At 59.2% G+C, this 56,782-nt stretch carries 55 protein-coding genes (1 of these 55 running past the window's edge); 23 read left to right on the top strand and 32 right to left on the bottom strand.

Features of this window, described 5'->3' with window-relative positions:
- Window positions 1-134: 134 nt before the first annotated feature.
- Window positions 135-1,121, bottom strand: a complete 987-nt coding sequence (locus C7U61_RS05365) for a sugar ABC transporter substrate-binding protein (protein WP_106997128.1) — start codon at window positions 1,119-1,121, stop codon at window positions 135-137.
- 316 nt (window positions 1,122-1,437) lie between these two features.
- On the opposite strand from C7U61_RS05365, the gene C7U61_RS05360 reads away from it, so the two are divergent.
- The gene (locus C7U61_RS05360; RefSeq protein ID WP_106997127.1) at window positions 1,438-2,448 is read left to right on the top strand and encodes a LacI family DNA-binding transcriptional regulator; all 1,011 of its coding nucleotides are present in this window, start codon (window positions 1,438-1,440) and stop codon (window positions 2,446-2,448) included.
- Between the two features lie 130 nt (window positions 2,449-2,578).
- Here the strand turns inward: C7U61_RS05360 and C7U61_RS05355 are convergent, their stop codons facing one another.
- Window positions 2,579-3,709, bottom strand: coding sequence for an AraC family transcriptional regulator (locus C7U61_RS05355; RefSeq protein ID WP_106997126.1), 1,131 nt, complete (start codon window positions 3,707-3,709; stop codon window positions 2,579-2,581).
- Window positions 3,710-4,214: 505 nt separating this feature from the next.
- Between C7U61_RS05355 and C7U61_RS05350 the strand changes: the two genes are divergently transcribed.
- The gene (locus tag C7U61_RS05350; RefSeq protein ID WP_106997125.1) at window positions 4,215-4,535 is read left to right on the top strand and encodes a hypothetical protein; all 321 of its coding nucleotides are present in this window, start codon (window positions 4,215-4,217) and stop codon (window positions 4,533-4,535) included.
- Between the two features lie 132 nt (window positions 4,536-4,667).
- On the opposite strand, the gene C7U61_RS05345 is transcribed toward C7U61_RS05350, so the two are convergent.
- The 12 genes from C7U61_RS05345 to C7U61_RS05290 all read right to left on the bottom strand — a co-directional run bounded on the left by C7U61_RS05345 (window position 4,668) and on the right by C7U61_RS05290 (window position 18,010).
- Complete coding sequence (locus C7U61_RS05345) at window positions 4,668-5,165, bottom strand: DUF995 domain-containing protein (RefSeq protein WP_106997124.1); 498 nt, start codon at window positions 5,163-5,165, stop codon at window positions 4,668-4,670.
- A 30-nt stretch (window positions 5,166-5,195) separates the two neighbouring features.
- Window positions 5,196-6,143, bottom strand: a complete 948-nt coding sequence (locus C7U61_RS05340; protein WP_106997123.1) for a glycosyl hydrolase — start codon at window positions 6,141-6,143, stop codon at window positions 5,196-5,198.
- Window positions 6,144-6,160: 17 nt separating this feature from the next.
- Window positions 6,161-6,700, bottom strand: coding sequence for a DUF995 domain-containing protein (locus C7U61_RS05335; protein WP_106997122.1), 540 nt, complete (start codon window positions 6,698-6,700; stop codon window positions 6,161-6,163).
- 242 nt (window positions 6,701-6,942) lie between these two features.
- Window positions 6,943-8,775, bottom strand: coding sequence for a glycosyltransferase family 2 protein (locus tag C7U61_RS05330; RefSeq protein ID WP_106997121.1), 1,833 nt, complete (start codon window positions 8,773-8,775; stop codon window positions 6,943-6,945).
- Complete coding sequence (gene galE, locus C7U61_RS05325) at window positions 8,772-9,758, bottom strand: UDP-glucose 4-epimerase GalE (protein ID WP_106997120.1); 987 nt, start codon at window positions 9,756-9,758, stop codon at window positions 8,772-8,774. The genes C7U61_RS05330 and galE overlap by 4 nt, the downstream gene beginning before the upstream one ends.
- Window positions 9,758-10,771: a UDP-glucuronic acid decarboxylase family protein gene (locus C7U61_RS05320; protein ID WP_106997119.1), complete on the bottom strand. Its 1,014-nt coding sequence runs from the start codon at window positions 10,769-10,771 to the stop codon at window positions 9,758-9,760. The genes galE and C7U61_RS05320 overlap by 1 nt, the downstream gene beginning before the upstream one ends.
- Window positions 10,772-11,317: 546 nt before the next feature.
- Window positions 11,318-11,656: a hypothetical protein gene (locus tag C7U61_RS05315; protein ID WP_106997118.1), complete on the bottom strand. Its 339-nt coding sequence runs from the start codon at window positions 11,654-11,656 to the stop codon at window positions 11,318-11,320.
- 18 nt (window positions 11,657-11,674) lie between these two features.
- Entirely contained in the window at window positions 11,675-12,229 is a 555-nt protein-coding gene (locus C7U61_RS05310) for an ATP-binding protein (RefSeq protein WP_106997117.1), read from the bottom strand.
- A gap of 4 nt (window positions 12,230-12,233) precedes the next feature.
- Complete coding sequence (locus C7U61_RS05305) at window positions 12,234-14,594, bottom strand: SpoIIE family protein phosphatase (protein ID WP_106997116.1); 2,361 nt, start codon at window positions 14,592-14,594, stop codon at window positions 12,234-12,236.
- The gene (locus C7U61_RS05300; RefSeq protein WP_106997115.1) at window positions 14,591-15,766 is read right to left on the bottom strand and encodes a class I SAM-dependent methyltransferase; all 1,176 of its coding nucleotides are present in this window, start codon (window positions 15,764-15,766) and stop codon (window positions 14,591-14,593) included. The genes C7U61_RS05305 and C7U61_RS05300 overlap by 4 nt, the downstream gene beginning before the upstream one ends.
- On the bottom strand, window positions 15,763-16,215 hold the full coding sequence (locus C7U61_RS05295) for a ubiquinone biosynthesis methyltransferase UbiE (protein WP_245410748.1): 453 nt from the start codon (window positions 16,213-16,215) through the stop codon (window positions 15,763-15,765). The genes C7U61_RS05300 and C7U61_RS05295 overlap by 4 nt, the downstream gene beginning before the upstream one ends.
- Window positions 16,216-16,312: 97 nt before the next feature.
- A complete protein-coding gene (locus tag C7U61_RS05290; RefSeq protein ID WP_106997113.1) occupies window positions 16,313-18,010 on the bottom strand; it encodes a bifunctional diguanylate cyclase/phosphodiesterase in 1,698 nt (565 codons plus the stop codon).
- 608 nt (window positions 18,011-18,618) lie between these two features.
- On the opposite strand from C7U61_RS05290, the gene C7U61_RS05285 reads away from it, so the two are divergent.
- The 4 genes from C7U61_RS05285 (at window position 18,619) to C7U61_RS19465 (ending at window position 20,999) form a co-directional block, all read left to right on the top strand.
- Entirely contained in the window at window positions 18,619-19,248 is a 630-nt protein-coding gene (locus C7U61_RS05285) for a hypothetical protein (protein WP_245410747.1), read from the top strand.
- A gap of 241 nt (window positions 19,249-19,489) precedes the next feature.
- Entirely contained in the window at window positions 19,490-20,221 is a 732-nt protein-coding gene (locus C7U61_RS05280) for an MgtC/SapB family protein (RefSeq protein WP_106997213.1), read from the top strand.
- A 68-nt stretch (window positions 20,222-20,289) separates the two neighbouring features.
- The gene (locus C7U61_RS05275) at window positions 20,290-20,844 is read left to right on the top strand and encodes a BON domain-containing protein (RefSeq protein ID WP_106997111.1); all 555 of its coding nucleotides are present in this window, start codon (window positions 20,290-20,292) and stop codon (window positions 20,842-20,844) included.
- An 8-nt stretch (window positions 20,845-20,852) separates the two neighbouring features.
- Window positions 20,853-20,999, top strand: a complete 147-nt coding sequence (locus C7U61_RS19465) for a hypothetical protein (RefSeq protein WP_181315795.1) — start codon at window positions 20,853-20,855, stop codon at window positions 20,997-20,999.
- 10 nt (window positions 21,000-21,009) lie between these two features.
- Here the strand turns inward: C7U61_RS19465 and C7U61_RS05270 are convergent, their stop codons facing one another.
- Window positions 21,010-21,414, bottom strand: coding sequence for a hypothetical protein (locus C7U61_RS05270; protein WP_245410746.1), 405 nt, complete (start codon window positions 21,412-21,414; stop codon window positions 21,010-21,012).
- 292 nt (window positions 21,415-21,706) lie between these two features.
- Here C7U61_RS05270 and C7U61_RS05265 point away from each other — a divergent pair, with 292 nt between their 5' ends.
- On the top strand, window positions 21,707-22,063 hold the full coding sequence (locus C7U61_RS05265; RefSeq protein WP_106997110.1) for a hypothetical protein: 357 nt from the start codon (window positions 21,707-21,709) through the stop codon (window positions 22,061-22,063).
- Window positions 22,064-22,268: 205 nt separating this feature from the next.
- On the opposite strand, the gene C7U61_RS05260 is transcribed toward C7U61_RS05265, so the two are convergent.
- Window positions 22,269-22,526, bottom strand: coding sequence for a DUF2934 domain-containing protein (locus tag C7U61_RS05260; RefSeq protein WP_106997109.1), 258 nt, complete (start codon window positions 22,524-22,526; stop codon window positions 22,269-22,271).
- Between the two features lie 139 nt (window positions 22,527-22,665).
- On the opposite strand from C7U61_RS05260, the gene C7U61_RS05255 reads away from it, so the two are divergent.
- Genes C7U61_RS05255 through C7U61_RS05250 form a run of 3 tightly spaced genes read left to right on the top strand, consistent with a single transcriptional unit; the run spans window position 22,666 to window position 23,582 of the window.
- The gene (locus tag C7U61_RS05255) at window positions 22,666-23,127 is read left to right on the top strand and encodes a YbhB/YbcL family Raf kinase inhibitor-like protein (protein ID WP_106997108.1); all 462 of its coding nucleotides are present in this window, start codon (window positions 22,666-22,668) and stop codon (window positions 23,125-23,127) included.
- 56 nt (window positions 23,128-23,183) lie between these two features.
- Window positions 23,184-23,354, top strand: coding sequence for a hypothetical protein (locus C7U61_RS19460; RefSeq protein WP_181315794.1), 171 nt, complete (start codon window positions 23,184-23,186; stop codon window positions 23,352-23,354).
- 39 nt (window positions 23,355-23,393) lie between these two features.
- A complete protein-coding gene (locus C7U61_RS05250) occupies window positions 23,394-23,582 on the top strand; it encodes a DUF3008 family protein (protein WP_106997211.1) in 189 nt (62 codons plus the stop codon).
- A gap of 55 nt (window positions 23,583-23,637) precedes the next feature.
- On the opposite strand, the gene C7U61_RS05245 is transcribed toward C7U61_RS05250, so the two are convergent.
- From C7U61_RS05245 to C7U61_RS05235, 3 genes are all read right to left on the bottom strand, one after another.
- A complete protein-coding gene (locus tag C7U61_RS05245; protein ID WP_106997107.1) occupies window positions 23,638-26,013 on the bottom strand; it encodes a phosphoketolase family protein in 2,376 nt (791 codons plus the stop codon).
- Between the two features lie 19 nt (window positions 26,014-26,032).
- On the bottom strand, window positions 26,033-27,205 hold the full coding sequence (locus tag C7U61_RS05240; RefSeq protein WP_106997106.1) for an acetate/propionate family kinase: 1,173 nt from the start codon (window positions 27,203-27,205) through the stop codon (window positions 26,033-26,035).
- Window positions 27,206-27,380: 175 nt separating this feature from the next.
- A complete protein-coding gene (locus C7U61_RS05235; protein WP_106997105.1) occupies window positions 27,381-27,758 on the bottom strand; it encodes a hypothetical protein in 378 nt (125 codons plus the stop codon).
- Window positions 27,759-28,476: 718 nt separating this feature from the next.
- Here C7U61_RS05235 and C7U61_RS05225 point away from each other — a divergent pair.
- Window positions 28,477-30,132, top strand: coding sequence for an FAD-binding dehydrogenase (locus C7U61_RS05225; RefSeq protein ID WP_106997103.1), 1,656 nt, complete (start codon window positions 28,477-28,479; stop codon window positions 30,130-30,132).
- Window positions 30,133-30,362: 230 nt separating this feature from the next.
- Here the strand turns inward: C7U61_RS05225 and C7U61_RS05220 are convergent, their stop codons facing one another.
- The gene (locus C7U61_RS05220; RefSeq protein ID WP_106997102.1) at window positions 30,363-32,096 is read right to left on the bottom strand and encodes a phospholipase D-like domain-containing protein; all 1,734 of its coding nucleotides are present in this window, start codon (window positions 32,094-32,096) and stop codon (window positions 30,363-30,365) included.
- Between the two features lie 286 nt (window positions 32,097-32,382).
- Between C7U61_RS05220 and C7U61_RS05215 the strand changes: the two genes are divergently transcribed.
- The 4 genes from C7U61_RS05215 (at window position 32,383) to C7U61_RS05195 (ending at window position 35,814) form a co-directional block, all read left to right on the top strand.
- Complete coding sequence (locus C7U61_RS05215; RefSeq protein ID WP_245410745.1) at window positions 32,383-32,589, top strand: hypothetical protein; 207 nt, start codon at window positions 32,383-32,385, stop codon at window positions 32,587-32,589.
- Between the two features lie 533 nt (window positions 32,590-33,122).
- Window positions 33,123-34,097 carry a mannonate dehydratase gene (locus C7U61_RS05205; RefSeq protein ID WP_106997100.1) on the top strand — a complete coding sequence of 325 codons (975 nt, stop codon included), beginning with the start codon at window positions 33,123-33,125 and terminating at the stop codon, window positions 34,095-34,097.
- A gap of 36 nt (window positions 34,098-34,133) precedes the next feature.
- A complete protein-coding gene (kdgD, locus tag C7U61_RS05200; RefSeq protein ID WP_106997099.1) occupies window positions 34,134-35,042 on the top strand; it encodes a 5-dehydro-4-deoxyglucarate dehydratase in 909 nt (302 codons plus the stop codon).
- Window positions 35,043-35,391: 349 nt separating this feature from the next.
- Entirely contained in the window at window positions 35,392-35,814 is a 423-nt protein-coding gene (locus C7U61_RS05195) for a DUF4168 domain-containing protein (RefSeq protein WP_106997098.1), read from the top strand.
- Window positions 35,815-36,058: 244 nt separating this feature from the next.
- Here the strand turns inward: C7U61_RS05195 and C7U61_RS05190 are convergent, their stop codons facing one another.
- Window positions 36,059-36,928, bottom strand: a complete 870-nt coding sequence (locus C7U61_RS05190; protein WP_106997097.1) for an NmrA family NAD(P)-binding protein — start codon at window positions 36,926-36,928, stop codon at window positions 36,059-36,061.
- A gap of 106 nt (window positions 36,929-37,034) precedes the next feature.
- Here C7U61_RS05190 and C7U61_RS05185 point away from each other — a divergent pair, with 106 nt between their 5' ends.
- The gene (locus tag C7U61_RS05185) at window positions 37,035-37,925 is read left to right on the top strand and encodes a LysR family transcriptional regulator (RefSeq protein WP_106997096.1); all 891 of its coding nucleotides are present in this window, start codon (window positions 37,035-37,037) and stop codon (window positions 37,923-37,925) included.
- Between the two features lie 230 nt (window positions 37,926-38,155).
- Here the strand turns inward: C7U61_RS05185 and C7U61_RS05175 are convergent, their stop codons facing one another.
- Entirely contained in the window at window positions 38,156-39,379 is a 1,224-nt protein-coding gene (locus C7U61_RS05175) for an MFS transporter (RefSeq protein ID WP_106997095.1), read from the bottom strand.
- 98 nt (window positions 39,380-39,477) lie between these two features.
- Between C7U61_RS05175 and C7U61_RS05170 the strand changes: the two genes are divergently transcribed.
- The 3 genes from C7U61_RS05170 (at window position 39,478) to C7U61_RS05160 (ending at window position 42,564) form a co-directional block, all read left to right on the top strand.
- Entirely contained in the window at window positions 39,478-40,458 is a 981-nt protein-coding gene (locus tag C7U61_RS05170) for an AraC family transcriptional regulator (protein WP_106997094.1), read from the top strand.
- Window positions 40,459-40,829: 371 nt separating this feature from the next.
- Entirely contained in the window at window positions 40,830-41,522 is a 693-nt protein-coding gene (locus tag C7U61_RS05165; protein WP_106997093.1) for a response regulator, read from the top strand.
- On the top strand, window positions 41,506-42,564 hold the full coding sequence (locus C7U61_RS05160; protein ID WP_106997092.1) for a HAMP domain-containing sensor histidine kinase: 1,059 nt from the start codon (window positions 41,506-41,508) through the stop codon (window positions 42,562-42,564). Before C7U61_RS05165 ends, C7U61_RS05160 begins: the two co-directional genes overlap by 17 nt.
- A 49-nt stretch (window positions 42,565-42,613) precedes the next feature.
- Here C7U61_RS05160 and C7U61_RS05155 read toward each other — a convergent pair whose 3' ends face one another.
- From C7U61_RS05155 to gcl, 7 genes are all read right to left on the bottom strand, one after another.
- On the bottom strand, window positions 42,614-43,489 hold the full coding sequence (locus tag C7U61_RS05155; RefSeq protein WP_106997091.1) for an NAD(P)H-binding protein: 876 nt from the start codon (window positions 43,487-43,489) through the stop codon (window positions 42,614-42,616).
- 100 nt (window positions 43,490-43,589) lie between these two features.
- Complete coding sequence (locus tag C7U61_RS05150; protein WP_106997090.1) at window positions 43,590-44,447, bottom strand: AraC family transcriptional regulator; 858 nt, start codon at window positions 44,445-44,447, stop codon at window positions 43,590-43,592.
- A 135-nt stretch (window positions 44,448-44,582) separates the two neighbouring features.
- On the bottom strand, window positions 44,583-46,211 hold the full coding sequence (locus C7U61_RS05145) for an MFS transporter (RefSeq protein WP_106997089.1): 1,629 nt from the start codon (window positions 46,209-46,211) through the stop codon (window positions 44,583-44,585).
- A 220-nt stretch (window positions 46,212-46,431) separates the two neighbouring features.
- Window positions 46,432-47,709 carry a glycerate kinase gene (locus C7U61_RS05140; RefSeq protein ID WP_106997088.1) on the bottom strand — a complete coding sequence of 426 codons (1,278 nt, stop codon included), beginning with the start codon at window positions 47,707-47,709 and terminating at the stop codon, window positions 46,432-46,434.
- 15 nt (window positions 47,710-47,724) lie between these two features.
- Window positions 47,725-48,675, bottom strand: a complete 951-nt coding sequence (locus C7U61_RS05135; RefSeq protein WP_245410754.1) for a 2-hydroxy-3-oxopropionate reductase — start codon at window positions 48,673-48,675, stop codon at window positions 47,725-47,727.
- On the bottom strand, window positions 48,615-49,430 hold the full coding sequence (hyi, locus tag C7U61_RS05130) for a hydroxypyruvate isomerase (protein ID WP_106997086.1): 816 nt from the start codon (window positions 49,428-49,430) through the stop codon (window positions 48,615-48,617). The genes C7U61_RS05135 and hyi overlap by 61 nt, the downstream gene beginning before the upstream one ends.
- A gap of 12 nt (window positions 49,431-49,442) precedes the next feature.
- Window positions 49,443-51,227, bottom strand: coding sequence for a glyoxylate carboligase (gene gcl / locus C7U61_RS05125; RefSeq protein ID WP_106997085.1), 1,785 nt, complete (start codon window positions 51,225-51,227; stop codon window positions 49,443-49,445).
- Window positions 51,228-51,421: 194 nt separating this feature from the next.
- Here gcl and bhcR point away from each other — a divergent pair, with 194 nt between their 5' ends.
- Complete coding sequence (gene bhcR, locus C7U61_RS05120) at window positions 51,422-52,249, top strand: HTH-type transcriptional regulator BhcR (RefSeq protein WP_106997210.1); 828 nt, start codon at window positions 51,422-51,424, stop codon at window positions 52,247-52,249.
- A 62-nt stretch (window positions 52,250-52,311) separates the two neighbouring features.
- On the opposite strand, the gene guaD is transcribed toward bhcR, so the two are convergent.
- Together guaD and C7U61_RS05110 are read right to left on the bottom strand one after the other, a co-directional pair.
- Window positions 52,312-53,655 carry a guanine deaminase gene (gene guaD, locus C7U61_RS05115; RefSeq protein ID WP_106997084.1) on the bottom strand — a complete coding sequence of 448 codons (1,344 nt, stop codon included), beginning with the start codon at window positions 53,653-53,655 and terminating at the stop codon, window positions 52,312-52,314.
- Window positions 53,652-54,890, bottom strand: coding sequence for a urate hydroxylase PuuD (locus tag C7U61_RS05110; RefSeq protein WP_106997083.1), 1,239 nt, complete (start codon window positions 54,888-54,890; stop codon window positions 53,652-53,654). The genes guaD and C7U61_RS05110 overlap by 4 nt, the downstream gene beginning before the upstream one ends.
- 141 nt (window positions 54,891-55,031) lie before the next feature.
- On the opposite strand from C7U61_RS05110, the gene C7U61_RS05105 reads away from it, so the two are divergent.
- The 3 genes from C7U61_RS05105 to C7U61_RS05095 all read left to right on the top strand — a co-directional run bounded on the left by C7U61_RS05105 (window position 55,032) and on the right by C7U61_RS05095 (window position 56,742).
- Window positions 55,032-55,964, top strand: coding sequence for a LysR family transcriptional regulator (locus C7U61_RS05105; RefSeq protein WP_106997082.1), 933 nt, complete (start codon window positions 55,032-55,034; stop codon window positions 55,962-55,964).
- 83 nt (window positions 55,965-56,047) lie between these two features.
- Window positions 56,048-56,299 carry a type II toxin-antitoxin system Phd/YefM family antitoxin gene (locus C7U61_RS05100; RefSeq protein ID WP_106997081.1) on the top strand — a complete coding sequence of 84 codons (252 nt, stop codon included), beginning with the start codon at window positions 56,048-56,050 and terminating at the stop codon, window positions 56,297-56,299.
- Window positions 56,300-56,301: 2 nt separating this feature from the next.
- Window positions 56,302-56,742, top strand: a complete 441-nt coding sequence (locus C7U61_RS05095; RefSeq protein ID WP_106997080.1) for a PIN domain-containing protein — start codon at window positions 56,302-56,304, stop codon at window positions 56,740-56,742.
- Here the strand turns inward: C7U61_RS05095 and xdhC are convergent.
- On the bottom strand, window positions 56,732-56,782 hold the final stretch of the coding sequence (xdhC, locus tag C7U61_RS05090) for a xanthine dehydrogenase accessory protein XdhC (protein ID WP_106997079.1). It continues 801 nt past the right edge of the window; the window shows 51 of its 852 coding nt (coding positions 802-852); its start codon lies off the right edge, out of view; the stop codon is at window positions 56,732-56,734. The genes C7U61_RS05095 and xdhC overlap by 11 nt on opposite strands.

Raw genomic sequence — 56,782 nt, 5'->3', positions numbered from 1 at the left:
TCAACTCTGGCAATGGCGACCTTCTGCCTTGCGGCAACGTCCGGGCTTTTCTGAGCGACTATAAGATCGACCGCGAAGCGGATGCGCCGGCAAGCTGCCGGCGCATCCTCGCCCGTAAAGCCTTTGTTCTTCGGCTATTTGAGGTCCTTGGCGGTGACGAGCGTCACATCCGTTTTGACCCAGCCGGTGAATTTTTCGCCGGCATATTCGCGAAGGCCGTACTTGATGCCCATGGCCGCCATTTCCGCGCCATATTGTTCGACGGTGGCAAGCATCTTGCCATCCTTGATCAACGGCTTGACGGAGGGGATGTTGTCGAAGCCGACTACCTTGATCTTGCCCGCCTGGCCTGACGCATCGAGAGCCTTGACGACACCAAGGGCCATGGAGTCGTTCGCAGCCATGACGCCTTGAATATCCTTATATTTTGTCAGGAAATTCGTCATGACCGTGTTGGCTTCTTCGGTTTCCCAATGCGCGGTCTTGCTGTCGAGAAGCTGAAGCTTGCCGGCCTTGATGGAATCCATGAAGCCTTCCTTGCGCTCCTTGGCGTTGTCGGCCTCGGGATTGCCTTCCAGGATCACGACCTTTGCACCGGGTCCAAGATCCTTGGCCAGCGCATCGCCGGCAAGCTTGGCGCCGGCAGCGTTGTCAGGACCGAAGAAGGCGAGATCGATACCGGCTGCCTTCTTGGCATCGGCATCGAGCGGCACGTCGATATTGATGACCTTGACGCCGGCCTTCACTGCCTTGGCAAGCGGCGTGGCCATGGCCTTGGAATCGGCCGGTGCGACGACGATGATGTCGTATTTCTGCGTCACGAAATTCTCGACGGCGTCGACCTGAGCTGCGAAGTCCCGTTCGTCCTTCATGCCCACGGCCTTGAAGTCGAACTTGTCCTTGTTTTCGGCCGCATACTTGTCTGCGCCGGCCTTCATCTGCTTGAAGAACTCGTTGGACAGGGATTTCATGATCAGACCGACCTTCGGCTTGCCGGCCGCGAAGGCGGGCGACACCCCGCAGGACAGTGCAAGCACCAGAGTGCCGGCGAGTCCGAGTTTCAGTGCAGCGCGCCGCTGCGCGTTGATGAAGGCGGTTTCACGCTTGGTAGAATTGGACATTTCTCTCCTCTCGAACGGTCCTTGGCTCAGCTCCACCTGAGTTGTCCATGACAATGAACCGTTTCCACGCATATTGCGTAGCATGCCGCCGGAAATTGTCAAGGCGCGATCGGCATCGTCCGAAAACCTACTGAAATTTCAACTTTACCAAAGCTTCAAGAAAGGTATGATGAACCGTTTCCATTGGCCGAACATTTGTCCGCACAATGGAGGATCAGCTCGACAGGAAGCTTTTGACTAAGGCGGCGGAGACGATTAGCTGAGAGCCCGGATCAGCCGTCTCGGAAGATGAGATGAAGGGATATCGATAATCCATATGCCAAAGGTCGGAATTCGAGACGTTGCCAAGCTGGCGGGAGTTTCCACGGGAACCGTTTCAAGGGTTTTGAATGATCATCCTTCCGTGACGGATGAATTGAGGGTGCGGGTCAGGGGCATTATCGAGCAGCTCGGCTATATGCCCGACCCATCCGCCAGAAGCATGCGCAGCAAGGTGAGCCGTCTCATCGGCATCATCATTCCCGACCTGACCAATCCCTTTTTTTCGGAACTCGTCCAATCTGCGGAACAGGCGGCGGCAAGGCATGGCTATAACATCATCGTCATGACCTCCTTCGATCACGCGGATAAGGAAGCGGATCGGATCGGCCAGCTGACGAGCCGGAAGGTGGATGGCATCATCCTTGTTCCGAGCAATGATTTCCATACGCTCAAGCTGCCGAAGGGGCTGCCAATCGTCATCGTCGATCGCCTTCTGCCGGGATATTCCGGTATCGCGGCTAATCATCGCAGCGGCGTGCGCCTCGGTGTCGAGCATCTCGTGAAGCTTGGCCATCGCCGTATCGGCTTCATTTCCGGACCCAAAGACTCCATTCCTGCGAACGATCGTCTCAAGGGTTATCTCGATGCAATGGAGGCGGCAGGGGAGTTGACTGGCGGCAAGCAGAATGCGGTGCCGCTGATCGCAGAAGCTGCTTTCGACTATGAAAGCGGACGGTCTGCCGGAAACTATCTTCTCGCGCGCGCACGCCACGAGCGCCCGACCGCCATATTCGCAAGTTCCGACCAACAGGCGATTGGTTGCATGCGGGCAGCCCATGATTTGGGAATTCCGATCCCGGCTGCCCTCTCTATCGTCGGCTTTGACGGTATTCCGCTTGCAAGCATGACAATTCCACGCCTGACCACCGTGAAGCAGCCAATTCAGGAAATAGCTGCGGCCGCGGTAGCAGTCTTATTGAGCAGGGAGGGTGTCACGGGCAAGCCGCTCTTGTTGTCTTGCGAGATTTCAGAGGGCGAAACGACCTCGTCGCCGCAGCCGGATTGAAAGCGGGTGATGCCAGTGGTCGCAGCTGCCCTCATATCTGCATATTGATCAGCTTGTTTCAGCAGATCATATGCAGCAATATATGAGCTATTGTGTCGAAGCTGGCATATTGCTGGGAAGCTTATGCCGATCAAATACCGAGCGTGTTAAGCCAATCGCTGAAGGTGGATGTCTCCGTCATCTGCGGTAGGTGCTCTATCTTGCATTCGCCCGAATGCCTGCGGACCTCGCTTGGACTGTAGCCGAATTCATGTGTGAAGGCCCGGCTGAAGTTCGCCGCCGACTCGAAGCCGAGATTACTGGCTATATCTGCAATTTTCTGACCATTGCTAAGGTCGGCAAGGGCTGCGCGTGCAGCCAGAAGCCGTCTTCTGCGCACGTAGTTCAAAACACCGCCGGATGTCTGGAACAGCCCATAGAGTCTGGTTCGGGAGATTGCCAATTCACGGCTTAATGCTTCCGCGGTCAGGTCTGCTGAACCGAGATTGTTCTGGATAAAGCGACGAGCTTTCGTCATCAGACCGATCTCGGAGCTGCGATCGCCGGTCGTATGGTGGTCCACCAGTGGCGCAACGCTATGGAATATCATCTCTTCCAGCTGGTTGCGCACGCTGTGCAGGTCGTCCTTTGTCAGGCGGTTGAGGTTTGCTTCGAGGAAAGCGATGTAGTCAGCCAGCAGCTTGACGCGCGCACCCCCCAGGACAATGTTGTTGCTTGCTCCAGGCAGTCCGCCATGTTCGGCGAACAGATCGGAAGGCAGGATGAGCGCCACGGATTGCGCGCCTATGGTGCGGCCGTAAAACGGGCAGCCAAGTGCCCGAATTTCCATCATGCCGGGCTCGTTTTCGACCACGTGCCCATTGACGCTGGTCCATGTCTTGCCCGTGTGCAGAAAGGTGATTTGCCAATGATCTATGGCGCTGAAGCGTACTTTTTCTGCGGGGCGCTCATAACGGAAGGCAGGCGTTTGTTGCTGAATGAGAAGTGCCCCTTCCAAATTCCAGACGGTTTGACTTGCAGCAAATCCATCGTCGGCTTGGGTGCTTTCGGGAAGATAGGCATCGATCAGTGGCGCCATATGCTTCCGCCAAGCCGGGAATTGCTGGTTGGGAGCTTCATTGGCGGTGGAAAATGGCAGCGACACGAGTTCCGGCAGTTCTGCGGCGTTTTGGCAAAGCGGGCCTTCGGAAATGCGGGGCCACCGGCGCCTTTCGACAAGGGGCGGTTGGTCGGAGGCAGTCTCGGTTTTATCCCACATCATCGTAATAGCCTTTCGACGAAGCGTTCCAAATCGACTGGCGGTCGCCGCATATCCTAGCCACGAGCCGATGAAAGGGGCCGCAGCCTAGGGAGGCGACCGATGGTCGCCCAAAATGGTCCACGCGCGATAGGATAGACCATGTATATCTAAGATCTTCCCCGATCGTCGCAAAACAGCCCGAATCTCAGTCCATCCGAGCGTCCGCCGGATGGCGGACGGACCCAAGGGACGTGATTGCATCATGTCTTGATAAAATAATTCTGCCCTGTGATGCGCCTTGGCGGGTAACGCGAAGAAGTCTGTGGATGCCGGGGTCAAGCCCCTGTGCATCAATTGCATATCGCGCCAAGCTATAATCGCTGCAGGCAGCATTGTTTTATTTCTCCGCCCGAGGGCCGTAGGGAAATTAAGCAGATTTCGTTAATATTTTCAAGATATTTATAGAATTTGCTTAAATATTTTCCGCTCAAATACACAAGCAAAACTTATCAAGGAGAGTGAACTTATGAGTTTTTGGAAAAACTCTTGCAATCTAACTACCCGCAATCGAAAAATTGGTATTTCTCTTCCTGTAATTCTTGCGATCGCATTTTCGGCAGGTATGACCGCGAATGCAAACGCCGCCGATGGTGCGCATGGAAAGAATAAGACCATTCAACTGTATATGAAGAAATATCAAAAGAACGATGTCGTCTTCTACAGTGGAAGATCGCTTGCCAAGACGACCTCGGTTTCCGCTGAAGCCTACTTCAAAGGCTCTCCCTATATCTGCACGCCAAGCGGATTTGGAAAAACATCGCATTGCTACAATCGCGGTGCTTTCTAAGGTGAGCCAGCGACTGTCGGGCGGTGCGCCCGGCAAAAAATAGGGGCATTTCCCGGATGGCGGTTCGACGGAACAAGTGGGGACGCGTGCCGCCCGCTATCCAAGAAAAAGCCCCTATGTGAGTATTCGACTTCAACCGGGCAGATGTCTGCGAACATAATCGCCCGGTCGCAGTTTCAGAACTTCGTCATCATGTTTGATCGGATTATGACGGAACACATACCATTTTCCGCCTGATGCTCGTTTCTGATAGATGGTCCCAGCCTTCTCGCGATGCAGGAAGCAGGACACATTGGATGCTGCACTTTTCTTGCTGTACCAGACGGCGCTCATGCAGAGTTGACCGCGATCGGTCGCATACCAGGTGCCCTTTGCATAGGATTTTTGAGCGCCCGTGTGCGACCAGGCCGTAAATCGGCGGTGATGGCGAGAGAAGAAGCCAGCTCCGTCTTTCCATATCCAGGAGTGTCCTGCGTAGAGCTTTTTGAGCTCCTTTGCACTCATAGGCATGGCTTGGTGAGCCGCGTGCGCCGTCATTCGGTCGATATGACGATGTGTCGCCGCGTTCGCGGTGCCGACCAGCAGCATCGCGAACATGGTATTCAGGATTATGAAACGGAACCAGGACATCTATTTCTCCTCCATCTTTCATCATCGCCGTCAGTTCAGCAGAGGCGGTGTGGCGACTCGCCAATCCGGCCTGCCCAAACCATCCGGCCATGGATAGACTTCACGATCGTTGAAATAAACCACCGCTTGCAGGTTGGGGAATTCGGAATGCGGCTTGTTGGCTTCCTCGGCCCATGCGTGAACATAGGCTTCGTTGCCCTGGTAGCCCAATTCCGCGATCACGATCGGCTTCTTGAAGCGTTTCACACGGTCATAGCCGGGTTTAGTCGCTTCCACGAAGGTCGAATCCCGCCCGAGCTTGCGCAGATCGAACGGTTGGTAACCGAACACCGACAATCCGACGACATCGACGAATGAGTCACCGGGATAGTAGGCTTCGAGCCCCTCCTTGCCCATCGGCGACCACATGTACTTTGCCGTGGGAAGGCTCTTGCGGCAGACGTTGATTGCGTGCCTATAGGCTTTCACGTAGTCGTCCGCCTTCCAGTAGGCCCAAGTGAACTGTCCGTTCTTCTCGTCCATTTCATGAGCCCAGCGAATCGTGACGGGCGCTTTGAGCTTGGCGGCCGCGGAGCAGATCGCCGTCATGTTGGAATCGTAGTGACCCGCCAGAATTCCACTGAGGAGATCGGTTGGCGTGACCCGCCAGTCGCGGGCCCATGACCAGGGCTCGATCGTGATCAGCAGCGAGCGCCCGCGCTTGCGGGCATATTCGTCTGCCGTGCTCAGCGTCGATAGATCGACATCTTCCCAAGGCAGGAAGAGGTGCTCGATCTTCGGATTGGGGTCGTTGGAAAAGTCCCCGTTGGGATCATAGGCACCCCCCGGTAGCGATTGGGGAGTGATGATCGGCCTCTTGTCGTTGAAGAGAGGCCGGGTCTCGGCCTTTGCGTCCAGACCGTTGCTGGCAGCATATACGCCCCCGCAGAGGGCGCCAGCCGCAAGCAGAGCCGTCGTTAGTTTCGATAGGGTTTTCATCGCATTGCCTCCTTCCTCTATTCGGTCTTGCGGACGGTCAAAGAGGTCTTCAAGGCCTCCAGTCGTTGTGAGACCAGATCATCGGCGATGAGGTTTGTCGCCTCATCGGTTTTCTCGGTAATGGGATGGCGAAACACGAACCATGCTCCGCCAGCCTCGCGTTTCTGATAGATCGTTCCATCGAAGATGCGATGGATGAAGCAAGTCTTGGCCGTGAACTGGCCGTTTGCGGCATGCCAGGTTGCCTCCAGACACAGCCGGCCGTTGTCTGTCACAGCCCAGCGACCCTCAGCCCAGGATTGTCCGTCGCTTCCGTCGACCCAGGCTGAGAACCGACGGTCGGTATTCTGCATTCGGCCGGCGCCATCGGGCCAGCGCCAGCTCTTGTCGTGATAGAGCATGTAGAGTTCGGCTGCCGACATGGGCCTTGCACCCTCCGGCACCTTGGTCGTGGTCGCGGCTACGGCCGCATTGCCTGGGGTCGCAAGCCCGAGGACAATCGCGCATGCCAGCGACGCTGCGGCGGCCGGGGAGGTCTGTTTCCTTGCTGGTTTCATATTATTTCTCCCGTATTCGTGATTGGCGAGCCTTGGCACTCCTGCCCTCGCGGCTCGCTGCCGGTTCGCCCCCTGGCAATGTCGCGCAGCTTGGTTTGCGTGCTTGCCAACTTGCCTATGGCGGCGATTCGAGCGCCGATCTGGCGTGCATGGCTTGGTTCGGCCAACGCGCCGAGATCCTGTTAAGTTTCTAATAACTGCCGTCTCCATCTGCGTTCCGCCAAAGGGTTCCTCTATGAAGCTCAGTTGCCCGTGTCGTTCACGTGCCAGTGCGGATTGAGCACAATTCTGTGCAGTCCGCGACCGCCAATTCCTGCACCTGCCACTGAAAAGCGGTTGTCGAACAATACATAGCCATCGGTATCCCAAATCAGTGATTGTGCTCCGGCGCGGCCGTGCTCGGTGATGCCGACAAATGGCAGGGCAGTCAGAGCAATAAGGGCGCTGGCTAGCGCTGGCTGGTAAAAACGCTTGCTGGTGTTGAGCGTGTTTTCACGCGCATGCTGAACGATGATGACCAGCAGCAGCAAAGTGTAGATGGCGGCATTCATCGTGGCGAAGATATAGAAGCCGCTGCTCTCTTCCGCAGCACTGACGGATAGCACCGGCAGGATGGAGATAAGAGAGAGCATGGCATAAGGCGCAAGAACTCTGATTGGCAACGGATCGACGTCGGACGTACCCTTCGGAGTGACGCGGAAATCCACGAATGTTCCAGCCGTCCAATCGCGAATGGCAGCGAGAGCGCCCATGAGCGCCCATGGCCAGCGAGCAAACAGGAACAGCGTCATCTCCCAGCTCAAGATACTCGCATCGACTGGTCTGAACGTGTGCGTGCTGCGCCAGCGATAGGCAAACAGGATCAGCAGGAGAGATTGCGGCATGAAATGCAGCAGAAAGTCGGGATAGGAGACATTGACGAAGGTAGTTCCTCGGATAAGTGCGATGATCGGCATGATGAACATCAGCGCCATGAAGAGAGAAAACAGAGAATACCAGAGCTGCGAGAACAGGAACTGGATCTTCAGACGCAGCGGCAACCGTTTGATCAAGTTTGGCGAATACTGCAGCAGGATCATCATCAGGCTACGCGACCATTGAAACTCCTGGGTGATGAGGTCGGCAAACGTGCGCGGACCGTCGCCATGAGCAATGGCATCGAGCGCGTGAATGCCGCGCCAGCCATATGCATTCATCATTAGTGTGGTGGAGTGGTCTTCCGCCAGTTCAGGCCCCAGCCCGCCAATGCTCTCGAGGGCCTTGATGCGGACGGCATAGTGCGAGCCGATGCAAAGCGGCGACAGCCCATGATTGAACCCCACCTGAAGCGATCCATGCATGCTCGCTTCCGCATAGAGTCGGCCGCGAGCCGCCCAGCTCTCGTGGGCATTCTGGTCGCAAATGCTCGGGGCCGACACATAGCCGACCGCCGGATCGGCAAAGGGGCGGAGCATCTGGAAAAGATAGCCTTGCTCGGGCACATGGTCGGCATCGAGCTGCACCACGAAATCATAACCTTCATAGCCGTAGATATCGTAGAAGAAGGCGAGGTTGCCTTCCTTGCAGCGGGTGCGCCGCGGCCATGTCTGGCGGTGATAATCGTCCCGTCCCTTCCGGGTGGAAATCTGGACGCCATATTGCCTGCACCAATCCCGCGTCGAGGGCGAAGGATCTTCATCTGCGAGCCAGGTGTCGTGCGTGACCTCCTGCGCCAGCATGGCATCCAACGTTCGGGCGACAACCGAAAAGGGTTCCGATGGCGCTTTGGTCACCACCATGGCGATGCGGCTGCCGGCAGGAAGCCGCAATTCCCCGGTCGGCACTTCGGCGCGGAAGAAGACGATGATGAAATAGGCCGGAATGATGGTCACCCAGGCGAGCACCACGGTCACCAAAATCGATCCTATGGCGTCGACATGGTGCGCGGGTGCGAACCACCAGCTCCAGAAATAGCCGAGTGCGGCAAGCCACAGCGCGGCGCAAGCCGCGTATTCCGCGCGTTTGTGGCCTTGCAGCACCGGCGTCATCAAAGCCGGATCCTTCGTTACTTGAGCTCGTGTGCGGATCGATATCATCCCCGCATCTCCAACCCGAAGAAGGGAGCTGCAGTCCGGATGATCGTTTCGATGTCCGAATGTAGAGCGCGGAAGCCGAGTTTCTCGGCAGCAAGATCCGCGGCGGCATAAAGGGCGGGCGGATCACCCGGCCGCCGGCTATGCATGGCGATGGGAACCCGGCGGCCGCAAACGCGCTCGATCGCGCTGACGATCTCCTTGATCGACGTGCCGCGCCCGCTCCCTAAATTGACGGCGAGATTGTTTCCGCCGGCCAACAGATATTCGACCGCCAGGACATGCGCTCTGGCAAGATCCAGCACATGGATATAGTCGCGCACGCAGGTGCCGTCCGGCGTATCGTAATCCTCCCCATAAACTTCCAAGGTTTCGGTCCCGCCGGCCGCCGCCAGCAATGCACGGGGAATGAGATGCGTTTCGGGGTCATGCCATTCGCCGAGTTCCTGCTCTGGATCGGCGCCGGAAGCGTTGAAGTAGCGCAGCGCCACATAGGAAAGCCCGTAGGCCGCCGAATAATCGGCCAGCATATGTTCGGCAATCAGCTTGGTTCTGCCGTAGGGATTTATCGGTTGAGCCATTTCGCATTCGCGGATCGGCAGATGGGCGGGAATTCCGTAGATCGCGCAGCTCGATGAAAAGATCAGCTTATCCGTTTCCGTACGGCGGCACGCCTCCAGAACCGATAGCGTGCCGCTGACATTGTTGGCATAGTATTTCGCGGGGTTTTCAACGGACTCACCGACATAGGCCGAGGCGGCGAAATGTATGATTGCCGCGGGTCTATGCTCCTCGATCGTTCCGGTAAGATGGGATGTGTTGCGAATATCTCCTTCCACAAAGGGCCCCCAGCGTACGGAGGCGAGGTGGCCCGTCGAGAGATTGTCATAGACGACGGGCTCAAAGCCCTGGCGATGCAGGAGCTTCGCGGTATGGCTGCCGATGAAGCCGGCGCCGCCCACGACGAGTATTTTTTGCCTGCCCATCACGCAACCTCGAAAAGCTCGCTGCTCGGACGCACCAACTGGCGTTCGAAATACGCGATGGTGGACTTCAATCCATCCGCCAGGGCGACTGACGGTTCCCATCCCAGTTCTCGTTTCGCAACGGTGATGTCGGGACGCCGTTGGCGGGGATCGTCGATCGGTAAAGGCTTATGGACTATCTTCGACTTGGAGCCGGTGATCGCGATGACCTGTTCGGCCAGATCGCGCACGGTAAATTCCGCCGGATTGCCGAGATTGACAGGCGTATGGATGGTCGTTCGGTCGGCCATCAGGCGAATGAAGCCCTCGATCAGGTCGGCGACATAGCAGAAGGAGCGCGTCTGGGAGCCATCGCCATAGACGGTGATATCCTCGCCCTTGAGCGCCTGTACGATGAAATTGGAAACAACGCGGCCGTCGTCGGGGCGCATGCGCGGTCCATAGGTATTGAAGATGCGCGCAATCCTGATGTCGACGCCATGACGGGCATGAAAATCACGGAAAAGCGTTTCGGCGGAGCGCTTGCCTTCGTCGTAGCACGAGCGGGGGCCGAAGGAGTTGACGTTTCCCCAATAGTTTTCCGGCTGCGGATGCACGTGGGGGTCGCCATAGATCTCCGAGGTCGAGGCCTGGAAAATGCGCGCTTGATGATATGTGGCAAGCTCCAGCAAGTTGAGCGAGCCGAAAACGCACGTCTTCATCGTATGGATCGGATCGGCCTGATAGTGCGGCGGCGATGCCGGGCAGGCCAAGTTGTATATCTCGTCGACAGGCAGATCGAGTGAGGAGATGACGTCGTGGCGGATGAAACTGAACGTCTCGTAACGAAGCAGATGCCATAGATTGTCCATCCGTCCGGTCGAAAAATCATCCACACATATGACTTCGTGACCATCCTGCAGAAGTCGGTCACAAAGATGCGAGCCAAGGAATCCTGCGCCGCCTGCGACAAGGATTGCACGCCTCTTGGTATTGTTGAGTGATATACTTGTAGATTTGAACGCTATGCCCATCAAACCCTCCCGTAATTAGGCGCGTGCACGAGTATTCAGGGGAAGGCAAGCTGCCCTTCACCTGCGCCAGGTTTTTAAAACAAGGATTTATTGCTGCAATTTACGGTTATAATTTACAAATAATTAATAACGCTGTCGTTATCAGAGAATGCAGAAGCTTTGCATTCTGTCCATTTTTATCACCTGGAACATAAGTCCGAAGCTCAACTATTGTATGAAGAATTTCTGTATTGAAATATTGCTTTAGCTGGGATTGACCGTGTCTCTATTAGTTGTTTCGGTATATCGACGACTTTAGTTGCAGGGATGAGCAGGTCGATAGGTATAAGCGAGCTAACCGCGGTTCAACTCAAAAATCCGGTATCACGATGCGCCTCTTCGCTCCGCAAGGTCTTCGCGTTCAAGCTTTCTATGCCGGGACGGCTGCGATAAGGCCGTCAGCACTGGACGGCTAAAGAGTGTCGCCAGATCTGCCTCTTACGCTTTAGATCCTTGCTTTTGCATGCCGTTGCCGCAACGCCGCTGAGCGCCTTTGCACGGGATGCGTTAGGTCAGGCGCAAATCGAGGCGCGGATGCAGTTTTTTCAGGTTCGGTAGTGATTTCATCTGCCAGGGAATTTGCGAGGAGCCGCACACGGTGAGGTGAATATCTGGATGCTTCCGTGCTTCTATCGTCAGTTTGGCAAGCAGGTTGATGCCCGAAGAATTCAAGAATTGCAGACCGGTCAGATCGAAAGTCGCTTTTCCTCCACCCCCATGAAGAACCGTCCTGGCGAGATCATAGACCGGTGCATAGGCATCGGGACCAGCCAGGCGCATGGTGCCGTCAAAATATAAGACATTGCCTTCGGACCAGACGCGGAACGCTTCTTCTTTGATTTCCATACAGGGCCTCTCGCGGGTTCACGCCGATGAAATCGCCATGGCGGCATAGGTTTGGAGCGTGATCCACTTGTGGGGACCACCTTCATCGAATTGCCAGGCCAATTGAACCTGGTAGTCGCTCATCAATGTCAACAGTCCTAGCCCGGACGCATTGTCACCGGCAAGAACGCTTGCTTCGATCTGTTCTATGAGGAGGTCGCCGGGATCGCCAGCGGTGACCCTCAACAATAATTGCTGGAAGCGGACCATGGCTTCGCGGTCGATCAAATTCGCGGTCCGCATCCGGAAATAATGGCCATCCCTTAATGCCTCGATAAGGATCTCGCCCGGGGCACGGAATTTGATGGAATTTTCGATGAGTTCGTTGGTCAGGTAACCGATATCGTGCCGCACGGTCTTATATTGGCGCTCGGAGGAGCGGAAATCGAGCGCTATCGTCTCCGCGATAAAGTCCGAGGTCAAGGCCGAATGACGCCATGCCAGGTGAAGTGGCCCGTCATAGAGGCGGATTCGAAGAGCATTGGTGGGGTCGAACGAAACCAGACGTTCCTCGCCGAAAATTGCTGTCGTCATTTCCTCACCTGTGCCGCATTACCACAAGGGTGATATCGTCATGGATCTTATGGGTTCCGATATAGGCCATCAAATCGTCGAGTATGCCTTCGACGACTTCTTCCGCAGTTCCGCCATGCAGCCGTCGGGCATCCTCCAGAAGCCTATCGAAGCCGAACAACTCGCCCCTCGAATTCTCCGCTTCCGTGACCCCATCGGTATGCAGGACAACCATGTCGCCCTTTTCGAAGGGTATTTGCCGCGTGTCGATAAAGGGCGCGATATCAGGCTCAAGGCCGATGGGGAGGCCGAGGTCGCCTGTATCTATCCGCTCCACTTTGCCGTCCTGGCGAATAATGATCATGTCTTCGTGCTGACCGGATATCGTCAGCCTCTCGCCATCATAATCGAGAAACGACAAGGTAATATGCTTGTCTGTCCGGGTCCGTTCGATGTTCTTGAAGATGGCGCGGTTGAGATCGGTCAGGAATTTTGCGGGGTCCATCTCACCCGCCTCCAGCAGGGCGCGGGCGATTGATTGCACCATAAGCATGAGTACGCCGCTCTCAAGCCCGTGACCGGTCACGTCGCCGATGCCGATCTTCAGGTTGTTTCCGTTCTGCAGAACATCATAATAGTCGCCGCCGACTTCATCGGCCGGGCGCATGTAGGCGGCGATCTCCAGATTCTTGATCGCCGTCAGTTCTTTGGCCCGCGGCAGGACCATCAGCTGGATCTGCCTGGCGACGTTGAGTTCGGCAGCCAGCCGAAGGTTTTCATTCTTCAATTGACTATTGAGGGTGGAGATCTCTTCCTTGGCCGCCTCGATCTCCCTGGTCCGGTCGGAAACGAGCTTTTCGAGGTTTTCAGTGTGGAAGCTGATATCCTCCGCCATCCTGTTGAATGCGAGGCCGGCATCCGCCACTTCGTCCCTGGTCGAGATATCAACCCTGACCGAATAATCCTTCGCCTGTATGCGCTTGGCGGCGCTCGCCAGCGCGCTGATGCCGCTGGTGACGCGTTTCGAGGCGGCAAAGACCGCCGCCGTGACGATCATCAGGGACACCAGGACCGCCATGATCTGATAGAGCAGAATGCGGTTGGTCGCCCGCGATATCTCATCCTTGGCGGCGATGAGCGAGGCGTAGATCTCGCGCTCAGGCACCACGATCCCGAGCGACATGACCTCGCGCTTGACCGGTCCGTCCACCCAGAGATTGGTCGGGTGCAATTGCTTGACGACCGCGAGATAGGGAACGTCCTCTCCTTGTTCGCGGAGGCTGATGTGCTGGATCACACCATCGGCATCGAGCGGCAGTTTCGTGATGGCCTCTTGCGTGCTGTTGCGCAACGATCGGTCGAGACCGGTAACCCCCTTGGCGGCCGCGTCGTTGGCGGCGCGCAGGCCGATGATCTTCTCGCCGGCGGGATTGATTGCGACGACGTTTCCATTCGACATCGTCAGGAAGCCGAAGCCGGTTTGGGCAACTTTCACATGTTCAACGATTTCGGCAAGCTGCGTGAGTGTAATATCCGTGCCGGCCGCGCCGGCCACCTGATGCCGATCCGGCGTCCAGAGCGGATGGAAAAAGCTGACGATCAGCTTGCCGGTAATGGCGTCGGTATAGGGGGCCGTCTGGGTGATGTAATCGGCAACGGGGCGGGATGACGGGTCGGAGGCCCATTGCTGCCAGGATTCATAGAGGCCAGGAAAGAAGAATGTCCAAAAATCGGCGCTGTTGTGGCCCGGATAGAGGCGATCAAAGGTCTGCGCCTGCGTCGTATAGGGCGCAGTCCGGAAAATCGGGCGCTCCCTCGGGCCGATATAGTACATCTGCAGCTTCGATGCGCCGTTATGCAGCAGGGAAGGAGCAACCAGATCGAGCACCGCGCTCCATTCTATGTCGGCCTGTACCTGGGGGAGGGGATGGTGATCCTTATCGAGCAGGTAACCCCAGACGCTGATGACGGAGGGCGTGCCGGGCAGGTTCTGCGACCACCGGCCCGCCGGGTCGTAGGTCACCGTAACGGCGCCTGGAGACGCTCTGCTCATGGCAGCGCCGACATCGACGCTCCGCGCCGGATTGTCGATCTGTCCCTGCAGCACACCCGCCAGCGCCTTCACGTCGGAATGGACCTGATCGATCAGCAAACCGACCTCTGCGGCGGTCGAATCCGCATAGGAGCCGATATAATCCTGGCTCGCTTTCTCCAGGCCTTGTCCCACTTCCGTCGTGGCGTTGCGCGATAGCCGCTGAACGTTCCACAGCGCAAGACCACCGCTGACCATGAGGTCGAATAGGACCGCTCCCCCGACGACGAGCAGAAATTTAGCGCGAAATGAGCGCAGTCCGAGCCGTTGCTTAGCGATTGGCGCCCCCGTCATAACGGTTTCTGTCCCGAAGAAGCCCAAATCGGCCAGCCGGCATAGCCTCTTGGGTGGAGAGCGGCAAAAATATGATCGGCGAAACCTTGCTTGAATCGCTCGATAAATGCGGCCGAATCCCCTCTTCGGACCGCCATTTCATCGGCATAGACATTCTGCCATGCCGTGATGATGTCAGCAAAATCCTGGGGATCGCCGTCGAGATTCGTCACCATGAAGCTCTCCATCCGCACATCGGTAAAGCCGGCGTCCAGCAGCATGCGGCGGCCCTTGGGACCCATCTCGACATCCATATCGAAATGCGCGAACAGTTTCGCGACCTCGTTATAGGTCCATTGGATGCTTTCGGCTCTGGGCTCGCCAAGACAATGGGAGTTCTTCTCGTTGGTGATGTAGACCCTGCCACCCGGCTTGCATATGCGATAGAGTTCGCGAAGCAGAACATCCGGGCGGTCGAAGATCTGCAACGAGTGCCTGCAGGTCACGAAATCGAACTGGTCGCTCTCGAACAGCATCTGGGATGCATCGCCGTAGGTATATTCGATGTCGTGGACATCGAAGTCTTCTGCGACCTTGCGCGCATATTCCAGGCTGGGAATCGAATGGTCGAGGGCAACGATCCGCGCCGGCTTGAAATCCTTTCGCAGCAGCATGGCGAAATCACCGATGCCGCAGCAGATATCGGCGATGTGCAAGCCCTCGCGAAGGCCGTGCCGCGGCAATATCTCGCGCTCGTGCCGCCAGGTCATTTTCGTCTGGGTGCGGAGGATTGGGATGAAGCTCTGATTCTCCACGAATGTCTGGCCGGGATAGAAGGCGGAATCATAGATCTCGACGACGATGTTGGGTGACAGGTCGCTCAGATGACGAAACAGTCGCGACGCCCATGCGACGACGCTCGAAGCGACGACCGTCAGTTTGAGATCCGGCCTCGATCGCGTGGCATCGAGCAGGACATGCGTCAGGGCACGAAACGCCGTATTGTTCATGTGGATGACGCGCTTCAGATTGATGTAGCAGACGCCGTTTACCGTCTCGATACCATGGCGCAGCAGGGCGAGATCATCGGCAAGCTCCGAGACCGAATGCGGCCTGAGAACCCCGGCCAGCGAGAATTCCTGATTGTTGGCATCGAATTGCGCCGTGAAACGGCCAGAGGAGGGATTGCTCAATTGAGTAGCCTTTCGAGCGCGAGGTCCACCACGAAAGTCGTTATTTCCTTATCCCGAACGGACAGTTCGATATCGGCATCGTAATTGACGGCCAGGCCGAGAAGGATCGCATGCTCGGCACGCGCTGCGTCGTCGGTGATGACATCGAGATAGTTGGCAAGCGCCTGACCGTTTCTAATACGCTGAATGATTGCTTCATATGAATTGCGTTGCTCTGCCGAGCAGGGAAAGGCCAATTCGATCCGTTCGATCGAGCCGTTTCGATAGAAGCGGACGGTAAGGGCACCGCCGCTCTCTCTGGTGTGGAACGACATCTCGAAAAGCTCGTTCAGGGCTGCCGAAAGCAGATTGGCATGGCGGATGGGATCGTGGCGATCGTGGCTGACCATGCGAGCCACGTAAGCGGCGCATTGGTCGCAATGCGCCCAATCCGCCACCAAGGTTGCCATTTCCATCTCCAGTTCAAGCAATGGCTCGAAAGCCGCGTCCACTTGCATCTGTATGGTACCTTCTCGAGAAATCCCAAATAAAATATGCTTCAGAAACTCACGGACTGGCGTGAAATTTATCGAATGACGTGGCGGATGGGGTGCGTGCACCCTGCCTTATGAAATCATCAAGCTTGTCGGCGCCGAGCGGAGGGCTGATGCTGTAACCCTGCAGGCGGTCGCAGCCCTCCTGCTGAAGCCAGGCCGCCTGCTGCTGCGTCTCGACGCCCTCCGCGGTCACCCGCATACCCAGGCCATGGGCGAGGCTGATGACAGAGCGCACAATGGTCTGGCTTTTGCTGTCCTGCAAAAGATCCCTGATGAAATAGCGATCAATCTTGATCGTATCGAACGGAAAATTCTTGAGATAGCTGAGTGAGGAATATTCCGTGCCGAAATCATCGAGGGAAATCTGAATGCCGAGTACGTTCAGCGTGTTCAGCGTGTCAAGATTGTTGATCGTCCGCTCCAGAAGCACGCCTTCGGTGATTTCCAGCTCCAGGCGCTCGGCTGGAAATCCGACGACATCGAGCGTTTGAGAGATGCGATCGGTAAGGCCCGGCGTCAGGAACTCCGCCGGAGAAAGATTGACGGCAAGCGTATAGTGCTCCGGCCACGCCAAGGCCTCGCGGCAGGCTTCCTCCAGCATCCACTGGCCGATTTCACGCATGAGCCCGTCGGCTTCGGCCATAGGAATGAAGGCTGCCGGCGGAATGATCCCGAGTGTCGGGTGCCGCCAGCGCAGGAGCGCCTCGAAGCCGACGACATTGGACGGAGGCTCCACCAGCGGCTGATATTCAATGAAGAACTCATCAAGCTGCAACGCCACGCGCAGGCTCCGCCGCAGCAGTTCTCTTTGTTCGACTACGATCAGCATGGCCGGATCGAATGTCCGTGCCCGCCGCCGCCCTTCTTTCTTGGCGGCATAAAGGGCGACATCGGCCGCCTTCATCAGCTGTTCTCCCTCATTGCCGTCGCGCGGCGCGATCGCGATTCCCACGCTGACGCCGACGAAGAGAGAGATGCCGTTGATCGTGAACGGCTTTTTGAATTCGGCCAGCAGCGCCTCTGCCAGCCGTTCCGCCTCCACGGCCCGCTGCGGACCGACCTGGATGATGGCAAATTCATCGCCGGCGAGACGGTAGGCCGTTCCGCCGCGGCCGAGTGCTTTCGTGATTCTCTCCGCGGTGAGTTTCAGCACCATGTCGCCGGCGCCGTGGCCGAGCGTGTCGTTGACAGGCTTGAAATCATCGAGGTCGAGCTGCATCAGCGCCGGCCCAATCTTGCCGGTTACCGGAAGCAATTGCTCCAGCGCCGCGCTGAATTGGCGACGATTTGGCAGTCCGGTAAGGACATCGTGCGTTGCCTGATGGATGAGCCGCGCTTTTTCATTGTCTTCGGGCGAGAGGGCTTCATCTGCTCCCTGGGTTTCGACGATCAGGAGCCCCACTCGGATCCGGGAGACGAGCAAGTTACGTTGTCCCCGCTTCGGATCGGCGAGCTGGATCGTGCGGGGATCACCCGTATCGATGACGTGACGAACGAGTTCGGCGAGCGCGGGCGTTGCGAGCGCGGAATAGGCCTCCCACAATGACACCTCGCTGCGGGGTGTGAGACCTATATGCTCTTTAAATCGCTTGGAGGAATCGAGCAGTTTGAAATCGAGATCCCAAAGCGAGACCGTTGCCTCTAAACCGTTGTCGGATTCGGACCCATAGAGAGTTTGCTGCGGCCGATCCACTCGGTTTTCGGGCATAGGGCCTCGTCCTCCCCAAGCCGGCTGCGCAATCCGGCCATTGTGCAGTTTGAACTCGTCCGTTCGCATCGGAGCACGCGTATCAACGATGGCAATTAACCGAGCATGCACGCAAGTGATAACTTACCAGAACGCCGCAGCCATTTTAAGCGAATATATTACGAGATCTTCATATTTAGCAATAATTGCTAAGACATATGAAGACTAAATGTGCTGCCGCGGCGCAGTCTGTTTCATTTTGAATGCAGGACGATTGTATTGCCGCGGCCGAGGAATGGTGCTGGTTGTGATGTGCATCGGATGGTCCGATTGCATGATCGTTGATTCGCAGAACATGCGTGCCGTCAGAGCTTCCTCCCCGATGATCATCCCGACTTGCTACACGCCTGCCCTCGTCGTGACGCAGATCAGATCGCAATGCATTGATGCCCGTTTGGGATGAGGCAGCGGCGGAGATTGCTTCATCAAGCGGTTTGGTGTAGGGCCTTAACCTCCAACGTTCGCAGACGATCGCCATGTCGCGGTGTTGCTCCCAGAAAATGCCAGCCTCTTATTCCTTTTGATTGTCCATTAACTGCGCTCCGTCATCGGGCACATATCGAAGCATCATGGTTAAACAGACAAAGCCCTTTATCATTGAAATCAAAGCCTCCCGCCGGATGAAAGCAATATCAACTGGAGCATCGAGATCCATCTGGGGAGAGCTTGCCGCCGATCTGAAGCAGACCTTGGCTATGGAACAGGAGCCACAAGCAGGTTCGTTCCCGCAGGAGGTCCAGCACAAGGATGGCGCGGAGTGCCCGGATAGTGATTCAGCGACTCTCGTGGATCGTGATGAAGCGATGGCGCCGCAGCCCAGTTCGCGGCTTCTTGAAAAATGGCTGGCGAAGAAGGCGGAAAGGCCGAAGGCCGGTTCACAGGATGTGGTTGAAGCATTCCTTGCGCGGCTTGATCAGCAAAAGATGCTGCTTGCGGAATGTCAGTCGGACCCCGATGGTTTCAAGCGCTGGCGCTCGGCATGGTTTCGCAAGGTCCCCGGCGGCTTCGGCGTCAGCATCGGCCATGATCTGATCGATGCCGGTGATGGTCTGCGATATGTCATCGTCGATACGCTCGACGATCTCTCTCGTTTTCTCGATGACCTCGGTCACCACGCGCGAACCGACCTGGATTTCCGACGGGCGCTGGAAGCGAACCGCAGGCAGCGTGCCGCCCGCCTATCCTCACGCGCAACGTAATACATTCCGCGCCGGGGTTTTGGCTGGGAAAAGCAAAGGCTAACATGCTGGAAGGGCTTGCTGCGCAACGCCGCAAGCGGCCTCCCGGCTCACGCGCTTTTTCCGCGTGCCAGGTAAGCGGTAGAGCATCGTCCTGCTTCTACTGTGTTTTTTTGCGAGCGGCTTCCATCAAAGATGGAACGAAACGCCTTTTTGCGATGTTCCCCCATCAATCTTGCTGGTGACACTCCTTTGGGAGGAGATCGTGCCTCACCTGAGCGACACTATGCCGGTCGACGTGGGTTGGCTGGATATCGCCCTCCGTCTGCTGCTGGTGGTCGCAGCCGGATGCCTGATCGGGATCAACCGGGAAATGGGCGGTCATGCCGCCGGGTTTCGCACGACGATCCTGGTCGGACTTGCCGCATGCCTGTCGATGATCCAGGCCAATTTGCTTCTATCCACGCTGGGCAAAACGTCGCAATCATTCGCCTCGATGGATGTGCTGCGCTTTCCGCTTGGCGTGCTGACGGGTGTCGGCTTCATCGGCGGCGGCGCCATTCTCAAACGTGGCGACCTGATCACCGGCGTCACGACGGCGGCGACCTTGTGGTTCATGACGGCGGTCGGTCTGTGCATCGGTGGCGGTCAATTGATCGTGGGTTCGGCCGGGGCCATCATCGCCTTCATCGTGCTGTCGCCATTCAAACAATTCGACAGGCTGATCGCACGCCGGCAAAAGGCGCGTTTCGTATTCGAGCTGCCTCGCGATGGGGGTATTGCGATCGCCGATGCGCAAACAGCGCTGGAACCGCTCGGATATGCCTTCTCCTTTGTCGGCAAGACCACCGGGCCGAACGACGCGACCGCGCATATTTCCTACGAGGTGCGATGGCGGCAAGCGGGGATGGATGGCGGCGGTGCGCAACTGCTTGCGTCGCTTGAGGAGCATTACAAGGTGGTGTCCTTCGAAATGCTGACGACCGGAGCTTGATGCAGGCATGGAGGCCGGAACATTCCGGGGCGGCAAAGGTTAACCGCTCACGGAACAGGGAGAAAACCATGACTAAGATCACCGACAGGACAAACGCAAGGGGTTCTCCGCATCGTAGCGACACACGCACTATTCAGGCACTCGATCAGGCGGCCGGTGGGTCGGGTGATATCGGGCCCGGACAGCGGGTAGGAGAAGCCTCCCCAGAGCCCCGGCTCGAGAATGGTACTGACGATGCGCGCTGCGAAGACTCAGCCGAATATGATCTGTCGCGCAAACAGATGGCCGAGGACATTTCCGGAAAAATCTCGCATGTGCGGGCTTCCGGGTCAACGGAGACCAGCCGACGCACACGGTCCGAAGAGCGTTCCGCAGCGCCGTACATATCGACGCCGGAGAGAACAGACGTCGAAATTCGAACGGAAATCGAGAGCAAGCTGAAAGCCGATCAATTGCTTGACGAGACCAGCATCTTCGTGACCGTCGGCAATGGGCGCGTCGTTATTGATGGCTCAGTCGAAAATCACGAGGCCAAGCAGCGTGCGGAAACGATCTCCCGGCAGGCAAGCGGTATAATCGGGCATGACAGCAATCTTGCCATCCGCCCATCGGGACGGCGCTAGGCTTCCAGATGCGGATGCTGTTGCTCGTCATCTTCGGCCTGATGGTGGCGTCCGTTCTGGGGATTCTCGTCATCAAGCCGTTTACGTCAAGTAACGGCCGAGATAGCGGGGCCGTCAAGAATGGCCCTATCGAGCAGCCCGAACCCAAACCCTGACGGATCAGCATCATTTGCTGGGCTGTTGATTATTCTGCTGTTGCGTGTCGCCGGGCTTGATGACGGGGGTGTTGCCGACCTGCGGGGCTGGCTTTTCCATCTTGCTGTCGCCGACCGTCGGCGGTTTCAGCACGCCGCCGCAGTCGGACAGTTTCTGGCTGGGGTTGTTTGTTGCCGAGGGTGTCTGCCGGCCTTGCGCTTGCTTGCCGTCGGTCTGCCGGTTGGTTTCCTCCGCCTTGCATCGGTCATCATTCGGTTGCTGTGCGAAGGCAAAATTCCAGGACAGCGCAGCCGCCATCGTCGCGATCAACAGCAAACGGCTGCTTTCGGCCAGCTTTCCATTGCTGCGATGACGCGGCCGATCAGATCTCGATCGGGGCAACGGCGCGGGTGCCGGCAATTTCTTCGGCGTCACGGCATTGACGGGATTTATTGGCACTTTTTACCCTCCTCGAGCATTGGAGGGGCTGCAGACCGGATGGATAGGAAGCTCGCCTGCCGTTTCGTTGGCTATGGAGAGAAAGCGAAAAAATCTCCATATTCTTCAGCACCATCGCGTTCGCTTGGCACGATCTGCAACCTCGTAAGGGTAACGCCGGGCTGTGCCCATTGTTCCGGCGGCGCCGATCCGGCAGGCTCCTCAATGGAACCATCGCCGGGGTGTTTCGGTTAGGCCAATGTAGCGTTTGCAATAATGGAGGCTCGCCATGGCGTTCGATGAACAGAAGAAGCCCCGAGAAGAAACGAAGCCGCTATCGGCGACCGAAGCGCGGCAGGGCGTGCGGGGAACGCATCTATCCACTCTCCTCATTACGGCATTGGTGCTGGTGGCAATCGTATGGGCTGGCGTGGAAATCTGGGGTCGTTATATCGAACCAGGCAAATCCCAGAATTCGGCGCCGACGATAAGCTCCTCCAGCGGACAGCCGCAGGGGGGGACGATAGACAATACACCACCCGCCGGCCAAACGGCCCAGCCGGCTCCGACCGATCGTACGGAAAACAATCAGCAGGGCACGAAGAGCACACCGGCCCAGCCGAACCGCGACGGAACGCAGAACTAGGGGCGGCTTTCAAAATTTCGGATAACCGCAGGGTTAACGCACCGTCGGCAGCTAAGCAATTCCAGGTAAAGTTCGTAGCGGGCTTTTCCGTCCGGAATTGCGTAAAAACAAGAGATCGAGCATTTTCGCGGTTCGAAGAAAAGCGAAAGGCTCTAGGCTCCCGGCGCGAACAGGCCTCTGGAGAAGAGTGGCCGATGGCGGTCGACTATCCGGCGCGGCGGGCGCCGGATGGCGTTCTTTCCTCGGTTTCCTGATCGTCGTCATCCGCCCGGTGCTTGGCGGTAGGTTTTCGGAATCTCGCGAGTATTTCTTCACCATCTGCCGATGCTCGCGTCCTCTCCATGATTTCGCGCTCCTTGACTGCCTGCTCCCAATGATGCTGGCTGCAGCCCCAAGGGCGTCCGGCTGCTTCCCAAATGGCGTAAGCCCGCCTGCTGATCCACTCGAACCGTTCATCCGCCATCTTTTTCTCCTTCGTAGATGCTCCGAACAACTGAGGGCGAGCGATAGTTCCATGGGGAACAATAGTGATTCTGATGTGTTCCACCTTAAATTCAGAAGGTCACAGGCACATGAATCCGCGACGATGAAAGGAGGTCCGAATGGCTTTGACGTTGATCAGCAAGGCCTTTGCCGAGGGAACGCCGATACCGCGCAAATATGCGCTGGAGGGCGAAAACATATTCCCGCCACTTGCCTGGGGTGGGGCGCCTGAGAAAACCCAAAGCTTTGCATTGATCATCGAGGATCCAGATGCGCCGAGCGGAACATTCCGCCACTGCGGGATCGCCAATATTCCGGCGCAATGGAGCGGCCTTGTCGAAAGCGTGGACACGATGCAGGAGCAGGCGCTGCGCTTTTACAAGAATGATTTCGGCAATGCCCGCTATGACGGTCCAACGCCTCCTGCAGGCGATCCAGCCCACCGGTATATCTTCCGGCTTGCTGCCCTTGACGTACCGAGGGTGACGCTTCCCGAAGCCGCCGGGGTGGAAGCAATGTGGCAGAAAGTGAAGAAACACACGCTTGCAGAAGCAAGCCTTACCGGCAAATACCAGGCGTAAGGCGCTATTTGCAAGCAGACATGATCGGCGGTTGCTGCCGCCGAAGGATGGTTGCAATGAGCACGAGAGACCGAGACGGTCCGCGCAAACCCGAGCCGCGCACGTTTTCCGCGCAAGAGGTGCGCCAGGGCGAAATCATCCTGAGGCGGCGCTGGCAGCGCCTGATATTCATCGGCGGGCTTGCGGCGATGGCGCTCGTGATCCTGCTGGCGCGCTTTGCCGGATAGGCCGGCGAAATTTCAATGCAGCCCGAAGGAGATGTCGTCATGCCAGCCAAGTCGAAATCGCAGCAAATGGCTGCCGGTGCGGCGCTCGCCGCCAAACGCGGCGAAAGAAAGAAGAGCGAATTGAAGGGTGCGTCGAAGAGCATGGTCGAGTCCATGAGCGAGAAGGAGCTTCACGACATGGCCTCGACCAAACAAAAGGGAAAGCCGCAGCACGCGTCCAAATCCTGAGGTTCGGGGACGTTCAAGGCGGTATTTCCGGCGGAAACGGGATGTCGGTCCGGCTCTATCGCTTCCACCGCCAATTTGAGACTTCCGGCATATCCTCGCCATGCTGCCGGACATAGTCATGATGCCTGATGAGTTTTGCCTTTAGGCCATCCACGACCTCCGGTACCTTCTCCCACAGGCCGGGAATACGGTTGATCGCCTCCAAAGCGAGATGATAGCGATCCAGCTCATTCAGCACGGTCATATCGAATGGCGTGGTCGTCGTGCCCTCTTCGATAAAGCCGCGAACATGGATGTTGTCGTGGTTGGTCCGCCGGTAGGTCAAGCGGTGGATCAGGTAGGGATAGCCGTGATAGGCAAAGATCACCGGCTTGTCGGCGGTGAAGATCTGGTCGAAGGACTTATGATCGAGGCCGTGCGGATGCTGTTGCGGGTCCTGCAGCGCCAGGAGATCGACCACGTTGACCGTGCGGATCTTGAGATCGGGGATCGCCTCGTGCAGCAGCATGACGGCGGCGAGCGTTTCCATGGTGGGGACATCGCCTGCGCAGGCCATCACCACGTCGGGTGCGATCGTATTGTCTTCGTAGCTCGCCCAATCCCAGATGCCCACGCCGGCCTTACAATGGGCGGCGGCTTCGTCGATGCTGAGCCATTGCGATTCCGGCTGCTTGCCGGCCACGATGACATTGATCCGGTCATAGGTCCTGAGGCAATGATTGCCGACCCACAGCAGTGTATTGGCGTCCGGCGGCAGATAGATGCGCACGATATCGGCCTTCTTGTTGGCAACGAGATCGACGAAGCCCGGATCCTGGTGGGAAAAGCCATTGTGATCCTGCCGCCAAACATGCGAGGTCAAAAGATAGTTCAGCGACGAGATCGGTTTGCGCCATGGCAACTCGCGTGAAACCTTCAGCCATTTGGCGTGCTGGTTGAACATGGAATCGATGATATGAATGAAGGCTTCATAGCACGAAAAAAGCCCGTGCCGCCCCGTAAGCAGATACCCTTCCAGCCAGCCCTGGCATAGATGCTCGCTGAGCACCTCCATCACTCGTCCGTCGCGGGAGAGGTGGACGTCATAATCTTCGATCTCCTCCATCCAGACCCGGTTCGTGGCTTCAAAGACGCTGCCGAGCCGGTTCGATTCCGTTTCGTCGGGACCGAAGATGCGGAAATTCTGCTTGGCATCATTAAGCTTCAGCGTGTCGCGCAAGTAGTGCCCCAGGACCTCGGTGGATTGCACCTGCTTGCTGCCGCGCTCGCCGATCTCTATGGCATAATCCTCAATGGAGGGAACCAGAAGCTCCTGGCGCAGCAGGCCGCCATTGGCATGCGGATTGGCGCTCATACGCCTTTTGCCGCGGGGCGCAAGCGCCTGCAGATCCTCCTTCAGCCGCCCGCTATGATCGAAAAGGTCATCCGGATCATAGCTGCGCATCCAGTCTTCCAGGATCTTGCGGTGCGCCTCGTCGCCGCGGCAATTGGCGACCGGCACCTGATGCGCTCGCCAGAAACCTTCGACTTTCTTGCCATCGACTTGCTTGGGGCCGGTCCAGCCTTTCGGGCTTCGCAGCACGATCATGGGCCAGCGTGGCACCCCTTCGGGCGAAGTCTTTTGACGTGCGGTTTTCTGTATGTCACGGATGCGGTCGAAGACGCGGTCGATTGTATCGGCCATCGCCTGATGCATGGCGCTCGGCTCATGCCCTTCGACAAAGAAGGGTTCATAGCCGTAGCCCCCGAAGAGATTGCGGAGATCCTCGTCGCTGGCTCGGCCGAGGATTGTCGGATTGGCGATCTTATAGCCGTTGAGGTGGAGGATCGGCAGCACCGCACCGTCGCGCGCCGGATTGAGGAACTTATTGGAATGCCAGCTCGCCGCCAGCGGTCCGGATTCGGCTTCACCATCGCCGACGACGCAGGCGACGATCAGATCGGGATTGTCGAAGGCGGCACCATAGGCATGCACCAGCGCATAGCCGAGTTCGCCGCCCTCATGGATGGAGCCGGGCGTCTCCGGTGCGGCGTGGCTCGGAATGCCGCCGGGGAAGGAAAACTGTTTGAACAGCCTTTGCATCCCTTCCGCCGTCTCGGCGATATCCGGATAAATCTCGCTATAGGTGCCCTCCAGATAGGTATTGGCGACCATGCCGGGACCGCCGTGACCAGGGCCGCATATATAGATGACGTTGAGATCGCGCGTCTTGATGACGCGGTTGAGATGCGCATAGATGAAGTTCAATCCGGGCGTCGTGCCCCAGTGGCCGAGCAGTCTCGGCTTGATATGCTCGGGCTTCAGCGGTTCGCGCAGGAGCGGATTGTCCATGAGATAGATCTGGCCGACCGACAGATAGTTGGCCGCTTTCCAGTAGCGGTCGATGAGGGAAAGTTCTTCGGGCGAAAGCGGTGTGGTAACGGCATTCATCTGCGTCTCCTCGTTTTCGTCAAGCGATGAGGGCAACGGCCTCTTCGGCGATTACCCGTTCCTCGTCGGTGGGAATCACGAATAGCTTCACGCGGCTGGAGGCCGTGTTGATCGAGCTCAAATTGCGCATGTTCGCGTCTTCGTCGATCTCGATACCCAGCCATCGCAACCTTTGTGTAATGCGAGTCCTGATCTGCGGCTGGTTCTCGCCGATGCCGGCGGTGAAGACGATGGCGCCGAGGCCACCGAGTGTCGCGCATAGTCGCCCGATTTCGCCTGATATGCGCAGGCAGAACAGATCTATGGCCTCGGCCGCTTCCGGGCGCTCGTCATCGAGCAGAACCCGCGTGTCGCCGCTAATACCGGAGACGCCGAGCAGCCCGCATCGATGGTAGAGGAAATCCTCGATCCTTTCGGCCTGCGGCATTCCCGTCCTCATGAGGTAGAGCAGGGCGCCCGGATCCAGCCAGCCGGGACGCGTCGCCATGGGGATGCCGTCCAGCGCCGAAAAACCCATGCTCGTGTCGCGGCTGATGCCGTTTTCCATCGCGCACAGGCTGGCACCGCTGCCGAGATGGCAGGCGACGACCTTGCTCTTCGCCGCTTCCGGATCGATCTCTCGAAGCTTGGCGGCGATGTATTTGTAGGAGAGCCCATGAAAGCCGTAGCGGCGTACGCCGTCGTCATGCAGGGCGCGCGGTATCGCCAGCCGCCGCACGACATCGGCTTGCGACGAATGGAAGGCGGTGTCGAAGGAGGCTGCCTGCCGGACCTCCGGCCGCAACGTTCGCATCGACCGAATGGCGCGCAGGGCCTGCGGCTGGTGCAGGGGCGCAAGGGGTATGAGCGTCTCGATCCGCTCGATCGCAGCATCATCCAGGAGGGTCGCCTCTTGAAAGGTCATGCCGCCGTGAACGACACGATGGGCAACTGCCTGGAGCTTGCCGGGAAGGTGGGCCAGCACATGGTCCAGCGTTTCGGAGATGACGGACATGAACTGCGCGCTGCTATCGCCCCTGATCGCCTTCTCATATCGATCATGGCCGATGGAATAGCGAAGCATCAATGGGCTTTGATCGAAATCGATCTTGCCGCGGCCGACATTCTCCGGCCCCTTTGCCGTCAGCTCGAAGACCCCGATCTTCAAGGTCGAGGATCCGGCATTGAATGTCAGCAAGACATCGTCGGTCATGTCAGCCTCGAAAGAAGAGTGTTGACTACCGAAAGCTAGCGCACTCCAACCCGGAGGCAACCGGGCATAGGGCTGTATGCGGCTCTTTCTCGCAAAAGGCGGCCGTCAGTCGGCGGCTAGCCAGGGGTTGCGTGCCGAGAAATGCCCGGTCGTTTGTGGGATCGAGGTGCCGGTGTCAAATTTCCATCACGTCTTCGAACGCTTCGGGGAAGCTTTCCCGAGCCACTTTCTCGTTGATCACAAGCATGGCTTCATAGGAGAGCGGATCAAAATCCTTGTGGGCTGGCATCACCTCGCGCCCAAAGAGGAGGTTCAGCCGCGCGGCATCGAGATTGCCGCGCTCGAAAGGTTCTGCTCCGAAATAATGCCAGAGCGCGTGGAGGAATGCGGCATCGATCAGATGTTCCTGCGATCCGGGCCGCGCACGTCGCGGCAGTTTCTTGATCGGCGTCACGCCCTTGGGATTTGCGCGGCGAATGGTGAATTGTACGCCTGTACCCGGCATGCCGGAAGGAAAGCCGCGGTGTTTCGTCATGTCGGGAAGCTTGCCCATGGCTGCTGCTCCTCTCCTGTAAGCGATCGGGTCATGCCTTTTCCGATGTCAGGCAAGCCGATGCGATGGAGAAGGCTGTGTGGAGACCTACTTTGTCGTGATTTCCCTTCCCCAGTCAATTGCAAGACCGGGCTTTCATTTCGCCGAAGGGACGCGACGCTCGGTTCGACGATGGAGGGAGTTCCGTGTTTGAAGGTAAAGGCTATTGCTCGCGAGCAAGCGGAGCCACTTGTCGAGGGGAACCCTGCACCGAAAAATTCAACTGCACGTCAAGCAAATGATATATGAGTGCGGCAAGCGCGACAGAAAAGACAGAGCCTAGAATGAAACGAAGAAATGTCGGCCACAGGTAAACCATTAGGATCAGTGCCAGCCGTGCCAACATCGAAAGCCAATCGACAAGCGTGGGCGTCTTCCGCTTATACATGATGTTTCCCTAGAGGGCCTGGCGGCATCGTTCGCCACCATCCCCGTTCCCTCGGAGCCCAAACCTGCTGAAGGTTCTTTCGTGTCGACAGCGGTGGTCTCGTCAGCAGGATGGGCGATTGGTCGCTGTCGGCATCGGAAGACAACATGAATATCGTGCAGGTTTCGTGGAGATGGGAAGCAGGCTTGGTGGAACGATTCCCGACGCTCGTCGGAACTGTTATCCGTTTTACTTTTACGTAAACTTCGTTAGGTTTCGCAGGGAGGACGCTATTCGCTTGAGGGAGAACGGGTGAGCGATCGTGCGGATGTGGTCATCATTGGAGCAGGCCTGTCAGGCCTTGTCGCCGCTTGTGAGCTGATAGAGCGCGGGAAACGGGTGATCCTTGTGGATCAGGAGCCACGCGCTAGTCTCGGGGGGCAAGCCTTCTGGTCTCTCGGCGGGCTGTTCATGATCGATACGCCGGAACAACGGCGCATGCGCATTCGCGACAGTGTCGATCTCGCCCGTCAGGATTGGCTTGGCGCGGCAGCCTTCGACCGGCCGGAGGACTTCTGGCCGCGTGCCTGGGCCGAGGCCTATCTCAATTTCGCCGCCGGCGAGATGCGCAGCTGGTTGCATGGGCTTGGCATGCGCTGGTTTCCCGTGGTCGGCTGGGCAGAACGCGGCGGTGGCCTTGCCGACGGGCACGGCAATTCCGTGCCGCGCTTCCATGTGACCTGGGGCACGGGTCCCGGCGTTCTGGATCCATTCGTAAAAAGGGTTGTGGCAGCAGAGAGGGAGGGGAAGGTCGAACTGTTATTTCGTCGGCGCGTGACACGGCTGATCGGCGATGACAAAGGCATTACCGGCGTGGAGGGTGAGATCCTGGCGGAGGACAATATCCGCCGCGGGCAGCGATCGAACCGGGATGTCGTCGGCGACTTCCGCATCGAAGGAGCCGTGATCGTGGCGAGCGGCGGCATCGGCGGCAATCAGGAGCTGGTTCGCCGTGTATGGCCGGTCGAGCGTCTCGGCTCGCCTCCTGCACGGATGCTGAGCGGCGTGCCCCATCATGTCGACGGTCTGATGATCGGGCATGCCGAGGCTGCCGGCGCGCGGCCGATCAATGGCGACCGCATGTGGCACTATACGGAAGGCATTGAGAATTGGGACCCGATCTGGCCGAACCATGGCATTCGCATCCTGCCGGGGCCGTCCTCGCTCTGGTTCGACGCCGACGGCAATCGCATGCCCGCACCTTGCCTGCCTGGCTTCGACGGCCTTGCGACGTTGCAGCATATCTGCAAGCTCGGTCATAGCTACAGCTGGTTCGTGACCACACAGAAGATCGTCAAGAAGGAGTTTGCCCTTTCGGGTTCCGAACAGAACCCGGATCTTACCGGACGCCATATCGGGCTTCTTCTGCGCAGCCGCCTTGGCCGACTGGCTGCCCCGCCCGTGGAAGCTTTCAAGGCGAAAGGCAGGGATTTCGTCGTTGCCGAAACGCTGGATGAACTGGTCGCGGGCATGAACCGCATCGCCGACCGTCCGCTCGACCTTGCCCATCTGCGCAGGCAGATCGAAGCCCGCGACCGTGAATTGGACAACCCCTTTGCCAAGGACGCGCAGATCGTCGCCTTGCGACAGGCGCGCGGCTATCTCGGTGACCGCTTCATGCGTACGGCTCGGCCGCATCGCATATTGGACGCAAAGGCAGGCCCATTGATCGCCGTGCGCCTCCATATTCTTACCCGCAAAATTCTTACCCGCAAATCTCTGGGCGGGCTCGAAGCCGATCTGAATAGCCAGGCGCTCGGGCGGAGCGGTGCGCTCATACCGGGATTGTATGCCTGCGGCGAGGCGGCAGGTTTCGGCGGCGGCGGATATCACGGCTGCAGTGCGTTGGAGGGCACATTCCTGGGAGGGTGCATTTTTTCCGGCCGCAATGCGGGGCGAGCGGCATAAGGCATCGAAACGGGCGCTCCGACGGGAAGGGTGTCCGACGACACTGCGAGGGCATGCAGTCTCGCCGGACGCTGCAGTAGCCGGCTCGGGGGTGGCATCCAAGCCGATAGCGGATATCCTAGCAGCTACCGGAGGTTTATTTAACCTGCCCGAATGGATGGCTACGGGCTTCGTCGGATATGGGCGATGCCAGAAAGCTGAATGCGATCCTCGATCGGCACCCCCGCATGTCAGGCGCTGTCATTCTTGCCGAACCAGAAGTCGAGCTCGCGTATGCGGCGCTTGTCATAGGGCTGGTCCGGCGATTTGATCTGCCAGCTGTCATCATCGGCAAGGCCGGTCCACTTGGGCGCGCCGCCCTGTTTCTGGACGGACTGCCGCCAGCGATACTGGGCATAGATTTCCATGATCTTGCCGGCATACTGACTGGCAAGATCGCCATTGCCGGTGATGATCACCAGGTTTTCGTCGTTCACGCCGCTCGCCTTCGGGCCCATATTGTGGGAGCCGGTCATGACGACGGGATTGGGGCCGAATGGATCGATGATGACCACCTTGCTGTGAACCATGGCGTGCGCCGTCGGCAGCTTCAGAACTTCCTTCTGCCAATAGGCGAAACGGCCGGGGATCGCGGCGGGCAGGACGACGTCGGCATTGGCGTCGATCCGTTCACCTCTGTTGAACAGCACGACAGGGTTCTTTGCCGTGCCCGGATTCTGGTTGACCACGCCCTGGATATAGAGATCGGGCTTGAACGAAGGGCTCGAAGGAGAGGCAAGCTCGATGATGTCGTTGAGAAGCGTACCGCGAGGGCCCGGATTGAACATGGCGAACAGGATGCCCTGCTGGGCGCCGCGGATCAGCTCGCCTGCCTGTTCGAGATCGAGCCCTTCGCGCATTGGCGTGAACCAGACCGTTGTATTTTTCGCTTTCGGCGTTGTTCTGGGCTCGGCATTGCTTTCATAGAGGGCGGGCGGAGAATCGTTGCCGTCGGCGGCAAGCGTCTTCCACTGGTCAAGGTAGAATTGCGCGACGGCCGGGTTATCGATCAGAAGCGCATTGTTGGCCTGCGTGCAAAGGCCGGTCATCGTCCAATTCGTGCTGCCGGTCCAGATGGCCTGCGGCGATTTGTCGGCGGCGCAGATGACGAGGAACTTATTGTGCGCCAATGCCCGCGGCGCGCTCATGCGATCCCTGACATCGCAGGAAGACAGTTCGGACCGGGCGTTTTCGTTTTCGTCCTCGCCCTTTTTCTTGACGCTGCCATTGCCGAGCACGATGTGAGCCCGTTTCTTGAAGCCCTGCAGCAGGGGAATGAGCTCCGGATCGTCCAGCTCGAACAGGGCGGCATAGATATGGCCGCCATTCGACCTGATATCATTGAGGAGCGATACCAACTTGTCGCGGATCGGCCCTGCAAGGAAATGGCGGATCGGATCTTCCGGGTTGGCGATCGCCTTCTTGAGTTTGGTGCTGGGAGCCTCTTCGGGCAATAGGCGGGCAAGCCATTGGCTGGCAACGATGCCTCGGTTGAAATAGCAGCTGACATGGCCGCTGGTCTCGACCCCGATCGGCATGGCATCGCTCCAGTCCGATACATGATCGGGCGATTCCTGCAATGCCGTCTCGGAGCCGATCATGGCAGAGACCTTGTAGGCGACGACATCACCCGGATTGACGGCGAAATCGGACCAGAGATATTTCTGGATCGGCCATTCGGTCGTCGGCTTGCGCGTGCCTTCCGCGACGGCCGGCCCGTCGGCGAAGCCGACCCAGCTTGCGACGATCTCCTCATGAAAGCCGTCGGCATCGACATCGGAGACCGTATTCGGGCTTTGCGGGCTTCCGGCCGCCCGCTTGATCTTCCGCCGCAGGGCAAAGCCACGGCACTGGTCGATGAAGCCGCTGCGCCAGGCGATAAGAGCGCTATCGACACCGGGATGCACGATCAGACTTATGTTCATTCTCCCTCTCCCTGGATGGTTGCTTCTGTTCCCGTGACTGCGACCGCGCATGAGATTTGCGCCGCTAATCCGACTGCCGCGGGACCTGGTCGGGCTTGTCAGGCGAGCGGCGCGCCTGCTTGGTCGTCCAGCCGGTCGAGTGGCTCTATCGGAGTTTGCGTCATGGCCGTGACGATCTCATGAATTGCTTTGCGCATCCTAAGGGTGGACGCAATACCCGTCAGCCTGCATGTCTCCGCCCTGCAGCAATTCCCGCATCAGCTCTCCGGGAGGCCAGCGCCAGCGCGTGGCCATCGCCCGTACCCTCGTGGTCGAACCTGACGGCGTTTCGCTGGAACTGAACCGCTTTCATCGCGCTGATGCCGAAGGGCTGCAGGAAGCAGGCATTGCCTTGCGTTTGAGCCTGCCGCTGCCGGAAAAGCTCGCCGTCCTATGGCAGGGCGGCCGAGGCCCGCTATCCACGATCCGACGCTGCCTTAGGGAGGAGCATTGAAGGCGATGGTTATCGTCGCAGGGGGCGGATAATCTTCTATTGCTTCCTGATCCGGCATATCACGGTGCCGTTCCCCGTTTCGGCTTTTTTGTTTGGGTCGATGCAGGTCAAGGCACCCGGTTCGCAATCCTCGCGGAATTCGTAGGGTCCGTTGGGACCCTGAGCCACTAGGTTGGGACTTTGGCGCGGGCAATCCACGGCTTCCATCCCGCGTTGCTCGCATGCGCAAAGGGCAAGCCCGATCGAAAGGAGACCAAGAAATCTGTTCATCATCTGCCTTCGATTACAGGATCGTATGACGAATGCAAACCTATGCGTATCTTGGGCTATGTGCGAAGCGAGGTGAATAGGCCATACGGTCCCTCGCTTCCCTGATTTTCATAGCACCCATAAAACGCGGCTAATCTCATATTATGACTGGGCGAAACTCTACGGGGCCTGAAAGCCTCGCGAAATTGCCCATCAGTGCTCGACACCTCGAAAAATTCATATTATGTCATATGACATAGAGAAATATGAGGGAGAGACGCTCCGTGTATTTAGGTACGCAGGTCGAAGCGCGGGACGACGACGATTACCGCGTTTTCGCGCAGTTGGGGGTGAAGCATATTTGCGCGGACCCGCCAGGAAAGTCGGAAAGCTGGACCCTCTCCGAACTTGAGCGCTTCCGCGACAAGATGGAGAGTTTCGGACTTATCCTGGACATGATCCAGCTCCCCTTGCCGTCTCAACCGATCGAGAAAGCAACCTACCCCGATATTCTGCTTGCCGGACCGGATCGCGATCGCCAGATCGATGCGGTCTGCAAGCTCATCGAAGATGTGGCGGCTGCCGGCATTCCCGCGGCGAAATACAACCTCAACCTCATCGGCATTCCACGCACGCCGGAGGAGCCCGGGCGCGGCGGTTCGATGAATGCGAGCTTCCGTTGGGATAAGGCGGATCATCAGGCCGCTCCCGGCCTTGCCGGCGTCCTGTCGGAAGACGAGAATTGGGAGCGCATCGATTATTTTCTGAAGCGCGTCGTTCCCGTGGCGGAGAGCAATCGCGTCCGCCTCGCCTGCCACCCGCACGATCCCTATACGCCGCCGGGCTACCGCGGCGTAACCCGCGTCCTTGGCACTGTGGAAGGCTTGAAGAAATTCGTGCTGATGCGCGAAAGTCCCTATCACGGCCTTAATTTCTGCCAGGGATCGGTTGGCGAGATGCTCGACAATCCGCGCGAGGAGATCGGCGACATCATCCGCTGGTTCGGCACGCGGGGAAAACTCTTCAACGTTCATTTCCGCAACATTCGCGGCGGCAAGCTCTCTTTCATGGAGACCTTTCCGGACGAGGGCGACATGGACATGGTCCGCTCCGCAAAGATCTACAAGGAAGTCGGATATCAATACATGCTGATGCCCGATCACGTGCCGACCATTAGCGGCCGGGACCCGACCGGCGTGGCCTTCGCCTTCTGCTACGGCTACATCGCCGCCCTCGTTCAGTCGCTCGAAGGCGCCTGAGAACCGTTGCCATACCAACCGACGATAGGATGCCGGATGGACCCGATTGAACTGAAAAAGGCGGTTGGCAGCGGTCTGCTGTCCTTCCCTGTTACCCATTTCGACAGCGATCTTAAATTCGATGAGGCGAAATACCGTCGCCATGTGGAATGGCTGGCAGGCTATGATGCCGCAGCCCTTTTTGCAGCTGGCGGAACCGGTGAATTCTTCTCCCTCAATCCCGCAGAAATCCAACAGGTCGTGCGCGCCGCAAAGGCATCCGCCGGCACTACGCCCATCATCTCGGGAACAGGCTACGGCACGTCGCTCGCCATCGAGATCGCCAAGGCAGCCGAAAAGGCCGGAGCCGATGGTCTATTGCTGTTGCCGCCTTACCTGATGTTTGCGGAACAGGCCGGCCTGATCGCCCATGTCAAGGCGGTCTGCCAATCGGTCGGGATCGGCGTCATCGTCTACAACCGCGACAATGCGGTGCTCAGCGCCGATAGCATCGCGCGGCTTGCAGACGAGTGTCCCAACCTCATCGGCTGCAAGGATGGGGTCGGCGATGTCGACAAGGTGATCGAGATCACCACCACCCTCAAGGATCGCCTCGTATATGTCGGCGGCATGCCGACTCATGAAGTCTATGCTCAGGCCTATTTCGCTGCCGGTGTGACGACCTATTCCTCCGCCGTCTTCAATTTCATTCCCGCACTTGCCCAGCGTTTCTACGGCGCGCTGCGGAGCGGAGACCAGGCAACGGTGGATGAAATCCTGACCGGCTTCTTCTTCCCGTTCGTCGCCCTGCGCAACCGGAAGAAGGGGTATGCGGTCTCGATCATCAAGGCCGGCCTGCGCGTGCTTGGCGAGGATCCCGGCCCCGTGCGCCCGCCGCTGACCGATCTGACGCCTGAGGAACTGACGGCACTCGCCAAGATCATCGAGACGGCCAAGGCTGCCTGAACCACAAGGCGAACGGTACGCTCGCACCGTTCGATTGCTGTTTCCGTCGATCCGGGCGCGAAGTGGCATGAGATCGTCATTCCCTGACGAAAACAAGATCGCGGCCATCTCCTAACGATGCTCGTTGCCCTCGCAGGAAACTCGCGGCCGAAGCGGAACGGCTGCCATAAAGCTGCCGCCCTATGGTCAGTGCCTTGCCGCGTTATGACCTCACAGAAAACGTTTGACTGCCACATTGACGCCGGATCGTTCCTCAACCCTGATCGACGGCGATATCCACACGATATGCCAGCCTTCGCTCTACGCCATCAAAGAGGTGTTTCCCCCGAACGACTGAAGAGGAATTGAGATGATTCGTCATATCCCTGCTGCATCGTTGACAGCTGCAATCTTGAGCCTGATGGTTCTCGGCAATCAAGCCTTCGCACAGCAAGCCACACAGGAGCAGCCACCCGCGCAAGCACAGCAGCCCGACAGCAATGCTACGGCTGCACCCGTCAGCGACCAGAAAATAGAGGCTTTTGCCGTCGCTTATCTCCAGGTGGACAAGATCAGGCAGGAATATTCGGCCAAGATCGGCGCAACGCAGGATCCGACTGCGAAGCAACAGCTGCAGACGGAGGCCAGCAAGCAGATGGTGCAGGCCGTTCAGACCTCGCCGGGCATGTCGGTGAACGAATATAACGCCATTCTGACGGCCGCAAAGAAGGATCCTGCACTTGTGAAGAAGGTCCAGGACAAGATTCAGAAAGCTGCGCCGGCGCAGCAATAGGCGACGCGCGATCTTCAGGTGAATTGATCTTATGCCGCCGTGCTAAGCGCTTAAATCTTGGCACGGCGGCTGATGATCGACGATCTGGTGTGGAAGTTTGCGCCCGTTGCCATCAAGTCTCAATGAATGAAATACAGGTAGAATAATGATATGACGCGGCCTCGCGGCCGCGCCACCTTATCCGAGCTCGTGTGTGCCCGCCTAATTGTGAGGGATCTCCGAGGGTGAGTTGAGCGGGCAGCCCTTATGCCGCGTTCGCGATCGCGGTTGCGAAATCACGATAGCTGTGCGGTGGACGACCCAAAATCGCGGTCAGGCGTTCGATGTCGCCGGTCTCGGGGATCATGCCGTCGCTGACGTAGCGTTCCGCCATCAGGCGCATCTCATAGGCGGTCCACTTGGGCATGAAGCTCGCCATGTTCTGCTCGAACCCGCTCGGATCGTCGCCGCCGTAGACAACCGGACGGCCGAGCAGGTCCGACCAGATCTTGGCCGCATCCGCGCCGGTCAGCGTGTCGGGACCAACGAGGTTGATCGTCTCGATCGGCAGCTTGCCGGGAGCCTGGTCGCGGCGGATCAGTTCTATGGCGGCAACCTCGGCGATGTCGCGAGCATCCACCATGGCAACACCCTTGCTGCCGATCGGCATCGGATAGATGCCGTGATTGAGGATCACGTCCTTGATCATCAGCTCATTGTCGATGAAGTAGGTCGGTCGCAGGATGGTGGCGCTGAAGCCCATCTGCACGAGCATGCGCTCGGCGCCGAACTTGACTGCAAAATGCGGGACATTCACCGCCTGATCGGCTTCGAACACGGAGAGATAGACGACGCGTTCGACGCCTGCTTCGCGAGCGATATTGAGTGTGATGATCGCCTGGGTGAATTCATCGCCGGTAACGGCATTCAGCAGAAACAGCGTGCTGACGCCTTGAAAGGCGTTGCGCAGGGCGTCGATGTCGAGCAGGTCGCCCTGGGCGACTTCGACGCCGGCCGGGACATTGGCCTTCGAGGGATCGCGGGTCAGCACGCGGACCTTTGCGCCGCGCTTGACAAGTTGATCGACGACGTGGTGGCCGACACGGCCGGTGGCGCCAGTAACGAGAATGGTCATTGTGGTTACTCCGTTTGGGATGTTCAGTTGACAGTCATCAATTTATTGATCCACATTGATCCCGATAGACGCTCTATTTGGACTCACTGTCTCACTGATGGAACACATGGACCTGCTAGCTCTCGCCGATTTCAATCTGGTCGCCCGCCATGGCGGGTTCGGTCGGGCCGCGCGCGCAGCCGGCCGCCCGAAGGCGACCTTGTCCCGGCGCGTGGCCGAGCTGGAGGCAAGTCTCGACCTGCGCCTGTTCGAGCGCGGCGCACGGACGCTGAAGCTGACGGAGGAGGGGCGCGCACTCTTCGAGCGAACGGGCGCACTGTTGACCGAGCTCGACGAAACGGCGAAGGCGATCGCTTCAGGTGGACATAGCCCCCGCGGCCGGTTGCGGATCAGCGCACCCTTGCTGTTCTCGCAGACGGCTTTGGGAAAGCTTGCAGCGGGGTTCGTCCGGAAATATCCCGAAGTTCGGCTTGAGATCACGACGGAAGACCGGGCCGTCGACATGATCGAGGAAGCCTATGATGTGGTCATTCGCGTGAATCCGGAGCCGGATGAAAGTCTTGTCGGGCGCGTCTTCCTGCACGACCGGCTTGTCGTCGTGGCAAGTCCCGACCTGCCGCGTCCGGCAGGCGGCGATGCCGTTCCCGCCGTCACACGTGGAGCGATGAATCAAGCTGAATCGTGGGAGGTCACGACTTCAGCGGGAAAATTGCGATTCGCGGCAAGGCCAGTTCTGAGTGTCTCCTCCTTCATCATGGTTCGCGATGCCGTTCGCGCCGGCGTGGGCGCAGCGCGTCTACCGCTATCGCTCGCCATCCCCGATCTATCCGCCGGCAGGCTCGTCAGTTGGGGCGAGGTGGAAGGATTTCAGACCGCTCTTTGGGCGCTATACCCGACACGGCGGCTGCTGAGCGCCCGCGTGTCTGCATTTCTGGACTATCTTAAGGAAGCTTTTCCTCGGGGAATGCCTGAGGAGCTTGCGGCCTATATGGAATGAGGCGTAGGCCGAATCATGAAGGGGGAGTATGGCCCGGTGTCTATCTGACAGAACGCCGATCTCCAGGCGAAAGGACGTTGACCCGGACCGGAGCTATCTCGATCGCTGCAGCGCGAACGAGCACTTCGATTGCTCCGTGCCGTGGCAAGCGAGGGCGCTTCCGATGGCCGCCGTATCTGCAGTTCGAAAGCGCCCCTCGATTATCGGAGCAGACGCTGTGATCCTGCTCGTCAGCTTTGAGTGAGCGCAGTCTGCTTGCCGCCTCGTGCTGCCATCACGATGGTTCCCGCAAGGCAGGCAACTCCGAGGAACGACATAACGCCCAGCGGTCCCTGCAAGTCGATCAATACGCCGCCGAGGACTGCTCCGCTGGAAATAGCGACCTGGAAAGCGGTCAGCAGCAGTGCTCCAGCACTTTCAGCTTCGTCGGGAGCGGCACGCGTGATGTAGCTCTGGATGGAGACGGGAAAGGCGCCGAAGGCGAAGCCCCAAATGGCCACTCCGACAATCGCGGCGAGTTCGGATGCGCCCACGGTTACGAAGATAGCGGCGGCAACGGCGATCAGGCTCGATGAGAAGATGGTGCCAACAGCAGAGCTGCGCTCCGCGATCATGCCGCCGACGATATTGCCGAAGAAACCGCTGACGCCGTAGGCAAGGAGCACCAGCGATACCATCTCGACGTTGAGATGGGCGATACCTTCCAGATAGGGACGGATATAGGTGAAGCCGGCAAAATGGCCTGCGACGATGAGAAGTGTCGTGATCAGACCCACCCGGATCTTGGGCCGCGTCAGAACGGCGCCGAGCGTGGACAAGCCTGCGTGGCCTGCCGGTGGCAGCGACGGTACAGTGACGGCCTGGGCAATAAATGCAAGCACGCCGACAGCGCCGGCCAGGACGAAGGAAGCCCTCCATCCCAGGGTCGATCCTACATAGGAGCCGAGCGGTGCTGCCGTGACTGTCGCGACGGAAACGCCGGTAAAGATCATCGCCATTGCCCGAGGGAGATGTTCAATCGGGACCAGCCGCATTGCAAGCGCGCCGGCCATCGCCCAGAAGCCGCCGAGCCCTACGCCCAGCAGAACTCGCGATACGAGGAGTGAAATCAAATTGTCGGCGGTTGCCGCCAGGGCGCAGGAGAGGATCAGAAGAGCAGTCAGACCAAACAGCACACGGCGTCGGTCGAATCTTCGAGTGGCTATGACGATACCCGGGCCGGCAAATGCAGCGACGACGGCCGTTGCAGTCACAGTTTGGCCGGTCTCCCCTGCAGAGAGGCCAAGATCGGAAGAGATTGGGGTCAGCAGGCTGGCCGGCAGAAATTCCGCCGTAACGAGCCCGAACACGCCGAGCGCCAGGGCGACAACGGCATCCCACCTGGGTCTGCTGGATGTCTCTGCCGTCCGCTGATTGTGAGGAGATGGATTGGGCCTGAAATCACTCTCTGCCATGGCGCGCGTCCTATATTAAGATGTCTTGGCGTGTTGTTGATGCCGTCGAGCAAAAGGTAATCGTGACACTCTGTACTTTCCATGCTAGGAAATCCGAGATGCTTGACTATTCGTCCAAAGACAATGCCGGTGAGACCCATGATGCTCTGAGCGAGATGCTGAGAGGCTTGCGGCTCGATGGTGTTGAATATGGGCGCTGTCGACTCTCGGAGCCGTGGGCGACCTATTTTGCGCCGCAGCCGTCGGCGAGATTGCATTTCATTTCATCCGGATCTGCCTGGCTTCAGGCGCCGTCAGGCGACTGGCTTCCGTTGGGACCGGGCGATGCTGCGCTTCTGCCGCGTGGCAACGCACATGTGATCGCAAGCGAGCCGGGCGTGCCGCCCGTGCCTTTCGAGCAATTTGACCGCAAGGAAGTCTGCCGGGATGTCTTCGATCTCCAGTGCTCCGATGCCTGTGGGGGAACGGTGGCTTTAACGGCGGCGATGCGCTTCAATATCGACAATCTTCATCCGTTGCTGCGGCTGATGCCCGACACCATGCTCACCAGCGATCTGGCCAGGAACGAGCCGGCCATTCCGCATCTGCTCGATGCCATGACGCGCGAAGGGCAGATGGATCGGGTCGGCGCGGGCGGCATACTCGCAAGGCTTGCGGATGTGCTGACCGCAACATTGATCAGGACCTGGGTCGAACATGGCTGCGGCGATACCACCGGCTGGATTGCCGCGGTTCGCAGCCCAGAGATCGGCCGGGTGCTGGCTGCAATTCATCTCGAGCCGGACCGCGACTGGAGTTTGGCGGCACTTGCAAACCTGATGGGCGTCTCACGCTCGGGCTTTGCGGAGCGCTTCCTGAAAGTCGTGGGTGAAACGCCGGCACGCTACGTTGCCAGGGTGCGCATGCATCAGGCTCTTCAATGGCTGCGCAATGGAATGCGCGTCTCCGTGGTTGCACGGAGATTGGGCTACGACGCGGAAGCATCGTTCAGCCGTGCCTTCAAGCGTATTATCGGTGCTCCACCCAGCCAGTTCCGCAAGGGCAGCGGAGCTGAGACGAATTCACTCCCTGTGGATTGAAGCTCCCACCATCGAGAGTGGCCGGCCCCGCAGAGGTATGTCTCCCTGCGGCATGGCCGCCGCAGCCTGCCCGATGAGCATCGCTGTTGCCGCCAATGTCGCCTTCCGGGAAGGCAGCTCGAATGCAGATCGCATAGATGCATTCCCAATTGACCGGAACGCGCCGGGATCGTCGCTCCGCGTCTCGATCGAATGAACCCATTCGGGGGCCGCTTCAACGCCGGGCGCGAATGGCACTTTCGTTCGAGCCTAAGCAGACATTGGGATTGTTGGCCTTCGGTCGACGTTTTGTGGAGGTTTGATGGAGGAGGGCGGAGGAATGTTGACGCGCGGGCTCTGTTTGACGTTTCTTTCCGGTAAAGGAGCTTTGGATGGAAAATGCACTGATACTGATTGTCGAAGACGAGCCGGAGATTTCCGATATTCTCGAACGCTATTTCGAGCGCGAGGGATTTCGGGTGCTGACGGCCTCGGATGGCGAGATCGGGCTTTCCCATCACCAGCGGCTGCGGCCGGATCTCGTGGTTCTCGACGTCAAACTGCCGAAGCTTGATGGCCACGCGGTGCTTTCTACCATTCGCCAAAGGAGTAATACGCCTGTCATCATGGTCACGGCGCTCGCCGACGACCTCGACAAGCTGCATGGGCTGCGTTCCGGCGCCGACGATTATGTGGTGAAGCCGTTCAACCCTGTCGAAGTGGTCGCCCGGGCGCGTGCCGTCTTGAGGCGGACGACGGGAAGTGCTGCGAATAAGGTGCTGCGGGTCGGCAGGCTTGCGATCGATCCGATCGCGCACATGGCGGTGGTGGAGGACGGCGAAAGCCGCATTCCGTTGAACCTGACCCGCACCGAGTTCCGCATCCTCGAATATATGGCCGGCTTTCCGAACAGGGCCTTCGAACGCGGCGAGATCGTCGATGCCTGCCTTCCCGAAGGCGATGCGCTCGACCGCACTGTGGACAGCCACATGAGCAAGCTTCGCCGCAAGCTCGATGCCGCGGGTGTCGGCGATCTTCTCAACGGCGTGCGGGGAGTGGGTTACCGCCTTGGCGACTTCGGTTAGCAACAGCCTCAACAGGCAAATCATCTGGTCGACGACAATCGTCGCCTTCGTCGCCCTGTCGGTGATGTTTTTCGGATTCCTGATCTACGGCTATGTCTACGAATGGCTGTTCAAGGACGCCGCTCCGCCGGACGATTGGGCCGTCAGCGATTTCGTCGTGCTTGGCATCAACGTGGCGATCGGCCAAGCCGTCGGCGCCTATGTTGGATGGCGTCTCGCCAGGCGCCTGGTCAAGCCCTTGACGGCCGTGACGGAAGCTGCCCGTCTCATCGCGGATGGGGATTTTGCCGGCCGGGCGACGGGCGAAGGCAATTTCGGCGAAGCGGACCGCCTGATCAACGACTTCAACCGTATGGCGGAGGAGCTGCAAAGGGCGGAAAAGGAGCTCCAATATTCGAATTCGGCCATCGCACACGAATTGCGCACGCCACTGACAATCCTGCGCGGCCGCATGCAGGGACTGGCGGACGGGGTCTTCGAGCCGAGCCAGGAGGTATTCCGTGGATTGATCGGGCATATCGATGCGCTGACCCGCATCGTCGACGATCTGAAGACGCTTTCGCTGATGAATGCCGGGCGCATGGAGCTGCAGCAATCGCGTTTCGACGTGGGAGAAGAAATCGCAGATATCATCGATTCCGTGAAGCCGTCGCTTACCGGCCTCGCCGTTAGGGTCGAAACCGACTTGCAGAAGATGGCTGTGATTGCCGACCGTGCACGAGTCCGGCAGGCGATGCTTGCACTCATCGACAATGTCGCACGCTATGCTCCAGGCTCGACGCTGCGTGTAGCCTCGCAGGAGGCCAGCAGCCTGTGCGTCATCATGGTCTCGGATGATGGCCCCGGCATGACGGCTGCGGAAAGCGAACGCGCCTTCGAGCGGTTCTGGAGAGCCGACGATGCGAGAACGCGAAGAGGCGGCGGGTCAGGCCTCGGCCTTTCGGTCGTAAAGGCGATCGCCGAGGCGCATGGCGGCCACGCCACCATCGACAGCCGCAAGGGTGGCGGTACGACCGTCGTGCTGACCATCCCGCGCTGCTGAGATCGTGTGGAGGGCGGCAAACGGCCTGTTCCGACAGGCGGGGGCATTCTCATGCGCTGAGAATCCGCCGCAGCACCTCCATCAATTCGGTTGTGCCTCGACGGATTTCGCCCACATCCCTTTCAACGTCTATTCGGCCAGCATTATGAGCCGCATAGAGCTCGACCAATAGTCCCGCATAGTCTTCGGAAAGGCCTGCCCGCATGAGTGCGGCCTGCCAATCTGTCTCAGGGAGCGGTTGGGCAGCGACATCGCGACCGGTCAGCGAGCCGATGGCCGCCGCAACGTCGCTCGGGGTATAGCGCCGAGGACCTTCGGCATGAACAATCCTCAAAGCGGCGTCCTGCTTTTCCAGGAGCAGCTCGGCGGCGATCGAGCCCACGTCGAAAGCGGAGATAGTCGGAAGAAGCTTGGTCAGCGGATGGTAGAAGCTCGGCAATCGGCCGCTCTCTGCCGCTACCTTTGCCAGACGCGCCCAGTTTTCCATGTGCTCGGCCGATCGCAGCAGGATAAGGCGTTCGGTCTCCAGCTGACGCAGCCGCGCTTCAAGGGCGTGGAAGATCAGCGTGACGCCGGTGCCGGAGCTATGCTGCGCGCCATAATCGGAAATGGCGAGAATGGTTCGCGGTTTGGCGGCTGACAGGGCCTCGCCGAGGCAATCGAGCAGTCGTCTCATGCCGGAATAGGCCTCGGCGGCGCGAACATCGACCGGGCAGATGATCTGGACGGCGCTCGCCCCTTCGAATGCGGCCGTCAGCGCCCGATGGTCATGCACATCGGCAATGGCGATCTCGCAGCCGAGTTCTAAAAAGGCCTGCGCTTTCGAACCATCGCGCAGAATTGCGCGAACTGGAACGCCGGACTTGCGCAGCTCGGCGATGGTCGTGCGGCCGACCTTGCCGGTGGCGCCCAGAATTGCGTGCATTGCATCTTCTCCTGTCGATCCTGCCTGCAGCCTAGCCATGTGTGCCCATCGGATCGCGCAGTTTCGGACGGCCAATTGCAGGTTTGGACGACAATCGAAATCAGGAATGCATTCGGCTCAGCATGCCGGGGGTGAGGCCGAGGACGCGCCGCATCCAATGCGTCATGTGGCTCTGATGGGCAAACCCCGTCGCCGCAGCGATCTCGGCGAGCGGCATGTCAGTGGAGAGAATGAGCAATCTGGCACGGTCTACCCGGCGCGTCAGCACATAGCGATGAACCGGCATGCCGAAAGTGGCGCGAAAGAGCGGCTTCAAATGCGAGATGCTCAAGCCTGCCGTGGCAGCGAGATCGGCAAGAGACAGCGACTGATCGATATGGGTCTCGATAAAATCCACCAAGCGTCGCTGATGGCGGCTTGTCAATGTGGCGCCTCTCGCGACAGCCCCGAGAGACGTTTGCTTGTCGCCTTCCACCAGACGGATCGCCAGCGCCAACCCCAGCGCTTCCGCATAGGTCCTGTCCGATGGAACGGATGACTCGATTTCGGCCTTGACGGCCCAGGCGATCGATTCGATCCGGGAATCCCGAAGCTGGAATTTTGGTGCCAGGGATACCGTATCCGGATTTCGGCCGAGCGCTTCCGCGGCGGATTGAAGGAGTTCGTGCTGGATATTCAGGCGCAGAATGGTGCAGTCTCCGTCATCCTCCCACCAGCCGTCGAGTCCGGCTGGAACGATATCGATATCACCATGCGCCTGACGACGGCGATATTGACGGCCGTCGCACTCACAAAGAGCATTCACGGCGCGTCCGAAATGAATGCCGAGCCGATGCGTCTGTGATCCCGGCACATGGGTGCGGCCAGCCTGAATGCGAAGAAAGTTCGCTTCCAGGCCCTTCCAGCCGCGATCCTTGCTGGAGAGGAGAGTCGTAGCGGCATTGTTGAACTGGTCCATGACTATGCGCTTCCGCCAAATCCACCGTCCGAGTAGACGGCGATTTCGATCCGGAGAATATAGGTGGAACGGCATATCCGGTCGAGCTGTCTTCGCAAACATGTATCCATCATGCCAACGGCAGGTCCGTAGCTGTCATGTCGCATCGAGGTAAGGCTTCAGGGGCATATCGTCGTGCCGCGGCACCGTCTGCCGTTCGATCATATGGTGGATGACCGGTGGCCCGTCGCCGCGATGCAGCCTGTTCAGCTGTTCGGCGACCTCGACATCGGCATGCGTCTGGCGCTGGCTGTGGCGGACATAGTCGATCCAGGTCGGCAGATGGTAGCTTTCCGTCCAGGTGTTGGGCTTTTCCAGATCGCGCAACAGCGACCACTGCTTGGCGCCGTCGCGGATTCTCATCCGGCGGCGCTTTGCCATGACGGCCAGAAACTCCTCCACGTCCTCCTGCTCGATGTCGTAATCCACCATGACCAGGATCGGACCGCTTCTGGGACGCAGGTCGAGCTGCAATTGCGGTTCGCTGAAGCTGTTCGTCGGATCGAGATTGAGGGATTCGAAGTCCGGCTGGCGCAACAGAAGGCCAAGCAGACCGCCAATGGCGAGCGCGGCGCTTGCGATGAGGAGAGCGCCGGTGACTCCATGGGCATCGGCCAGTTCGCCCCAGAGCCAGCTTCCGACAGCCATGCCGCCGAACGTGGCGGTCTGATAGAGAGACAAAGCACGGCCGACCACCCAGCGCGGCGTCGAAAGCTGAACCGTGACGTTGAATAGCGAAAAGGCCTGCACCCAGGCGACGCCGGCCGGCATGAGCAGAAGGCAGCTCAGCCATACCTGATGGCTGAGCGCCAGGAAGAAGCAGCTGGCGGCCAGCGTGAAGAAGGCACCCCGGATCACCCATTCGTTGCTCAGCACATCGCGGATACGGCCGATCAGCATCGCGCCGCAGATGGCGCCGAAACCGAAGAAGCCGAGCATGATGCCGTAGGTGATTGCGGTGCCGTGTACATGATCGCGTGCAACAAGAGGCAGCAGGGCCAGAATGACGATCGCCGTCAGGCCGAAGACGAAGCTGCGGCACATTACCTTCAGCAGGTTCGGCGACATCTGGACGTAGCGAAATCCGGCCGACATCGCGCTGCCGAAAGACTCCCGCGGCAGCGTGTTGCGCACGGGAGCCTTCTTCCAGCGCCATAGGGTGAAGATGAGGGCGAAATAGCAGAAGACGTTGAAGAGAAATGCGAAGGCGGCGCCCGCAGCCGCGACGATGACACCGCCGATTGCCGGTCCGATGCTGCGCATGAGGTTATAACTCATGCTGTTGAGCGCCACGGCGCCCGGCAGATGCTCGCGCGGCACGACATCGCCCATGGAGGCTTGCCATGACGGATTATGCAGCGCGCCGCCGCAGCCGATCAGGAAGGTGAAGCAGAGCAGCAGCCAGGGCGTCAGGGCATTGCTGTAGGACAGTACCGCCAGCGTCGCCGATACGCTGAGCATCAGCGTCTGCGCGATCAGCATGATCCGTCTCCGGTCGTAATTGTCGGCGAGCGCCCCGGCAGCGAGCGAAAAGATCATGACGGGCAGCGTGGTGGAGGATTGAACCAGTGCGACCATGCCATGCGAGGTAGCAAGGCTGGTCATCAGCCAGGCAGCCCCAACGCCTTCGACCAATCCGCCGAGATTGGAGATGAGTGTTGCCGACCAGAGAGAACGGAATGTCTTGGACTGAAATGCGACGAGCGGGGAGGTTCTCTTGGGCATGTCGGCTTTTCTTCGCAGAATTGTCTTGCTCGACGGCAAAGCGAACTACGCTCAAAGCATAGGTACCGCCGAGTCGGTATCAACCCTATCGTGATTTGCTAACTTCCGAAACGATTTTGGAATAATATTCTCGTCAATGACGGCGGAATTGAGCTCCGGTCGAGGCGTTTGTAGTTGGGCAGGCGCCCCTTTTGAACCGCGACGTCCTGGGTCGCTTGGCTCAATCCAGCGGGTCTAGAAGGATGGCACGGAAGTCGTTGACGTTTGTGCCGGTCGGTCCCGTGACGAACAGGTCGTCGATCGCGGCGAAGGCCGACCAGCTGTCGTTGCGCTCCAGGAATGCGGCCGCATCCTTCTTTCGATCGGCAAGCCGTGAAACGGTGGTGCCGTCGGCAAAGGCGCCGGCATTGTCCTGCGAGCCGTCGATACCGTCAGTATCGGCGGCAAGCGCCGAAATGCCTTTCTCGCCGGAAATGGCGCAGGCAAAGGACAGAAGGAACTCGCTGTTGCGGCCACCCTTGCCCTTGCCTTTCATCGTGACGGTCGTTTCTCCACCTGAAAGCAGAAGAATGGGCCCTTGGGCGGCCATACGCCGCTGCGAGATCGTGGTCACGATGGCTGCGTGCTGGCGACCGACGTCCGATGCTTCGCCCTCAATGGCATCCGACAGCACGATAGTCTCGACGCCGGCCTTGAGGGCGACATCGGCGGCGGCATGCAGCGCAATGGCGGCCGAAGCAACGAGCTTTATCTCATTGCGGGCGAAACGAGGGTCTGACGGCAGCGGCGGCTCGTCCTTGCCGTCCTGAAGATGACGCATCACCGCGTCCGGCAAATCGAGCTGATAGCGGCCTATGATTTCAAGCGCATCCGCGCGTGTGGCCGCATCGGCGATAGTCGGGCCGGAGGCGACAAGCGCAGGATTGTCGCCGGGAATATCGGAAACGACGAGCGAGACGACCTTCGCAGGATGGGCAAGGGCCGCCAGCCGCCCGCCCTTGATGCGTGAAACCTGCTTGCGCACGGCATTCATGGCGCTGATCGGTGCACCGGAGGCAAGCAAGGCCCGATTGACGGCGATCTCGTCGGCAAGCGTGAGATCGCCGGCCGGCGCCGGCAGTAAAGCCGAGCCGCCGCCGCAGACGAGCGCGACAACCAGATCATCCTCGGTAAGATCGCTTACCGCTGCCATCAACCGCTCCGCTGCGAGCAATCCGCTTTCGTCCGGCACCGGATGGGCGGCTTCGAGAACCTCGATGCGCTCGCAAGGAACGACATAGCCGTAACGGGTAACAATGACGCCGGACAGCGGCGCGTCCCAGAGACGCTCGAAGGCGCGGGCCATCTGCGCAGCTCCCTTGCCGGCGCCGACCACCACCGTCCGGCCTTTTGGCTTTTCCGGCAGATGGGCGGCTAGCGCCTTGTCCGGATCGGCGGCCGCAACGGCTGCATAGAAGAGCTTTTCCAGAAAGGCGCGGGGATCGGCAATGCTCGGCATCGGGGCTCTCACTCGTTATGCAACGGGATGGTTCGCCATGCGTTCCAGCGCCTTGACGAGGCCGGAATGGTCGAGCCCACTATCGCCATTGGCGGCGCATTGGTTGAAGAGTTCCTGCGTCGCGGCGGTGTTCGGCAGCGACACGCCCAGCGCCTTGGCTCCCTGCAGCGCAAGGTTCAAGTCCTTCTGATGCAGCGAGATGCGGAAGCCGGGTTCGAAGGTGCGCTTGATCATGCGCTCGCCGTGGACTTCGAGGATGCGCGACGAAGCAAAACCGCCCATCAGGGCCGAGCGCACGCGGGCGGGATCGGCACCGGCCTTGGAGGCGAAGACAAGCGCCTCGGACACGGCCTCGATCGTCAATGCGACGATGATCTGGTTGGCGACCTTGGTGACCTGGCCATCGCCGCAATCGCCCACGAGCGTGATGTTCTTGCCCATCAGCTGGAAGAACGGCAGCGCCCGCGCGAAGCTGGCTTCAGAACCGCCGGCCATGATGGAGAGCGAGGCGCTCTTGGCACCGACTTCGCCACCGGAGACGGGTGCATCGATATATTCGGCACCGGTCTCGCGAATTCTTCTGGCGAATTCCTTGGTCTCGATCGGCGAGATCGAGCTCATGTCGATGACGAGTTTGCCGTTGGACAAGCCGTAGGCAACGCCGTTCTCGCCGAAGAGCACGTCCTTGACCTCGGGCGTATCCGGCAGCATCAGGATGATGGTGTCCACGGTTTCGGCGAGCGCCTCCGGCGTCTCGACGAATTGCAGGCCGTTGTCGAGCAGCTCCTGGCGCGGCGGAATGGAAAACTTGGACGTGACGACGATGTGGCCGGCCTTTTGCAGGTGGCGCGCCATGGGCGTTCCCATGATGCCGAGGCCGATGAATCCGATATGTGCCATGCTGTTTAGCTCCTGAGATTGAGAATGGCGGCGCTTTCGGCGTGGCGGCCAGCTGCGGCAAACCAGCCGAGCCCGGCCGCGGTCGTGGTGCGCGGCTTGTATTCGCAGCCGATCCAGCCGTCGTAGCCGAGCACATCGAGCGCTTCGAAGATGAAGGGATAGGCGATCTCGCCGGTACCCGGCTCATTGCGACCGGGATTGTCGGCAAGCTGTACGTGGGCAATCTGCGCCTGGTGCTTCTTGAAGGTGCCGATCAGTTCGCCCTCGGTACGCTGCTGGTGATAGAGGTCGTACTGAATGAACAGGTTGTCGCTGCCGACTTCGGCGATGATCGAAGCGGCCTGGTCCGGCGTGTTGAGATAGAAGCCGGGAATGTCGAAGCGGTTGATCGGTTCGATCAGCAGGCGGATTCCGTGCTTGCCGAGCTCTTCCGCCGCATATTTGAGGTTGACGACGAAGGTGGTCCGCAGCACCTCATCGGGCACGCCGGCCGGAATAATGCCCGAGAGGCAATTGATCTGGCGGCAGCCGAGCGCCGTCGCATAGTCGATCGCGGAAGTGACGCCGCGGCGGAACTCGTCGATACGATCCGGCAGGATCGCGATCCCCCGCTCGCCGCCGGCCCAGTTGCCGGCGGGCAGATTGTGCAGCACCTGGGTAAGGCCGTGACGATCGAGTTCGGCGCGCAGCGCCTCTTTCGCAAAATCATAGGGAAAGAGATATTCGACACCTTCGAAACCCGCCTTGGCGGCGAGTGCGAAGCGATCCAGAAACGGCGCTTCGGTGAAGAGCATGGTGAGATTGGCCGCAAATTTCGGCATAGTATTCCTCCTTCAATCAAGCAAGGCGAGGATCGCGGTCGGAGCATCTTCGCCGCGTTCGGCAAGCTCCTCGAACTCGGCGACGGCATTGATGTCGGCACCCATTGCGATATTGGTGACCCGCTCCAGAATGAACTCGATGACGACGGGAACCTGATGCTCCGCCATCAGCTGCTTTGCTGTCGTGAACGCCTCCTGGAATTCGTTCGGGCTGCGCACGCGGATCGCCTTGCAGCCAAGGCCTTCGGCGACGGCGACATGGTCGACGCCATAGCCAGGTTCGGCATCACCGGATGAGTTGATGTTTTCAAAGGCAAGGCTGACCTCAAAATCCATGTTGAAGCCGCGCTGGGCCTGGCGGATGAGGCCGAGATAGGAATTGTTGACGACCACATGCAGGTAAGGAAGCTTGTGCTGCGCCCCGACGGCCAACTCCTCGATGAGGAACTGGAAGTCGTAGTCGCCGGATAGTGCGACGATCGTGCGGTTGGGATCGGCGGCGCGCACGCCAAGCGCTGCCGGCAGGGTCCAGCCGAGTGGGCCGGCCTGGCCGCAATTGATCCAGTTGCGGGGCTTGTAGACGTGCAGGAACTGCGCGCCGGCGATCTGGCTGAGCCCGATGGTCGAGACATAGCAGGTGTCGCGATCGAAAGCCTTGTTCATCTCTTCGTAAACGCGCTGCGGCTTCAGCGGCGTCTGGTCGAAATGCGTCTTGCGCAGCATGGTGCGCTTGCGCTCGCGGCATTCTTCCGCCCAAGACGACCAGTCGCGCAGCTTGCCTTCCGTCTTCCATTCCGTCGCGACGTCGAGGAAGAGCTTCAGTGCGGCACCGGCATCGGAGACGATGCCGAAATCCGGGGCGAAGACACGGCCGATCTGGGTCGGTTCGATATCGACATGCACGAAGGTCCGGCCCTCGGTGTAGGTCGAGATATTGCCGGTGTGGCGATTGGCCCAGCGATTGCCGATACCGAGGACGAAGTCGGAGGCAAGCAGCGTCGCATTGCCGTAGCGATGCGAGGTCTGCAGCCCGCACATGCCGGCCATCAGCGGATGGTCGTCCGGGATCGTACCCCAACCCATCAGCGTCGGGATGACCGGTACACCTGTGATTTCGGCGAATTCGACCAGCAGGTCGGAAGCATCGGCATTGATGATGCCGCCGCCGGCGACGATCAGCGGCCGCTCGGCCGCGTTCAGCATTGCAAGCGCCTTTTCCGCCTGTGCCCGCGTGGCGGAAGGCTTGTAGGGGGCAAGCGACGCATAGGTGTCGATATCGAACTCGATTTCGGCGAGCTGGACGTCAATGGGCAGATCGATGAGGACCGGGCCAGGGCGACCCGAGCGCATCGTATGGAACGCCTTCTGGAAAACGTAAGGAACGAGCGCCGGCTCCATGACGGTCACGGCCCATTTGGTGACCGCGGCCGCAATCTTTGCAATATCGACAGCCTGGAAATCCTCCTTGTCGAGCCGGGCGCGCGGCGCCTGGCCGGTAATGCAGAGGATCGGGATCGAGTCGGCCGAGGCCGAATAGAGCCCGGTGATCATGTCGGTGCCGGCAGGTCCAGACGTTCCGATGCACACACCGATATTGCCGGCGCGGGCGCGGGTATAGCCCTCGGCCATATGGCTTGCGCCCTCGACATGGCGGGCGAGCACATGGCGGATCGAGCCGCGCGCTTTCATTGCCGAATAGAAGGGGTTGATCGCAGCGCCGGGAACGCCGAAGGCGCAATTGACGCCTTCCTTCTCCAGAACCAGCACTGCGGCATCGACTGCGCGCATCTTCGCCATGGGAATTTCCTCCGTTTCTGCATCGAAGGTATCGCATGGGTGAACAAGCGCAATCTAAAAATGGAAATCAATCCCATCATATGGAAATAAACATTTTCAACGAATCTGGAACAATCGCAGCGAAGCGGATATGTCATGAAGCCCAAGCGGGTCGCGCCAACTGCGCGGCGCGCCTTCAGTCAAAAGTGAGCGTCATGGCGGAAAATCGGGAAAAGACGAGGGGCAGGCCGGGCCGCAAACCGGCCGAGAATGCGGCCGCTTCGTCCGTGCAGGTGCTCGATCGCAGTTTGAAACTGCTGGAGCTGGTGGCCGAAGCCGACGGCGCGGTTTTGACAGATCTCGCCGACAGATCGGCTATGGCCCCTTCCACTGTTCACCGGCTGCTCACCTCTCTCGCCCAGCACGGCATGGTGGCGCATGACGATGAGACCGGTGCCTGGACGATCGGCGTGAAAGCCTTCGAGATCGGAACGGCCTATTTGCGCTTCCGCAAGCTCGGCACGATCAGTCGGCCTTTTCTCAAGCAGTTGATGGAGGCGTCCGGAGAGACGGCCAACATCGCCATCGAAGACGATGGCGATGTTGTCTTCATCTCCCAGGCGGAAAGCCATGCACCGATGCGCGCCTTCTTCCGCCCCGGCCGCCGTGGGCCGATCCATGCTTCGGGTATCGGCAAGGCGATCCTTTCCACCTGGGCGGACAGCCGGATAGAGGCTTTGCTCGGGCGGCGTTCATTGCAGCATTTCACCGATAAAACCCGCAATACGCTGCCCATGTTGCTTGCGGATATGGCCGAGATCCGGTCACGCGGCTGGTCGATCGACAATGAGGAACATACGCTGGGCATGCGATGCGTGGCGGCGCCGATCTTCGATGAATATGGCGAGGCTATTGCCGGCATTTCGATTTCAGGCCCGGCCGTGCGGTTGCCGAATGAAAAGATCGCGGCGTTTGGGCCGGTTGTGCGGGCGGCAGCGGAAGAATTAACGAAGGCCATGGGGGGGCACTCGAAGCGGAGCTGAATGCCTTCGCCGCCGTCTCCTGTCCAGAGACGACGGCGAAGGCGGTCCCCCACATTTATCGGTCAAGCAAGCTGCAGTTGTTCGCGTGCGACCGTGCCCGCCTTCTTGCTCTTGGTCTTCATGGCCTTGCCGGCGACATAGACTTCGGCAACGCAGCGGTCATCACCCATGGTCTGCAGGATAAAGAGTTCCTCGGCCAGCGATGTGGCAGTGCGCATGCGGAATCCCATGGCCGACTTGGCGGCGGAATCAAGGACGACGATATCGGCATCCGCGCCGGCCTGCAGCGAGCCGATCTGCCTTTCGAGACCGAGCGCCAGCGCGTTGCCGCGCGTCATGCGATAGAAGGAGTTGAACGGCGTCAGCCGCTGCCCCTGCAGATGCAGCACCTTGTAGGCCTCGTCCATCGTTTCCAGCATGGAGAAGCTGGTGCCAGCACCGACATCGGTTGCGACCGACCAGCGCGCGCCGAGCTTGTCGAATTGTGCTGCGTTGAAGAGCCCCGAGCCGAGGAAGAGATTCGAGGTGGGGCAGAAGACGCCGACAGCGCCGGTCTCCGCCAGCACGGCAACCTCCCGCTCGCTCATATGGATGCAATGGCCGAGCAGCATGCGATCGTTGAGCAGGCCGTACCGGGCATAGATATCCGTATAGTCCTTGGCCTCCGGGTAGAGGGAGGTGGCAAAGGCGATCTCGTCCCGATTTTCCGAAAGATGCGTCTGGACATAGCAGTCCGGGTGTTCGGTAACGAGCGCCTTGCTCATCTCCATCTGCTCGGGCGTCGAGGTGATGGCAAAGCGCGGGCTGATGGCATAATGCGCGCGTCCGCGGCCGTGCCATTTCGCAATCAGTCGCTTCGTTTCTTCATAGCCGCGCTGTGGCGTATCGCGCAGCGCATCAGGCGCATTGCGATCCATCATCACCTTGCCGCCGATCATGCACATACCGCGGGCTTCCGCTGCCGCGAAATAGGCATCGACGCTTTCCGGATGCACCGAGCAATAGGCGACGGCCGTCGTCGTGCCGTTCGACAGGAGCTCGTCCATGAAGCGATCCGCGACTTCGGCTGCATGGGCGGCGCGGGCGAATTTCTGCTCCTCGACGAAAATATAGGTGTTCAGCCATTCGAGCAGCTGCGCGCCATAGGAGGCGATCGCCTGCGTCTGCGGGAAATGCAGGTGCGTGTCGATAAAGCCCGGCAGGATCAGGTTCGGGCGGTGATCCGCGATCCTGATGCCGGCATCGGCCAGCTTGCGAATGTCGTTATAGAAGCCGATATCAACGATCTTGCCATCGCGCACGAAGACCGCGCCATCCTCGATATAGCGATAGGACGCGGTATCGTCGATGCCTTGCGGCTCGGCAAGGAAGGTCAGCACGCGACCGCGGATCAGGATTTCACTCATTGGGTCTTCTCCCCATTGGTGGCGCTTTCGTACCAGGAGACGAGCAGGCGGCGCTCCTCATCGGTAATATGCGAGGCGTTGGCTGGCGGCATGGCTTGGCTGCGGCCTGCCTGCAGGTAGATTTCGCGCGCGTGGGCGGCGATATCGCGATCGGTCTCGAAGATCACGCCCTTCGGCGGAGCGGCGATCCCCTCCCAGCTCGGCTCCTTCGCATGGCACATCGAGCAGCGACCCATCACGGTATCGCGGACCTTTGGGAAATTTTGCGCCGTGACGAAGGGCTGCTGGATTGCGGAGATCTTCGTCGCCGGTTCCCCCGTCAGGACCTTCGGCACTGTGGAGAGCCACATGATGATGATGAACAGGACGACGGTGACTAGCCACGTCCAGGTCGGGTTGCCGGCATTGGCGTGGCGGGTGTTGAACCAGTGGCGGATCGTGACGCCCATCAGGAAGACGAGCGAGGCGATGATCCAGTTGAACTGCGTGCCGAAAGCCAGCGGATAGTGGTTCGACAGCATCAGGAACAGCACCGGCAGCGTCAGGTAATTGTTGTGGGTGGAGCGTTGCTTGGCGATGCGGCCGTATTTCGCATCTGGCGTACGCCCGGCAAGAAGGTCGGCGACAACGATCTTTTGGTTCGGAATGATGATGAAGAAGACGTTGGCCGACATGATCGTCGCGGTGAAGGCGCCGAGATGCAGGAAAGCGGCGCGACCGGTAAAGAGATGGGTATAGCCCCAGGCCACCGCGACCAGAATGAAATAGAGCGCCACCATCAGCCGCGTATTGTCGTTGCCGAAGGCCGATTTGCAGATCACGTCGTATAGGAGCCAGCCGCCGGCGATCGAGCAGAGCGAAATGGCGATTGCGACGGGTTTGGAGACGTCAAGCACGGCCGGGTCGATCATGTAGAGGTCAGCGCCGGCGTAATAGACGAGACAGAGCATGCCGAAGCCCGACAGCCAGGTGACATAGCTTTCCCATTTGAACCAGACGAGGTGGTCCGGCATGTTGGCCGGCGCCACCAGATACTTCTGGATATGGTAGAAGCCGCCGCCATGGACCTGCCACTCCTCGCCATAGGCTCCAGGCGGCAGGGCGGGGTGCTTTTTCAGACCGAGGTCCAGGGCTACGAAATAGAATGACGAGCCAATCCAGGCAATGGCGGTAATGACGTGCAGCCAGCGGACGGCAAAAGTCAGCCAGTCCCAGGCGATGGCATATTCGTACATGGGAACTCCTCCCGATCTCTACGGGAGTGTTTGCCATCGGCTGATTTTCCCGAAAATCCCAGTTAATCCGCCAACACTTTCAAAAAAATCTATAAGATACCCCCTGCTTTGTTCCGTGTGCCGATGTGGTAGAAAGGTGCCATGTCCTATCTTGATAATGTCCGTGTCTTCGTTCGCGTGGTCGAACTCGGTACTCTCTCGGCGGCAGGCCGCGACCAGCGCGTCACGCCCGCGGTTGCGAGCAACCGCATCAAGGAGCTTGAGCGTCACCTCGGCGTGCGCCTCTTCAACCGCACGACGCGTAAGCTCTCGCCGACCGAACATGGCCGCGTCTTCTATGAAAAGGCGGTGAAGATCATCGAGGCCGTCAATGAGGCGGAAGCGGCGATCGCCGATCTCTCGCGCAATCCGAAGGGTTCGCTGAGGATCACGGCGCCGCTCGGTATCGGCCGGCGGCTGATCGCATCGGGTATTCCGGAGTTTCACGACAAATATCCGGATATCGAAGTACGCTTGCGCCTGTCGGACCACAATGTCGACATTCTTGCCGAAGGCGTCGATGTAGCCTTCAAGCTCGGCGTGCTGGAAGATTCCAATCTGCGCATGCGCGGCATTCTCAATTGCGAGCGCGTGCTGTGTGCATCGCCGGCCTATCTCGCGCAGCGCGGCGTGCCGGCGACTGCCGATGCCCTGATTGCCGACAAACACGACTGTCTTCTGCTGCGCTATCCGGGGTCGAAAGAATATTACTGGACGCTGATGACGGCGGAAGGTACCCGCAAATTCGAAGTCGCTGGTCCCTACGACAGTGACGACGGCGATGTGCTGACTCAATGGGCACTGGAAGATCGCGGCATTATCAACAAGCCGGTGTTCGAGGTGAAGGCCTATCTGAGGGAAGGGCGGCTCGTCGAGATTCTGAAGGAGAGCCCACCGGCCCCGGTTCAGCTCGCGGCCATCTATCCGCACAAGCGTTTCCAGGACCCGAAAGTGCGGCTGATGATCGATTTTATGGCGGAGCGCTGTCAGCGGCTCATCGGCAAGCTGCTTGAAGATGAGGCTGCCGCTTCGTGATCTGAAGGCCGCAGGTTGATCTTTGCTTGATTTCAAGCCAGCGAAATCATATATGACTACCAGTAGTCATGCAAGGAAAAGCCATGAAGGAAATCCAGCTCAAGGATGCGAAGGCGACGCTTTCCGCTGTGGTCGATCAAGCCGTGGCCGGTGAGCCGACCGTTATTACCCGCCATGGCCGAAAGGAAGCAGTGCTGGTTTCCTTCGAAGAATGGCAGCGGGTTTCCAGGGTGCCTGATTTCGCCGATCTGCTTTTGGCTTTCCCCGGCGAGCCGGCCGATATTTCCGAACGATCACGAAAGCCCGCACGTTCATTGCGTGAAAACGGCTTCTGATCTTGTACCTTCTGGACACCAATATCGTATCGGCCGATGCGTCGACCAAACGCCACGTCGGCGTTGACGCATTCACGGCCTGGCTGCGTGCGAATAGTGACCGGATTTATCTTTCGGCCATCACCATCGCCGAAATCGAGGCCGGTATCGCCCGAGCGGTCAGGATTGGGGCGACGACGAAAGCGGAACACCTGCGGCGCTGGCTTGCGGCGGTCGAACATTTCTACGCCGGCCGTATCCTGCCGTTCGGCATTGAGGAGGCGAGACACGCGGGCCTGATGCTTGACAGGGCGCGCGCTCACGATCCCGGCTTTGAAGACATTGCCATTGCCGCGACCGCCGCTGCGCACGGCTTCACTGTTTTGACGGCCAATGACCGCCATTTCACACCGCTTGGCGTGCCGTTCGCCAATCCCCTCAAGCAGTTGCCCGTTATCCGATAGCAGGTTTTGTCGTGGCCGACTGTGCTGCAGCCGTCCAAGT

It is taken from the genome of Rhizobium sp. JAB6 (assembly GCF_003024605.1).
GTDB lineage: Bacteria > Pseudomonadota > Alphaproteobacteria > Rhizobiales > Rhizobiaceae > Rhizobium.
This window is presented reverse-complemented; position numbering and strand designations above follow the sequence as displayed.

Coding starts and splice junctions, on each gene's coding strand:
- C7U61_RS05365 (WP_106997128.1), bottom strand. CDS start 1,121: ATGTCCAATTCTACCAAGCGTGAAACCGCCTTCATCAACGCGCAGCGG.
- C7U61_RS05360 (WP_106997127.1), top strand. CDS start 1,438: ATGCCAAAGGTCGGAATTCGAGACGTTGCCAAGCTGGCGGGAGTTTCC.
- C7U61_RS05355 (WP_106997126.1), bottom strand. CDS start 3,709: ATGATGTGGGATAAAACCGAGACTGCCTCCGACCAACCGCCCCTTGTC.
- C7U61_RS05350 (WP_106997125.1), top strand. CDS start 4,215: ATGAGTTTTTGGAAAAACTCTTGCAATCTAACTACCCGCAATCGAAAA.
- C7U61_RS05345 (WP_106997124.1), bottom strand. CDS start 5,165: ATGTCCTGGTTCCGTTTCATAATCCTGAATACCATGTTCGCGATGCTG.
- C7U61_RS05340 (WP_106997123.1), bottom strand. CDS start 6,143: ATGAAAACCCTATCGAAACTAACGACGGCTCTGCTTGCGGCTGGCGCC.
- C7U61_RS05335 (WP_106997122.1), bottom strand. CDS start 6,700: ATGAAACCAGCAAGGAAACAGACCTCCCCGGCCGCCGCAGCGTCGCTG.
- C7U61_RS05330 (WP_106997121.1), bottom strand. CDS start 8,775: ATGATATCGATCCGCACACGAGCTCAAGTAACGAAGGATCCGGCTTTG.
- galE (WP_106997120.1), bottom strand. CDS start 9,758: ATGGGCAGGCAAAAAATACTCGTCGTGGGCGGCGCCGGCTTCATCGGC.
- C7U61_RS05320 (WP_106997119.1), bottom strand. CDS start 10,771: ATGGGCATAGCGTTCAAATCTACAAGTATATCACTCAACAATACCAAG.
- C7U61_RS05315 (WP_106997118.1), bottom strand. CDS start 11,656: ATGGAAATCAAAGAAGAAGCGTTCCGCGTCTGGTCCGAAGGCAATGTC.
- C7U61_RS05310 (WP_106997117.1), bottom strand. CDS start 12,229: ATGACGACAGCAATTTTCGGCGAGGAACGTCTGGTTTCGTTCGACCCC.
- C7U61_RS05305 (WP_106997116.1), bottom strand. CDS start 14,594: ATGACGGGGGCGCCAATCGCTAAGCAACGGCTCGGACTGCGCTCATTT.
- C7U61_RS05295 (WP_245410748.1), bottom strand. CDS start 16,215: ATGGCAACCTTGGTGGCGGATTGGGCGCATTGCGACCAATGCGCCGCT.
- C7U61_RS05290 (WP_106997113.1), bottom strand. CDS start 18,010: ATGCCCGAAAACCGAGTGGATCGGCCGCAGCAAACTCTCTATGGGTCC.
- C7U61_RS05285 (WP_245410747.1), top strand. CDS start 18,619: ATGGTTAAACAGACAAAGCCCTTTATCATTGAAATCAAAGCCTCCCGC.
- C7U61_RS05275 (WP_106997111.1), top strand. CDS start 20,290: ATGACTAAGATCACCGACAGGACAAACGCAAGGGGTTCTCCGCATCGT.
- C7U61_RS19465 (WP_181315795.1), top strand. CDS start 20,853: ATGCGGATGCTGTTGCTCGTCATCTTCGGCCTGATGGTGGCGTCCGTT.
- C7U61_RS05265 (WP_106997110.1), top strand. CDS start 21,707: ATGGCGTTCGATGAACAGAAGAAGCCCCGAGAAGAAACGAAGCCGCTA.
- C7U61_RS05260 (WP_106997109.1), bottom strand. CDS start 22,526: ATGGCGGATGAACGGTTCGAGTGGATCAGCAGGCGGGCTTACGCCATT.
- C7U61_RS05255 (WP_106997108.1), top strand. CDS start 22,666: ATGGCTTTGACGTTGATCAGCAAGGCCTTTGCCGAGGGAACGCCGATA.
- C7U61_RS19460 (WP_181315794.1), top strand. CDS start 23,184: ATGAGCACGAGAGACCGAGACGGTCCGCGCAAACCCGAGCCGCGCACG.
- C7U61_RS05250 (WP_106997211.1), top strand. CDS start 23,394: ATGCCAGCCAAGTCGAAATCGCAGCAAATGGCTGCCGGTGCGGCGCTC.
- C7U61_RS05245 (WP_106997107.1), bottom strand. CDS start 26,013: ATGAATGCCGTTACCACACCGCTTTCGCCCGAAGAACTTTCCCTCATC.
- C7U61_RS05240 (WP_106997106.1), bottom strand. CDS start 27,205: ATGACCGACGATGTCTTGCTGACATTCAATGCCGGATCCTCGACCTTG.
- C7U61_RS05235 (WP_106997105.1), bottom strand. CDS start 27,758: ATGGGCAAGCTTCCCGACATGACGAAACACCGCGGCTTTCCTTCCGGC.
- C7U61_RS05220 (WP_106997102.1), bottom strand. CDS start 32,096: ATGAACATAAGTCTGATCGTGCATCCCGGTGTCGATAGCGCTCTTATC.
- kdgD (WP_106997099.1), top strand. CDS start 34,134: ATGGACCCGATTGAACTGAAAAAGGCGGTTGGCAGCGGTCTGCTGTCC.
- C7U61_RS05195 (WP_106997098.1), top strand. CDS start 35,392: ATGATTCGTCATATCCCTGCTGCATCGTTGACAGCTGCAATCTTGAGC.
- C7U61_RS05190 (WP_106997097.1), bottom strand. CDS start 36,928: ATGACCATTCTCGTTACTGGCGCCACCGGCCGTGTCGGCCACCACGTC.
- C7U61_RS05185 (WP_106997096.1), top strand. CDS start 37,035: ATGGACCTGCTAGCTCTCGCCGATTTCAATCTGGTCGCCCGCCATGGC.
- C7U61_RS05175 (WP_106997095.1), bottom strand. CDS start 39,379: ATGGCAGAGAGTGATTTCAGGCCCAATCCATCTCCTCACAATCAGCGG.
- C7U61_RS05170 (WP_106997094.1), top strand. CDS start 39,478: ATGCTTGACTATTCGTCCAAAGACAATGCCGGTGAGACCCATGATGCT.
- C7U61_RS05165 (WP_106997093.1), top strand. CDS start 40,830: ATGGAAAATGCACTGATACTGATTGTCGAAGACGAGCCGGAGATTTCC.
- C7U61_RS05155 (WP_106997091.1), bottom strand. CDS start 43,489: ATGCACGCAATTCTGGGCGCCACCGGCAAGGTCGGCCGCACGACCATC.
- C7U61_RS05150 (WP_106997090.1), bottom strand. CDS start 44,447: ATGGACCAGTTCAACAATGCCGCTACGACTCTCCTCTCCAGCAAGGAT.
- C7U61_RS05145 (WP_106997089.1), bottom strand. CDS start 46,211: ATGCCCAAGAGAACCTCCCCGCTCGTCGCATTTCAGTCCAAGACATTC.
- C7U61_RS05140 (WP_106997088.1), bottom strand. CDS start 47,709: ATGCCGAGCATTGCCGATCCCCGCGCCTTTCTGGAAAAGCTCTTCTAT.
- hyi (WP_106997086.1), bottom strand. CDS start 49,430: ATGCCGAAATTTGCGGCCAATCTCACCATGCTCTTCACCGAAGCGCCG.
- gcl (WP_106997085.1), bottom strand. CDS start 51,227: ATGGCGAAGATGCGCGCAGTCGATGCCGCAGTGCTGGTTCTGGAGAAG.
- bhcR (WP_106997210.1), top strand. CDS start 51,422: ATGGCGGAAAATCGGGAAAAGACGAGGGGCAGGCCGGGCCGCAAACCG.
- guaD (WP_106997084.1), bottom strand. CDS start 53,655: ATGAGTGAAATCCTGATCCGCGGTCGCGTGCTGACCTTCCTTGCCGAG.
- C7U61_RS05110 (WP_106997083.1), bottom strand. CDS start 54,890: ATGTACGAATATGCCATCGCCTGGGACTGGCTGACTTTTGCCGTCCGC.
- C7U61_RS05105 (WP_106997082.1), top strand. CDS start 55,032: ATGTCCTATCTTGATAATGTCCGTGTCTTCGTTCGCGTGGTCGAACTC.
- C7U61_RS05100 (WP_106997081.1), top strand. CDS start 56,048: ATGAAGGAAATCCAGCTCAAGGATGCGAAGGCGACGCTTTCCGCTGTG.